The sequence below is a fragment of the Streptomyces meridianus genome, from assembly GCF_023703325.1.
GTDB lineage: Bacteria > Actinomycetota > Actinomycetes > Streptomycetales > Streptomycetaceae > Streptomyces > Streptomyces meridianus.
In genome coordinates this window covers 1-56,957 of record NZ_JAMQGM010000041.1, presented here as the reverse complement: position 1 = coordinate 56,957, position 56,957 = coordinate 1, and the positions used below count along the sequence as shown (strand labels likewise).

Annotated in this window: 52 protein-coding genes, 1 tRNA gene and 1 pseudogene (1 of these 54 running past the window's edge); 9 read left to right on the top strand and 45 right to left on the bottom strand. The window is 71.4% G+C overall.

Annotation, left to right across the window (positions count from 1 at the left end; all coding sequences use genetic code 11):
• The 3 genes from M1E25_RS19360 to pyrR all read right to left on the bottom strand — a co-directional run.
• Positions 1 to 742 carry the 5' portion of a dihydroorotase gene (locus tag M1E25_RS19360; protein WP_251417334.1) on the bottom strand. The gene continues 554 nt to the left of window position 1, outside the view, so the window shows 742 of its 1,296 coding nt (coding positions 1-742); the start codon lies at positions 740 to 742; the stop codon falls past the left edge of the window.
• 2 nt (positions 743 to 744) lie between these two features.
• Positions 745 to 1,764 (bottom strand): aspartate carbamoyltransferase catalytic subunit, encoded by a 1,020-nt coding sequence (locus tag M1E25_RS19355; RefSeq protein WP_251417331.1) that lies wholly within the window; start codon positions 1,762 to 1,764, stop codon positions 745 to 747.
• A 157-nt stretch (positions 1,765 to 1,921) separates the two neighbouring features.
• Entirely contained in the window at positions 1,922 to 2,503 is a 582-nt protein-coding gene (pyrR, locus tag M1E25_RS19350; RefSeq protein WP_251417329.1) for a bifunctional pyr operon transcriptional regulator/uracil phosphoribosyltransferase PyrR, read from the bottom strand.
• Between the two features lie 218 nt (positions 2,504 to 2,721).
• Here pyrR and bldD point away from each other — a divergent pair, with 218 nt between their 5' ends.
• The gene (gene bldD / locus M1E25_RS19345; protein ID WP_251417327.1) at positions 2,722 to 3,219 is read left to right on the top strand and encodes a transcriptional regulator BldD; all 498 of its coding nucleotides are present in this window, start codon (positions 2,722 to 2,724) and stop codon (positions 3,217 to 3,219) included.
• 128 nt (positions 3,220 to 3,347) lie between these two features.
• Here bldD and M1E25_RS19340 read toward each other — a convergent pair whose 3' ends face one another.
• From M1E25_RS19340 to rpsD, 17 genes are all read right to left on the bottom strand, one after another.
• Complete coding sequence (locus tag M1E25_RS19340; protein WP_251417325.1) at positions 3,348 to 4,880, bottom strand: pyridoxal phosphate-dependent decarboxylase family protein; 1,533 nt, start codon at positions 4,878 to 4,880, stop codon at positions 3,348 to 3,350.
• On the bottom strand, positions 4,877 to 6,175 hold the full coding sequence (locus M1E25_RS19335; RefSeq protein ID WP_251417323.1) for an MFS transporter: 1,299 nt from the start codon (positions 6,173 to 6,175) through the stop codon (positions 4,877 to 4,879). Before M1E25_RS19335 ends, M1E25_RS19340 begins: the two co-directional genes overlap by 4 nt.
• Positions 6,176 to 6,294: 119 nt before the next feature.
• Positions 6,295 to 6,723, bottom strand: coding sequence for a transcription antitermination factor NusB (nusB, locus tag M1E25_RS19330; protein WP_251417321.1), 429 nt, complete (start codon positions 6,721 to 6,723; stop codon positions 6,295 to 6,297).
• Positions 6,724 to 6,725: 2 nt separating this feature from the next.
• The gene (gene efp / locus M1E25_RS19325; RefSeq protein ID WP_251417319.1) at positions 6,726 to 7,292 is read right to left on the bottom strand and encodes an elongation factor P; all 567 of its coding nucleotides are present in this window, start codon (positions 7,290 to 7,292) and stop codon (positions 6,726 to 6,728) included.
• Between the two features lie 59 nt (positions 7,293 to 7,351).
• On the bottom strand, positions 7,352 to 8,458 hold the full coding sequence (locus M1E25_RS19320) for an aminopeptidase P family protein (protein ID WP_251417317.1): 1,107 nt from the start codon (positions 8,456 to 8,458) through the stop codon (positions 7,352 to 7,354).
• A gap of 109 nt (positions 8,459 to 8,567) precedes the next feature.
• Positions 8,568 to 9,464: an AAA family ATPase gene (locus tag M1E25_RS19315; protein ID WP_251417315.1), complete on the bottom strand. Its 897-nt coding sequence runs from the start codon at positions 9,462 to 9,464 to the stop codon at positions 8,568 to 8,570.
• A gap of 159 nt (positions 9,465 to 9,623) precedes the next feature.
• Positions 9,624 to 10,064, bottom strand: a complete 441-nt coding sequence (gene aroQ, locus M1E25_RS19310) for a type II 3-dehydroquinate dehydratase (protein WP_251417313.1) — start codon at positions 10,062 to 10,064, stop codon at positions 9,624 to 9,626.
• The gene (gene aroB, locus M1E25_RS19305) at positions 10,061 to 11,179 is read right to left on the bottom strand and encodes a 3-dehydroquinate synthase (protein WP_251417310.1); all 1,119 of its coding nucleotides are present in this window, start codon (positions 11,177 to 11,179) and stop codon (positions 10,061 to 10,063) included. Before aroB ends, aroQ begins: the two co-directional genes overlap by 4 nt.
• The gene (locus M1E25_RS19300) at positions 11,176 to 11,718 is read right to left on the bottom strand and encodes a shikimate kinase (protein WP_251417308.1); all 543 of its coding nucleotides are present in this window, start codon (positions 11,716 to 11,718) and stop codon (positions 11,176 to 11,178) included. The genes aroB and M1E25_RS19300 overlap by 4 nt, the downstream gene beginning before the upstream one ends.
• Positions 11,715 to 12,899, bottom strand: a complete 1,185-nt coding sequence (gene aroC, locus M1E25_RS19295) for a chorismate synthase (RefSeq protein WP_251417305.1) — start codon at positions 12,897 to 12,899, stop codon at positions 11,715 to 11,717. The genes M1E25_RS19300 and aroC overlap by 4 nt, the downstream gene beginning before the upstream one ends.
• Before the next feature lie 129 nt (positions 12,900 to 13,028).
• On the bottom strand, positions 13,029 to 13,868 hold the full coding sequence (locus M1E25_RS19290; protein ID WP_251417303.1) for a shikimate dehydrogenase: 840 nt from the start codon (positions 13,866 to 13,868) through the stop codon (positions 13,029 to 13,031).
• A 42-nt stretch (positions 13,869 to 13,910) separates the two neighbouring features.
• Positions 13,911 to 15,716 (bottom strand): endolytic transglycosylase MltG, encoded by a 1,806-nt coding sequence (mltG, locus tag M1E25_RS19285; protein WP_251417301.1) that lies wholly within the window; start codon positions 15,714 to 15,716, stop codon positions 13,911 to 13,913.
• Positions 15,717 to 15,843: 127 nt separating this feature from the next.
• Positions 15,844 to 16,308, bottom strand: a complete 465-nt coding sequence (gene ruvX / locus M1E25_RS19280) for a Holliday junction resolvase RuvX (RefSeq protein ID WP_251417411.1) — start codon at positions 16,306 to 16,308, stop codon at positions 15,844 to 15,846.
• Between the two features lie 23 nt (positions 16,309 to 16,331).
• Complete coding sequence (alaS, locus tag M1E25_RS19275; RefSeq protein WP_251417299.1) at positions 16,332 to 19,001, bottom strand: alanine--tRNA ligase; 2,670 nt, start codon at positions 18,999 to 19,001, stop codon at positions 16,332 to 16,334.
• Positions 19,001 to 19,321, bottom strand: coding sequence for a DUF6167 family protein (locus M1E25_RS19270; RefSeq protein WP_251417298.1), 321 nt, complete (start codon positions 19,319 to 19,321; stop codon positions 19,001 to 19,003). The genes alaS and M1E25_RS19270 overlap by 1 nt, the downstream gene beginning before the upstream one ends.
• A 7-nt stretch (positions 19,322 to 19,328) precedes the next feature.
• Positions 19,329 to 19,769 carry a DUF948 domain-containing protein gene (locus M1E25_RS19265; RefSeq protein WP_251417409.1) on the bottom strand — a complete coding sequence of 147 codons (441 nt, stop codon included), beginning with the start codon at positions 19,767 to 19,769 and terminating at the stop codon, positions 19,329 to 19,331.
• 218 nt (positions 19,770 to 19,987) lie between these two features.
• Entirely contained in the window at positions 19,988 to 20,599 is a 612-nt protein-coding gene (rpsD, locus tag M1E25_RS19260) for a 30S ribosomal protein S4 (protein ID WP_251417295.1), read from the bottom strand.
• 55 nt (positions 20,600 to 20,654) lie between these two features.
• On the opposite strand from rpsD, the gene M1E25_RS19255 reads away from it, so the two are divergent.
• On the top strand, positions 20,655 to 21,569 hold the full coding sequence (locus tag M1E25_RS19255) for a DUF2470 domain-containing protein (protein ID WP_251417294.1): 915 nt from the start codon (positions 20,655 to 20,657) through the stop codon (positions 21,567 to 21,569).
• A 51-nt stretch (positions 21,570 to 21,620) separates the two neighbouring features.
• Here M1E25_RS19255 and M1E25_RS19250 read toward each other — a convergent pair whose 3' ends face one another.
• The 4 genes from M1E25_RS19250 to M1E25_RS19235 all read right to left on the bottom strand — a co-directional run bounded on the left by M1E25_RS19250 (position 21,621) and on the right by M1E25_RS19235 (position 25,969).
• A complete protein-coding gene (locus M1E25_RS19250; protein ID WP_251417292.1) occupies positions 21,621 to 23,045 on the bottom strand; it encodes a replication-associated recombination protein A in 1,425 nt (474 codons plus the stop codon).
• 76 nt (positions 23,046 to 23,121) lie between these two features.
• Positions 23,122 to 23,772 carry a vitamin K epoxide reductase family protein gene (locus M1E25_RS19245; protein WP_251417290.1) on the bottom strand — a complete coding sequence of 217 codons (651 nt, stop codon included), beginning with the start codon at positions 23,770 to 23,772 and terminating at the stop codon, positions 23,122 to 23,124.
• Positions 23,773 to 23,981: 209 nt separating this feature from the next.
• Positions 23,982 to 25,244, bottom strand: coding sequence for a histidine--tRNA ligase (gene hisS, locus M1E25_RS19240; protein ID WP_251417288.1), 1,263 nt, complete (start codon positions 25,242 to 25,244; stop codon positions 23,982 to 23,984).
• Positions 25,245 to 25,255: 11 nt separating this feature from the next.
• Positions 25,256 to 25,969, bottom strand: coding sequence for an MBL fold metallo-hydrolase (locus M1E25_RS19235; RefSeq protein ID WP_251417286.1), 714 nt, complete (start codon positions 25,967 to 25,969; stop codon positions 25,256 to 25,258).
• A gap of 146 nt (positions 25,970 to 26,115) precedes the next feature.
• Here M1E25_RS19235 and M1E25_RS19230 point away from each other — a divergent pair, with 146 nt between their 5' ends.
• A complete protein-coding gene (locus M1E25_RS19230; RefSeq protein WP_251417284.1) occupies positions 26,116 to 26,949 on the top strand; it encodes a peptidylprolyl isomerase in 834 nt (277 codons plus the stop codon).
• 273 nt (positions 26,950 to 27,222) lie between these two features.
• A complete protein-coding gene (locus M1E25_RS19225) occupies positions 27,223 to 28,452 on the top strand; it encodes a DUF349 domain-containing protein (RefSeq protein WP_251417282.1) in 1,230 nt (409 codons plus the stop codon).
• Between the two features lie 84 nt (positions 28,453 to 28,536).
• Here the strand turns inward: M1E25_RS19225 and M1E25_RS19220 are convergent, their stop codons facing one another.
• From M1E25_RS19220 to pgsA, 15 genes are all read right to left on the bottom strand, one after another.
• Positions 28,537 to 31,113 (bottom strand): RelA/SpoT family protein, encoded by a 2,577-nt coding sequence (locus M1E25_RS19220; protein WP_251417279.1) that lies wholly within the window; start codon positions 31,111 to 31,113, stop codon positions 28,537 to 28,539.
• Between the two features lie 211 nt (positions 31,114 to 31,324).
• The gene (locus tag M1E25_RS19215) at positions 31,325 to 31,870 is read right to left on the bottom strand and encodes an adenine phosphoribosyltransferase (RefSeq protein WP_251417277.1); all 546 of its coding nucleotides are present in this window, start codon (positions 31,868 to 31,870) and stop codon (positions 31,325 to 31,327) included.
• Entirely contained in the window at positions 31,867 to 32,979 is a 1,113-nt protein-coding gene (secF, locus tag M1E25_RS19210; RefSeq protein ID WP_251417276.1) for a protein translocase subunit SecF, read from the bottom strand. Before secF ends, M1E25_RS19215 begins: the two co-directional genes overlap by 4 nt.
• 1 nt (position 32,980) lies before the next feature.
• Positions 32,981 to 34,801 carry a protein translocase subunit SecD gene (secD, locus tag M1E25_RS19205; protein ID WP_251417273.1) on the bottom strand — a complete coding sequence of 607 codons (1,821 nt, stop codon included), beginning with the start codon at positions 34,799 to 34,801 and terminating at the stop codon, positions 32,981 to 32,983.
• A gap of 166 nt (positions 34,802 to 34,967) precedes the next feature.
• The gene (gene yajC, locus M1E25_RS19200; protein ID WP_251417271.1) at positions 34,968 to 35,465 is read right to left on the bottom strand and encodes a preprotein translocase subunit YajC; all 498 of its coding nucleotides are present in this window, start codon (positions 35,463 to 35,465) and stop codon (positions 34,968 to 34,970) included.
• A 162-nt stretch (positions 35,466 to 35,627) separates the two neighbouring features.
• Entirely contained in the window at positions 35,628 to 36,689 is a 1,062-nt protein-coding gene (gene ruvB / locus M1E25_RS19195) for a Holliday junction branch migration DNA helicase RuvB (protein WP_251417268.1), read from the bottom strand.
• Between the two features lie 62 nt (positions 36,690 to 36,751).
• Positions 36,752 to 37,375: a Holliday junction branch migration protein RuvA gene (gene ruvA, locus M1E25_RS19190; protein ID WP_251417266.1), complete on the bottom strand. Its 624-nt coding sequence runs from the start codon at positions 37,373 to 37,375 to the stop codon at positions 36,752 to 36,754.
• 2 nt (positions 37,376 to 37,377) lie between these two features.
• Positions 37,378 to 37,971: a crossover junction endodeoxyribonuclease RuvC gene (ruvC, locus tag M1E25_RS19185; protein ID WP_251417264.1), complete on the bottom strand. Its 594-nt coding sequence runs from the start codon at positions 37,969 to 37,971 to the stop codon at positions 37,378 to 37,380.
• Positions 37,972 to 38,096: 125 nt separating this feature from the next.
• Entirely contained in the window at positions 38,097 to 38,849 is a 753-nt protein-coding gene (locus M1E25_RS19180) for a YebC/PmpR family DNA-binding transcriptional regulator (RefSeq protein ID WP_251417261.1), read from the bottom strand.
• Positions 38,850 to 38,947: 98 nt separating this feature from the next.
• On the bottom strand, positions 38,948 to 39,601 hold the full coding sequence (gene pdxT, locus M1E25_RS19175; protein WP_251417259.1) for a pyridoxal 5'-phosphate synthase glutaminase subunit PdxT: 654 nt from the start codon (positions 39,599 to 39,601) through the stop codon (positions 38,948 to 38,950).
• 151 nt (positions 39,602 to 39,752) lie between these two features.
• Positions 39,753 to 40,682, bottom strand: a complete 930-nt coding sequence (gene pdxS, locus M1E25_RS19170) for a pyridoxal 5'-phosphate synthase lyase subunit PdxS (protein WP_308290450.1) — start codon at positions 40,680 to 40,682, stop codon at positions 39,753 to 39,755.
• A 188-nt stretch (positions 40,683 to 40,870) separates the two neighbouring features.
• Entirely contained in the window at positions 40,871 to 41,413 is a 543-nt protein-coding gene (locus tag M1E25_RS19165; RefSeq protein WP_251417257.1) for a LemA family protein, read from the bottom strand.
• A gap of 96 nt (positions 41,414 to 41,509) precedes the next feature.
• A complete protein-coding gene (locus M1E25_RS19160; protein ID WP_251417255.1) occupies positions 41,510 to 42,670 on the bottom strand; it encodes a glycosyltransferase family 4 protein in 1,161 nt (386 codons plus the stop codon).
• Entirely contained in the window at positions 42,667 to 43,569 is a 903-nt protein-coding gene (locus M1E25_RS19155; RefSeq protein ID WP_251417252.1) for a phosphatidylinositol mannoside acyltransferase, read from the bottom strand. The genes M1E25_RS19160 and M1E25_RS19155 overlap by 4 nt, the downstream gene beginning before the upstream one ends.
• Complete coding sequence (pgsA, locus tag M1E25_RS19150) at positions 43,566 to 44,294, bottom strand: phosphatidylinositol phosphate synthase (RefSeq protein WP_251417250.1); 729 nt, start codon at positions 44,292 to 44,294, stop codon at positions 43,566 to 43,568. Before pgsA ends, M1E25_RS19155 begins: the two co-directional genes overlap by 4 nt.
• Positions 44,295 to 44,419: 125 nt before the next feature.
• On the opposite strand from pgsA, the gene M1E25_RS19145 reads away from it, so the two are divergent.
• Together M1E25_RS19145 and M1E25_RS19140 are read left to right on the top strand one after the other, a co-directional pair.
• Entirely contained in the window at positions 44,420 to 46,618 is a 2,199-nt protein-coding gene (locus tag M1E25_RS19145; protein ID WP_251417247.1) for an elongation factor G-like protein EF-G2, read from the top strand.
• A 280-nt stretch (positions 46,619 to 46,898) separates the two neighbouring features.
• On the top strand, positions 46,899 to 48,587 hold the full coding sequence (locus M1E25_RS19140; RefSeq protein WP_251417245.1) for an AbeC-like domain-containing protein: 1,689 nt from the start codon (positions 46,899 to 46,901) through the stop codon (positions 48,585 to 48,587).
• 54 nt (positions 48,588 to 48,641) lie between these two features.
• On the opposite strand, the gene M1E25_RS19135 is transcribed toward M1E25_RS19140, so the two are convergent.
• The gene (locus tag M1E25_RS19135; protein WP_251417243.1) at positions 48,642 to 49,199 is read right to left on the bottom strand and encodes an HIT family protein; all 558 of its coding nucleotides are present in this window, start codon (positions 49,197 to 49,199) and stop codon (positions 48,642 to 48,644) included.
• Between the two features lie 66 nt (positions 49,200 to 49,265).
• On the opposite strand from M1E25_RS19135, the gene M1E25_RS19130 reads away from it, so the two are divergent.
• Positions 49,266 to 49,928, top strand: coding sequence for a potassium channel family protein (locus M1E25_RS19130; RefSeq protein ID WP_251417241.1), 663 nt, complete (start codon positions 49,266 to 49,268; stop codon positions 49,926 to 49,928).
• 111 nt (positions 49,929 to 50,039) lie between these two features.
• Here M1E25_RS19130 and thrS read toward each other — a convergent pair whose 3' ends face one another.
• From thrS to M1E25_RS19115, 3 genes are all read right to left on the bottom strand, one after another.
• A complete protein-coding gene (gene thrS / locus M1E25_RS19125) occupies positions 50,040 to 52,019 on the bottom strand; it encodes a threonine--tRNA ligase (protein ID WP_251417240.1) in 1,980 nt (659 codons plus the stop codon).
• A 188-nt stretch (positions 52,020 to 52,207) separates the two neighbouring features.
• Complete coding sequence (locus tag M1E25_RS19120; protein ID WP_251417238.1) at positions 52,208 to 53,434, bottom strand: hypothetical protein; 1,227 nt, start codon at positions 53,432 to 53,434, stop codon at positions 52,208 to 52,210.
• The gene (locus tag M1E25_RS19115) at positions 53,434 to 54,021 is read right to left on the bottom strand and encodes a DUF4365 domain-containing protein (protein ID WP_251417237.1); all 588 of its coding nucleotides are present in this window, start codon (positions 54,019 to 54,021) and stop codon (positions 53,434 to 53,436) included. Before M1E25_RS19115 ends, M1E25_RS19120 begins: the two co-directional genes overlap by 1 nt.
• A 164-nt stretch (positions 54,022 to 54,185) precedes the next feature.
• On the opposite strand from M1E25_RS19115, the gene M1E25_RS19110 reads away from it, so the two are divergent.
• Entirely contained in the window at positions 54,186 to 54,908 is a 723-nt protein-coding gene (locus tag M1E25_RS19110; protein WP_251417235.1) for a 3'-5' exonuclease, read from the top strand.
• Positions 54,909 to 54,967: 59 nt separating this feature from the next.
• Here the strand turns inward: M1E25_RS19110 and M1E25_RS19105 are convergent.
• Positions 54,968 to 55,039: transfer RNA gene (locus M1E25_RS19105), tRNA-Val, on the bottom strand.
• Positions 55,040 to 55,164: 125 nt separating this feature from the next.
• Positions 55,165 to 55,611, bottom strand: a complete 447-nt coding sequence (locus M1E25_RS19100; protein WP_251417234.1) for an SRPBCC family protein — start codon at positions 55,609 to 55,611, stop codon at positions 55,165 to 55,167.
• Positions 55,612 to 55,717: 106 nt separating this feature from the next.
• Here M1E25_RS19100 and M1E25_RS19095 point away from each other — a divergent pair.
• Positions 55,718 to 56,957: pseudogene (locus M1E25_RS19095) on the top strand (SCO7613 C-terminal domain-containing membrane protein); the annotation flags it as partial.

Genomic DNA, 56,957 nt, shown 5'->3' with positions numbered 1-56,957 from the left:
ACTTGGCCCAGCGGACGATCTCGACCGACCCCGCCGTGGAGACGTGGCAGATGTGGACGCGGGAGCCGACGTGGGCCGCCAGCAGCACGTCCCGGGCGATGACCGACTCCTCGGCGACGGCGGGCCAGCCGCCCAGGCCGAGTTCCGCGGAGACGACGCCCTCGTTCATCTGGGCGCCCTCGGTCAGCCGGGGTTCCTGGGCGTGCTGGGCGATGACGCCGTCGAACGCCTTCACGTACTCCAGCGCACGACGCATGATCACCGCGTCGTCGACGCACTTGCCGTCGTCGGAGAAGATCCGGACGCCGGCCGCGGAGTCGTGCATGGCACCGAGCTCCGCGAGCTTGCGTCCCTCGAGGCCGACGGTGACGGCGCCGACGGGCTGCACATCGCAGTAGCCGGACTCGCGGCCGAGGCGCCAGACCTGCTCGACGACGCCGGCGGTGTCGGCGACCGGGAAGGTGTTGGCCATGGCGTGGACGGCGGTGAAGCCGCCGGCGGCTGCCGCCCGGGTGCCGGTGAGGACGGTCTCGGAGTCCTCCCGGCCGGGTTCGCGGAGGTGGGTGTGCAGGTCCACCAGGCCCGGGAGCAGGATCTGCCCGTCCGCCTCGACGACGACGGCGTCCGGGGCGGAGAGCCCCGGGCCGACCGCGGCGATCGTCCCGCCCTCGATCAGGACGTCCTGCGCTTCGGCGCCGAGTACCCGGGCTCCGCGAATCAGCGTGTTCCTGTCGTCACTCACGGTCACTTGCTCTCCTCGGTACGGGCGATGGGGGCGCCGACGGCGGGCTCGTTGCCGCCGAGCAGCAGGTAAAGGACCGCCATCCGGATGCTGACGCCGTTGGCGACCTGCTCGACCGCCGTGCAGCGCTCGGAGTCGGCGACCTCGGCGGTGATCTCCATGCCACGGTTCATCGGCCCGGGGTGCATGACGATCGCGTGGCCCGGCATGCGCGCCATCCGGTCGGCGTCCAGGCCGTAGCGGCGCGCGTACTCGCGCTCGGTGGGGAAGAAGGCCGCGTTCATGCGTTCGCGCTGGACACGCAGCATCATCACGGCGTCGGACTTGGGCAGCACGGCGTCGAGGTCGTAGGAGATCTCACAGGGCCAGTTCCCGGCGCCGACGGGCACCAGGGTGGGCGGCGCGACCAGGGTGACCTCGGCTCCGAGCGTGGTGAGCAGGTGCACGTTGGAACGGGCGACGCGGCTGTGCAGGATGTCGCCGACCACCGTGATGCGCCGTCCGGCGAGATCACGGCCGCTGCTGTCTCCCGGCTCCCCGTGGCGGGTGGGCCCGCCGTCCGGCGCCCCGGCGAGATGACGGCGCATGGTGAAGGCGTCGAGCAGCGCCTGGGTGGGGTGCTCGTGCGTGCCGTCACCCGCGTTGACCACCGAGCCGCCGATCCAGCCGGAGGTGGCGAGGCGGTGCGGTGCGCCCGAGTCGTGGTGGCGGATCACGACGGCGTCGGCGCCCATGGCCTCGAGGGTGAGCGCGGTGTCCTTCAGGGACTCGCCCTTGGAGACCGAGGAGCCCTTGGCGGAGAAGTTGATGACGTCGGCCGACAGGCGTTTGGCCGCGGCCTCGAAGGAGATGCGGGTCCGGGTGGAGTCCTCGAAGAAGAGGTTCACGACGGTGCGGCCGCGCAGCGTGGGCAGTTTCTTGATCGGCCGGTCGGCTACGCGCGCCATCTCCTCGGCGGTGTCGAGGATCAGGACGGCGTCGTCGCGGGTGAGGTCGGCGGCCGAGATGAGGTGGCGCTTCATCCGGTTCTCTCCGTGGGTGAGGAGGACGTGCGGGGCGATCGGGCACCGCCGGGCCGTTCCGGCCCGGTCGGGGGTGCACCGGCGTCACCGGGGCGTGCGCGCGCAGGGGCCTGGGCAGGCGTCGGCGGCCCGCGCACCGGTCGGTGCGGTAAGGGGGCTACTCGCCCGGCGCGGGGGTCTCACGGACGCCGAGGAGCACGCTGTCGCGGCCGTCCTCCTCGTCGAGCTGGACCCTGACCGTCTCCCGCAGGGATGTGGGGAGGTTCTTGCCGACGTAGTCGGCACGGATGGGCAGCTCGCGGTGGCCGCGGTCGACCAGGACGGCGAGCTGCACGGCGCGCGGCCGGCCGATGTCGCCCAGGGCGTCCAGCGCGGCGCGGATCGTGCGGCCCGAGAACAGCACGTCGTCGACGAGGACGACGAGGCGGCCGTCGACGCCGTCGGCGGGAATCTCGGTCCGGCCCAGCGTGCGGGCCGGGCGGAGCCGCAGGTCGTCGCGGTACATGGTGATGTCGAGGGAGCCGACCTGGGTGCTGCGGCCGGTGATCGCGTCGAGTTTGGCGGCCAGCCGGCGGGCGAGGAAGACGCCACGGGTGGGGATGCCGAGGAGCACCACGTCGTCGGCGCCCTTGGCGCGTTCGACGATCTCGTGGGCGATGCGGGTCAGGACCCGCGCGATGTCCGGGCCTTCGAGCACGGATCGGGCCGGGGCCGCATGTGGGGAACTGATCGAGTCCATACGAAACGGACCTCCTTCTCCGCCTCACGGGACGGACATTAAAGGACGTCGGATGTGCACCACAGACGCTACCAGGGCCGTCGCCGGGTGCGGCACCCGTCCCCCTCGGACGGGGGTGGACCGTTCGGCTTGACGAGCGCAATTACGCTGCGTAACCTCACAGTGAGTCACCAGCCGCGCGGCTCAGCCGCACGTCGATATTGCGTCCGGGGAGCTTTATGTCCAGCGAATACGCCAAACAGCTCGGGGCCAAACTCCGCGCCATCCGCACCCAGCAGGGCCTCTCCCTCCACGGCGTCGAGGAGAAGTCGCAGGGCCGCTGGAAGGCCGTCGTGGTCGGCTCGTACGAGCGCGGCGACCGCGCCGTGACCGTACAGCGCCTCGCCGAACTGGCGGACTTCTACGGGGTGCCGGTGCAGGAACTGCTGCCGGGCACCACGCCCGGTGGAGCCGCCGAGCCGCCTCCGAAGCTCGTTCTGGACCTGGAGCGGCTGCAGCACGTGCCCGCGGAGAAGGCGGGCCCGCTCCAGCGCTACGCCGCGACCATCCAGAGCCAGCGAGGCGACTACAACGGCAAGGTCCTCTCGATCCGCCAGGACGACCTGCGGACCCTCGCCGTCATCTACGACCAGTCCCCCTCGGTGCTGACCGAGCAGCTGATCAGCTGGGGTGTGCTGGACGCGGATGCCCGACGCGCGGTGCACGAGGACGCCTGACACCGCGGGGCCGCGTGATTCCCTCACGCGGCCCCGGGACCGGGCCCCGGTCCGGCGTCCCGAAAACGTCCGGCACCGCCCCGGCCCATCGCCGACCGCATGGGCCGGCACCTCGGCACCGGTGTGCGTCAACGTCCCTGACGAACCGGTGCCTTGCCGGACATGCTCCCCCCGGCGCCGGTGGGCCCGTCAGCCGGCGGGCAGGCGTAGAGCCTGCCGATCACTTCGGGCAGCAGCCGCTCCACCAAGCGCGGTGGCATCACCTGCATCACCGCGAGGACCGGGGCCATCCGCCCCGGCAGCGCACCGTCCTCTCCGATTCCCGCGATTGCAAGTGCGGCCGCGACCTCGTCCGCCCCCAGCGCGTCGGGGTCCAGCGCCGCCGCCAGTTCGGCCAGGGCCGGGTCGACCGCAGTGGGACCGGCCTCGCGCGCCCGCGCCACCGCCACTTCCAGTTCGGCCAGCAGATCCGTGACGGTTTCCGATCCGGCCACTGCCGCCGTCACCGTCAGATGCAGGTTGGCGGGAGAAACCCCGAACGCGAGCTGCGGCTGGAGGTACCAGCCCCGGGCTCTCATCTCGTCGGCCACCACGAACGGGTCGGTCAGCGGTCCGTCGGCGGCGACGGCGATCAGTGAGGCGTCCGGGCGCCCCAGGACGCGGATGCCCTCGATCCGGCCGATTCCCTCGATGAGTTCGCTGACGGCCCGGTGCACCCGCCGGGACAGCTCGACATAGCCGCCGGTTCCCAGCCGTTCGGTCACAGCCCAGGCGGCGGCCAGCGGAGCCGCCGACTTGGTGCCCTGCAGTGTGGAACCCACCACCGGATAGCCGGGCCATCCCGCATGGGCGAACCAGCCGTGGCGCCTGAGTTCGGCGTCCCGCATCAGCAGCACGGAAGCCCCCTTGGGGGTGTAGCCGTACTTGTGCAGATCCACGGACAGGGAGGTCACCCCCGGCACCGACAGGTCGAAGGCGGGCAGATGCCCGCCCTCGGCCACGAGCCGGAGATGCCCGAGGTACCAGCCGCCGATGCAGGCGTCGACGTGGCAGAGCACCCCGCGCCGGGCGGTCTCGGCGGCCACCTCCGCGATCGGGTCGACCACCCCGTGCGCGTAGGACGGGGCCGAGACGACCACCAGTGCGGTGTCGTCGGTGATCGCCGTGGCGACATCGGCCGCCCGCACGCGGAAGCTTTCCGGCTCGACCGGTACCGTCACCACCCGCAGCCCGAAGTAGGCGGCTGCCTTGTGGAACGCGGGGTGCGCGGTGACGGGCAGGACGAGTTCGGGCGCGCCGACGCCGCGGGTTCGCCGCGCGTACTCCCGGGCCGTCAGCACCGCGAGCAGACAGCTCTCGGTACCGCCGCTGGTGAACGTGCCCGTGGTCTCCGGCCCTCCGCCCAGCAGGGCGGCCGCGCGGCCCACCACCTCGTTCTCCAGGGTGACGACGCTGGGAAACACCGTCATGTCCAGGCCGTTGACCCCGTCGAACGCGGCCTGCGCCGCGGAGGCGAGTTCCTGGAGCCCGTCGAGGCCGGAGTCGTAGACGTACGCCATCGTCCGGCCGCCGCGCACGGGCAGGTCGGCCTCGCGGAGTGTGGCGAGCCGCTGGAGGATGTGCTGCTCCTCGGCGCCTTTCGTCGGGCTGTCGGTGGTCATGGGCTCTCCGTGTCGATGGCGGGGGCGGGTGGCGTGTCCCGTGCCCGGGCGGCTCCCCGCAGGCGGCCCAGCTCCGCCTCCGTCAGGTCGTACCGCCCGAGCAGGGGAAGACTGACCAGCAGCAGCAGGGCCGGCAGCACCCCGAAGCCGGCGAGGATCGCGGTCAGTGCCGATTCGGGCTGGTCGACCCGATGGGCGGCGTCGGAGGAGACGAAACCCCCGGCCGACAGCACGAGCCCGAAAAGTCCCGGGCCCAGGGCGAGCCCCAGCGTCTCCCCCGCGGTCCACAGTCCGGTGAACACGCCGGCCCGGCGGCGGCCGCTGGTCAGCCCGTCCGCCGCGATGGCGTCCCCGAGCATGGCCGGCGGCAGCATCTGCATGCCGGCGTAGCCGACACCCGCGAGGGCCACCGCGGCGTACACGGCCGCGAGCGGAAGGATCGGGGCGAAGGCGGTGCTCAGGGCCCCGGTCAGGAAGCAGAGGGACGCCGCGATTGCGGCAGCGCGCTTGCCGGTGCGGAGCCCGAGAGCGAGCCACAACGGCATGGCGAGCAGACAGGGCACGATCAGGCAGGCGAACGGACGGTTGCCGCGGGTGGCACGCAGCTGGGCGAGCAGGGTCGGCTCGGCGACCGGTTCGGCGACGCCGTGCACGCCCGCTGTGGCGGCGAAGGCAGCGAGCATCCCCAGCATCAGGACGCAGCCTATGACCAGGCCCATGAACCGGTAGCCGTCCGGTGAGCCCGGGCCGTCGGCCGAGGCCCCCGCCAGGAGCGGCGCGGTGGCCCCCGACAGCAGGATCGCTGCTCCGAGGAAGGCGATGCGCCAGGACATCACTCGGGCTCGTTCGCCGGGGTCGGCCGTCAACTCGGCGGGCAGGGCCACATACGGGACCTGGAAGCAGGCGTACGCGGTCGCGGTGAGCAGGAAGAGGACGGTGACCCAGGCGGCGGCCCAGCCGCGCTGCAGCGCGGACGGGACCGCGAACATGGCGGCGAAGCAGAGCGGCATGGTCAGGGCGCCGAGCAGCATCCAGGGCCGGCGCGGCCCCCACCGGTGGATGGTGCGGTCGGAGAGGCTGCCGATCCAGGGGTTGAGCAGGACGTCCCATGCCTTGGGAAGGAAGACCAGCAGGCCGGCGACTCCTGCGGCCACCCCGAGGATGTCGGTCAGGTAGTAGAGCAGCAGCAGGCCGGGAACGGTGCCGAAGGTCCCGGTGGCGAACGAGCCGAGGCCGTAGCCGATACGGACACGTGCGTGCAGCCGGCTGCTCTCCGCCGGTCCGTGATCGGGCATGCGGCAGAACCTAGGACACGGCTCCGGGAACGCACCAGACCCGGAGCAGAACATTGTTCAGGTTCTGCTCCGGGCCGGTGGGTGGACCAGGGTCCGGGCACTCGCCCGGACGTGCGTTCCTAGGCTCTGCGCAGGCCCGGCTTGAGTTCCTTGAGCCGCCCCAGCATGCCGTTCACGAACGAGGGCGACTCGTCCGTGGAGAACTCCTTGGCGAGCTGCACGGCCTCGTCGATCACGACGGCGTCGGGGACGTCGTCCTCCCAGATCAGCTCGTGGGCGCCGAGCCGGAGGATGTTCCGGTCCACGACGGGCATGCGGTCCAGGGTCCAGCCCACCGAGTAGGTGGAAAGCAGCTCGTCGATCCGGTCCGCGTGCTCGGCGTACCCCTCGACCAGCTGCATGGTGTACTCGCCGACCGGCGGCTGCCGCTCGTCGGTCCGTGCGTGCCGGAGCCAGTCCGCGAGCACCGTCTGCACGGAACTCCCGCGCTGGTCGGCCTCGAAGAGGATCTGGAAAGCGCGTTTACGGGCCTTGTTGCGTGCGGCCACGGCTACTTGTTCACCCGGCCGAGGTACTCGCCGGAGCGGGTGTCGACCTTGATCTTCTCACCGGTCGTGATGAACAGCGGGACCTGGATCTCGTAGCCGGTCTCGAGCTTCGCGGGCTTGGAGCCGCCGGTGGAACGGTCTCCCTGGACACCGGGCTCGGTGTGCTCGATCACCAGCTCGACGGCGGCCGGCAGCTCGACGTACAGGCAGCTGCCCTCGTACATCGCGACGACGGCCTCGAAGCCCTCCAGCAGGAAGTTGGCCGCGTCGCCGACCGTCTTGCGGTCGACGTGCAGCTGGTCGTAGGTGTCCATGTCCATGAAGACGAAGTATTCGCCGTCCATGTACGAGAACTGCATTCCGCGCTTGTCGACGTTGGCCGTCTCGACCTTCACGCCGGCGTTGAAGGTCTTGTCGACGACCTTGCCGGAGAGCACGTTCTTGAGCTTGGTGCGGACGAAGGCGGGGCCCTTGCCGGGCTTGACGTGCTGGAACTCGACCACGGACCAGAGCTGGCCGCCGTCGAGCTTGAGCACCATGCCGTTCTTGAGGTCGTTCGTGGATGCCACGGTTGCGGAATCTCCTGGACTGGCTGGAGCGGAGACCGAGGGGTTGCGCGCCTCAGCTGTCAGAGCGCGAGCAGTTCCTTGGTCGTGATGGTGAGTAGCTCGGGTCCGCCGTCCGCCTCGGAGCGGACGACGAGAGTGTCGTCGATGCGGACACCGCCCCGGCCCGGGAGGTGGACCCCCGGATCGACGGTGACCGGCACACAAGCGTCCAGTTTACCCATGGCCGACGGGGACAGCTGAGGGTCCTCACCGATTTCGAGTCCGACGCCATGGCCCATCCACGGCGACAGGTCCCCACCGTACCCGGCGCTGTCGAGGACCTGCCGGGCCGCATGGTCGACCTCGCGGCACTCCGCACCGGGCAGCAGCGCCTCACGTCCGGCCCGCTGCGCGTCGAAGACCAGGTCGTACAGGTCGATCTGCCAGTTGTCGGGGGACGGTCCGATCACGAACGTCCGGCCGATCTCGCAGCGGTAGCCGCGGTAGTCCGCACCGAGCCGCACGCTCAGGAAGTCCCCCTCCTCGACCCGGCGGTCGGTCGGCAGATGCCCGGCGGCGCCGGCGTTCGGTCCGGTCGCCACCGATGTGGGGAAGGCAGGTCCGGCCGCACCGTGGTCGACCAGACGGCGTTCCAGCTCCAGAGCGAGATGACGCTCGGTCCGGCCGACCAGAATGGATTCGAGCAGTTCCCCGAGTGCCTGGTCCGTGATCTCCGCGGCGATGCGCAGGCAGGCGAGCTCGTCCTCGTCCTTGACCAGCCGCTGCTGCTCGACGGCCGCGGCCACGTCGGTCAGCCGCATCCGCGGTGCGACGGAGACCAGGGCGCGGTGGCGGGCGACGGTCAGGTGGTGCTCCTCGACGGCGAGCGTCTCGGCGCCGGCCGAGGCGGCGAGGCCGGCCGCGGCCACCGCGGCATCCCCTCCCGCCGTCGGAAGCCGGTGCAGCCGCACCCCGTCGGCGACGCGTGCCCCGGATGCGTCCGGGGGGAGATCGCCGGGGCAGACCAGGACGTCCTCGGCCGGGCCGACCAGCAGCGCGGAGCCGGCCGGTGCGGAGCCCGCGAGATAGCGGACGTTCGCCGGACGGGAGATGAGCGCCGCCGCCCAGCCGCCCGCCGCGCACCGGTCGCGCAGCGCCGAGCGTCGGACCGCGTGCACCTCTGACATGCTCCCGAGCGTACGAGCGAAGTCCCGGCCCGTCCTTCCCAGCGCGTCCGACCGAGCGGCGGGGCGGCGGTGCACCGCGGTGCGACAGCGCCGCAACGGTCTGCCCGGGTCACCAGCTGGGCGGGCTGGCGATGCTCCGGGCGAGGGCGTCGTCAAGGGCGCGGGCCGTCGTCTCCACGTCGTACTGGGAGTTGTCGATGATCGGCAGCCCGGACCCGTACCAGCCGGCCATGCGGCCGTGGATCCGGGCGACCTCCTCGTCGCTGAGCCGCCGGTTCCCGCTGCGGGCGGCGTTGCGCTCCAGCACCACCTCCAGCCCGGGCAGCAGGACGACGGGCAGCAGGCCGGGGCCGACGTGCCGCTTCCAGCCTCCGAGCCCGACGACCGGGCGGTCGGGGAAGACGGCGTCGTCGAGGATGCAGGAGATGCCGTTGGCGAGGAAGTTGCGCGCGGCGAAGCCACAGGTGCGCCGGGCCAGCCGGTACTGCGCCTCGGAGTGGTCGTTCCAGCCGCTCTGCGGGTCGGCGAAGCCGGAGCGGACCCACTCACGGACGTCGTCCAGGCTGATGTGGGCGGTCGGAAGTCGGCGGCTGCCCGCCCAGTGCCGCGCCACGGTCGTCTTGCCGGCTCCCGCGGGTCCGATGAGCAGCACGGCGAGCGTGATCTGTGTCGTGTCGTTCACCGCGTGGGACTCCGGGAGCGGCACCGGGGCGCCGGACGGCAGCGGTATGTGCCCCGTCGGGCCACCGGCCTCCGCGGGCGGAAAAGAGCCGTGGCGGGGGGACGGCGGGGCCCAGCCGGTTCCGGGGGGCGTGCCCGGGACGGGCGGCGCGCCGTCGTGCCCGGGCGGGGGCTGGTGGGCGGGCGGCGCGGGTGGCCTCCCGGGGGCGCCGGGGTGAACGGGGTGTCCCGGATCCGGCCCGCCCGGGGGCGCCGGGGGGCCGGCAGCGGCGCCCCGGTGCGGGCCGTGCGACGGTGGCAGCGCTCCCCCCACTGCGTGCTGCATCCGCTGGTTCTCCGTCTCGTGCAGGCGGCAACTGGCACTCGGTCGACCGGTCTTGGCGCCGGTCGGGTCGAACGTTACCCCGGCCGGTGCCGTGGGATGCCCACCGCCCTCCGGCCGGCGGATGCCGTGGTGCCCGGAGGGCGGTGGGAAGTGCCCGGTTCAGGCGGGGAGTTCGTCCGCGAGCGCGCGCAGCGCGAGCCGGTACGAGCCGATGCCGAACCCGGCGATCGTGCCCGACGCGACGGCCGCGACGACGCTGGTGTGCCGGAACTCCTCGCGGGCGTGCGGGTTGGAGATGTGCACCTCGATCAGCGGCGCGGTGCGCTGCGCCGCGGCGTCCCGCATCCCGTACGAGTAGTGGGTGAAGGCACCCGGGTTGAGGACGACGGGGACGGATCCGTCGGCCGCCTCGTGCAGCCAGCGGATGAGCTCGCCCTCGTCGTTGGTCTCGCGCACGTCGACGTCGAACCCGAGTTCGGCGCCGAGCGCCGTGCACTCCTCGACGAGCCCCTTGTAGGAGGTCGCGCCGTACACGTCCGGCTCCCTGCTGCCCAGCCGCCCGAGGTTCGGGCCGTTGAGCACGAACACCGGCCGGCTCACCGGGCCACCTCGGCGTAGGCGGCGACCAGCACGGCCGGGTCCGGGCCCTCGAGGACGACGGGCTTGGCCAGGCCGTCGAGGACGATGAAGCGCAGGACGTCGCCGCGGGACTTCTTGTCGACCTTCATCGTCTCCAGCAGCTTGGGCCACTGGTCACCGCGGTAGGTGAGCGGCAGACCGACCGCGTCCAGGACCGTGCGGTGACGGTCGGCGGTCGCGTCGTCCAACCGGCCCGCGAGACGGCCGAGTTCCGCGGCAAAGACCATGCCGATGGACACCGCGGCCCCGTGGCGCCAGTTGTAGCGCTCGTTCTTCTCGATGGCGTGGGCCAGCGTGTGGCCGTAGTTCAGTACCTCCCGCGGGCCCGACTCCCGGAGGTCGGATGAGACGACGTCCGCCTTGACGCGGACCGACCGCTCGATGAGCTCCGCGGTGTGCGGCCCGGCCGGTGTGCGGGCGGCCTCCGGGTCCGACTCGATCAGGTCGAGAATCACCGGGTCGGCGATGAAGCCGGCCTTGATGATCTCGGCGAGTCCGCTGATGTAGTCGTTGACGGGCAGCGAGTCGAGGCTGGCGAGGTCGCAGAGCACTCCGGCCGGCGGGTGGAACGCACCGACGAGGTTCTTGCCCTCGGCCGTGTTGATGCCGGTCTTGCCGCCGACCGCCGCGTCGACCATGCCGAGCACGGTGGTGGGCACGGCGATCCAGCGCACACCGCGCAGCCAGGTGGCGGCCACGAAACCGGCGAGGTCCGTGGTCGCGCCGCCGCCGACGCCCACGATCACGTCGCTGCGGGTGAACCCGGTCTGGCCCAGCGCCTTCCAGCAGTAGGCGGCGACCTCGGCGGTCTTGGCCTCCTCGGCGTTCGGCAGCTGGATCGCGATGGCCTCGTAGCCCTGCTCGGCCAGGTCCTCGCGCAGCGCCTCCCCGGTGGCAGCGAGCGCCTCGGGGTGCAGCACGGCGACGCGCTTGGCGCGGGTGCCGACCAGGCCGCCGAGGTCGCCGAGCAACTGCCGCCCGATGAGGACCTCGTAGGGGTCGCTGCCCGCGCTCCCGCCCACCTGGACGCGGATCGGGGACCGGCCCGGATCGGCCGGGGGAACGGTGTCCGTCATGACTTCCTCAGTTCCAGTGCGTCGAGGACCGCTTCGGCGGCTTCCTCCGGGGTGCGGTCATCGGTGGTGACGACGGCCCGCGCCACCTCGGTGTACAGCGGACGGCGCTGTTCCATGAGTTCGCGCCAGCGCTGCCGCGGGTTGACGGCCAGCAGCGGCCGGGGAGCGTTCAGACCGACACGCTTGACGGCTTCGCCGACGCCCACGTCGAGGAAGACCACGGGCAGTCCGGCGAGCAGTGCGCGGGTGCCGTCGTCCATGACCGCCCCGCCGCCGAGGGCGAGGATCCCGCGGTGCCCGGCGACGGCGTCGGCCACGGCCTGCCGTTCCAGTTCCCGGAAGCGGGGTTCGCCCTCGTCCACGAAGATGTCGGAGACCGGCTTGCCGGCGGCCCGGACGATGTCCTCGTCCGTGTCCCGGAAGCCGACGCCCAGCCGCTCGGCGAGAACCCTGCCGACGGTCGACTTGCCGACGCCCATGGGGCCGACGAGGACCGCCACCGGTCCCGGGCGGTGGCCGGCGCCCGGTGCGCCGCTCATCGGATCGCCAGGTTGTCGAGGAACGTCCGGACGTTGCGGCGGGTCTCGGGGACCGAGTCGCCGCCGAACTTCTCGGCAACCGCATCCGCGAGAACCAGGGCGACCATGGCCTCGGCGACGATGCCCGCCGCAGGTACCGCGCAGACGTCCGAGCGCTGGTGGTGGGCCTGCGCGGCCTCGCCGGTGGCGACATCGACCGTGGCCAGAGCGCGCGGGACGGTCGCGATCGGCTTCATCGCGGCGCGGACGCGCAGCAGTTCACCGGTGGTCAGCCCGCCCTCGGTGCCGCCGGAGCGGCCGGAGGTGCGGCGGATGCCGTCGCCGGTGCTCACGATCTCGTCATGGGCCCGGGAGCCCGGGACCCGGGCGAGGTCGAAGCCGTCGCCGACCTCGACGCCCTTGATCGCCTGGATGCCCATGAGCGCTGCGGCGAGGCGCGCGTCGAGCCGCCGGTCCCAGTGGACGTGCGAGCCGAGCCCGACGGGCACGCCGTAGGCCAAGACCTCGACGATCCCGCCGAGCGTGTCGCCGTCCTTGTGGGCCTGGTCGATCTCGGCGACCATCGCCTCGCTTGCCGCAGGGTCGAGACAGCGGACCGGGTCCGCGTCGAGCCGGTCCACGTCCTCGGGCCGGGGCACGACGCCGTAGGGGGCTTTGGCCGCGGCCAGTTCGACGACGTGCGAGACGATCTCGATGCCGACCGTCTCCTCGAGGTAGGAGCGGGCGACGGTGCCCAGGGCGACGCGGGCCGCGGTCTCCCGGGCGCTGGCGCGCTCCAGGATCGGCCGGGCCTCGTCGAAGCCGTACTTCTGCATACCGGCCAGGTCGGCGTGTCCGGGGCGGGGACGGGTCAGCGGCGCGTTCCGGGCGAGGTCGGCCAGCTCATCGGGGTCGACGGGGTCGGCCGCCATGACCTTCTCCCACTTCGGCCACTCGGTGTTGCCCACCATGATCGCGACCGGGCTGCCGAGGGTGCGGCCGTGCCGCACGCCGCCGAGGAAGGTGACCTCGTCGCGCTCGAACTTCATGCGGGCGCCGCGGCCGTAGCCGAGCCGCCGCCGGGCCAGCGCGTCGGCCACCATGTCCGTGGTGACGGGGACCCCGGCCGGAAGTCCCTCCAGCGTCGCCACCAGTGCGGGACCGTGCGACTCCCCCGCCGTCAGCCAGCGCAACCTGCTCAACGGTGCTCCTCTTGCTCGCGCCTCGGTTCTGCAGCGTGGCCCGGTGCGCGGCCCGGCCCGCTTTTCCCCGATCCTCCCATGTCCGGGGCCTGATTCCGACGCGGGTCCAGCAGACGGACGGCGTCCCGGTCAGCCCGCGGAGCGTGCCGCCAGGGCCCGCATTCCCGCCGCGCGCATGGCCGCCAGCGGCGCGGGCGTGCGGCCCGTCATCAGCTCGACCTGAAGGACCGCCTGGTGCACCAGGAGGTCCAGGCCGCCGACCACGGCTCCGCCGCGCGCCCGCCAGGCAGCGGCCAGCGGGGTCGGCCAGGGCTCGTACAGCACGTCGAAGAGCGTTCCCGGCCGTTCCGGGACGGCGGCCGCGAGCGGGTCGGTCGTCCCGGCGGGAGTGGTCGCGATCACCAGCGGCGCGTCGAACGCCGCGGCGGCATCCGTCCAGTCGGCGATGCGCACGGGCACGCCCAGACGCTCCCCCCACCGCCGCATCTCATCGGCCCGGGCGCTGGTGCGCACGTGGACCGTCACCTCGCCGGTGCAGATCCGGGCCAGCGCCGCGAGTGCGGAGGAGGCGGTGGCGCCGGCGCCGAGCACGGCGGCCCGGTCGACCTTCTCGATGCCGCGTTCGCGGAGAGCCGCGGCCATCCCGGGGATGTCGGTGTTGTCACCGACCAGGCGTCCGGAAGGGCCGAAGACGACGGTGTTGACCGCCTCCACCGCGGCCGCCGTGTCGCTGATGCCGTCGAGCAGCGGGATGACCGCCCGCTTGAGCGGCATGGTCAGCGAGAGTCCGGCCCAGTCGCCCGGAGGGAGTTCCGCGAGGAAGCCCGGCAGGGCCGCCTCGTCCACCTCGAAGCGGTCGTACGCCCAACCGGTCAGCCCCAGCGCCTCGTAGGCCGCCCGGTGCAGCTCCGGCGAGAGGGAATGCGCGATCGGCGAGCCGAGGACGGCCGCCCGTCGCTGTTCCACCATCAGTTCCTCGTTGTGCTGTCGTGCGCGCCGCCGGCCGGCGGGTCAGCCGTCCCGCCGGCTCCTGTTGAACTCGCGGACGAGCTTGTTGTGCTCCTCCAGCGTGTCGGCGAACTTGGTCTTGCCCTTGATCGAGACGAAGTAGTACCAGGAGCCCCGCTCCGGGTGGATCGCCGCGTTCACCGCTTCGTCGCCGGGGTTGCCGATGGGGCCGGGCGGCAGGCCCTTGTAGAAGTACGTGTTGTACGGGTGGTCGTAGGTCCGGAGCTCGTTCGGGTCGAGATCGATCTTGCTCTGGCCCTTGAGGTAGTTGTACGTCGAGTCGAACTCGAGACGCCCGTTGGTCTCGGTGTTGCCCGCCTTCAGCCGGTTGTAGACGACCCGCGCCATCTTGCGGAAGTCGTCGTGGGTCATGCCCTCGGCCTGGACGAGGCTCGCCACCGTGACGAGCTCGAGCGGCGAGTCGAGCCCGAGCTTCTTCGCCTCCTGCACGACGCCCTGCTGCTCGTACTGCTTCGTGGCCCGCTGGACCATCTGGCGCAGCACGTCGGCCGGCTTCGAGCCCTCGGCCGCGTCGTAGCGCGAGGGGAAGAGGAAGCCCTCGAGGGGGTCCATGGCCTTCCGGTTGCCGGCCGCCCAGCGCGGCAGACCGAGGGAGCCGGCATCCGACTTGGCGACCTTCTTCGTCGTTCCGGCCTTGACGCCGAGCTTGTCGTCGATCGCAGCGTAGACCTGGGAGGCGCGCATGCCCTCGCGGATGATGAGGGCGTTCATGGCCGCCGGGTCGGTCATCATCTCGACCGCTGCCTCGGCGGACATCCTGCGGTGCAGCGTGTAGATGCCCGACTGGATTCCACGGCCCTTGGGGGTGTCGGCGGCCTCGACGAAGGCGTCGACGCTCTTCACCACGCCCTTGCTCTTCAGAATCCGGCCCATCCCGGCCAGGCTCGTGTCGCTCGGGATCTCGATCTGCACGCTGCCCGAGCCGTCACCGGAGTAGTCGGGGGCGTCCGCGAAGCGGCTCTCCCAGAACTGGTAGCCGAACCAGCCCGCGCCCCCGACGCCGCCGACCAGCACCGCACCGACCAGCAGGCAGGCCAGACCGCTGCGTCGTCCGGGCTTCGACGGGCCGTCGCCCCGGCCGCCACGCAGCCTCGGACGGCACCGGCGGTCCGGAGCGTCCTCGTCCGCGTAGTGATCGTGTTCGTCACGGTCCTGGCGGAAGAAGGCGTGCTCGGGCTCGTCCGGTTCGTCGTCCCAGCCGTCCGCCTCGGCGCCCCCGGGCCGCTGCGGCGGATGGGGCTGCCGGGGCTCCTCGGGCCGGATGTGCGGCATCTCCTGCGTGCCGTAGCCGGTGTGAGGGTTCTGCTCGAACGGGCCGGGGCCTCCGGCCGGACCGCTGCGCATCTGCTGCGGCTGCTGGTAGCCGTACGACTGGCTGTAGGGGTCGGGGTGACCGTGGTCGGTTCCGTAGGGATCCGGCTCCTGCCGGCCGTACGGGTCCCCGGGCCCGGGCGCGTGACCCGTGGCCCCGCCCGGCGAGGGATCCCAGCCCTGGGACTGCTGCTGGTACTGCCGGCCCTGCCCGGTGTACTGGGCGGCCTGGCTGTTCCACTGCCCCGTGTCCCACTGGCCGGTCTGCGCGGCGTCCCACTGGCCGGTCTCCCACTGCCCCGTGTCCCACTGACCGCCCTGGGGGTAGTGCTCAGCCTGGGGATACTGCCCGCCCTGGGGGGCGTAGGCATCCGGGCCGTGCGCGGCCTGCTGCTGGCCGTGCCACCCCTGGTCCCCGTACAGCGGGTCCTCGGGATGCCACGGTTCGGAGCCCTGGCCCCGGCCATACTCAGTCATCGATCCCCTAGAGAGAGCCGCGAGGCGGCTCTCGTCGCACGGCACACATGCCCGGGCCACCTCGTTCCGCACGGCAGTTGATCGATTCGAACGCCGCCGCGCCGCCGGGAACGTTACCGTATCGCGATCAGATGACCACTTCGACGTCCTCGCCCGGGGGCCGACCCGAGCTGCGCTCCGTCTCGAGGGCGTTCTGAAGGATCACCACGGCGGCCGCCTGGTCGACGACCGATCGGCCCTTCCGGGAGCCGACGCCGGACGCCCGCAGGCTCTGCGCCGCCGTGACGGTGCTCATGCGCTCGTCCACCAGCCTCACCGGTACGGGCGCGATGGTCCGTGCGAGTGTGCTCGCGAACGCCCGCACCTTGGCCGCGGCCGGCCCCTCGCCACCGCTGAGCGAGCGGGGCAGGCCGACCACGACCTCGAGGGGTTCGTACTCCTCGACGATCGCGGCCAACCGGCGGTGGGCGGCCGGGACATCGCGTCCCGGCACCGTTTCCACCGGGGTGGCGAGGACCCCGTCGGGGTCGCACGAGGCGACCCCGATCCGGGCGTCCCCCACGTCCACGGCGATCCGCCGGCCGCGCCGCATCGACTGCTCCGTCACCGGCTCGTTCACGCCTTCTCGGCGACCAGGCGCTCCACTGCGGCCACGGCCTCGTCGACGGCGCCCGGGTTCTGCCCGCCGCCCTGAGCGACGTCGTCCTTGCCTCCACCGCCGCCGCCCAGGGTCTTGGCGGCGGCACGGACCAGTTCGCCGGCCTTGATGCCCCGCTCCCGGGCGCCCTCGTTGGTGGCGATCACCGTCAGCGGCCGGCCGTTGGTCACGGCGAACAGGGCCACGACGGCCGGCCGGCCGCCCTGGATCCGACCGCGCACGTCGAGGACGAGCTTGCGCAGGTCGTCGGCACCGGTGCCGTCCGGAAGCCGTCCGGTGACCAGAGCGGTCCCGTGGACGTCCCGGGCACCCTCGGCCAGGCCCGCAGCGGCCTGGAGGACCTTTTCGGCGCGGAAGCGCTCGATCTCCTTCTCGGCGTCCCGGAGTTTCGTGAGCATTCCGGAGATCTTCTCCGGCAGCTCCTCGGGCCGGCCCTTGAGCAGATCGGTGAGCTGCGAGACGACCGTGTGTTCGCGGGCCAGGAAGTTGTAGGCGTCGACGCCGACCAGCGCCTCCACCCGGCGCACGCCGGAGCCGATGGACGACTCGCCGAGCAGCTTGACGAGGCCGAGCTGCGAGGTGTTGTGCACGTGGGTGCCGCCGCACAGCTCCTTGGAGAAGTCACCGATCGTGACGACGCGGACCCGGTCGCCGTACTTCTCGCCGAACTCGGCGATGGCACCCTGCTTCTTGGCCTCGTCCATGCTCATGACCTCGGCGCGCACGTCGAGTTCACGCGCGAGGACCTCGTTGATCTTCTGCTCGACGTCGGTGAGCACCCCGCCGGGCACGGCGGACGGCGACCCGAAGTCGAAGCGGAAGCGTCCCGGAGAGTTCTCCGAACCGGCCTGCGCGGCGGTGGGACCGAGGGCGTCCCGCAGCGCCTGGTGGGTGAGGTGGGTGGCGCTGTGGGCACGGGCGATAGCCCGGCGGCGGGTCACGTCGATGTGCGCGTGGGCCGACGAGCCGACGGTGACCTCGCCGACCTGGACGACGCCCTTGTGCACGCTGACGCCCGGCACCGGCTGCTGCACGTCCCGGACCTCGACGACCGCGCCGTTCTCGAGCCTGATCCGGCCGGTGTCGGCCAACTGGCCGCCGCCCTCGGCGTAGAACGGTGTGCGGTCGAGGACGATCTCCACCTCGTCGCCCTCCAGGGCGGCCGGCGACGGCACGCCGTCGACGAGCAGACCGACGACCGTGCACTCGCCCTCGGTGTCGGTGTAGCCGGTGAAGACGGTGGATCCGGAGGTGTCGGCGACCTCCCGGTAGGCGGACAGGTCGGCGTGGCCCTGCTTCTTGGCCTTGGCATCGGCCTTGGCGCGCTCCCGCTGCTCCTTCATCAGGCGGCGGAAGCCCTCCTCGTCCACGGTCAGGCCCTGTTCGGCGGCCATCTCGAGGGTGAGGTCGATGGGGAAGCCCCACGTGTCGTGCAGCAGGAACGCCTTGTCGCCCGGCAGCACCCCCGAGCCGCCGGCCTTGGTCTCGGACACGGCCGTGTCGAGGATGTTGGTGCCGGTCTTCAAGGTCTTGAGGAAGGCGGCCTCCTCGCCGAGCGCGACGGTCTCGATCCGCTTCCGCTCGGTGAGCAGTTCGGGATACTGCTCGCCCATCATCTTGATGACGGTGTCGACGAGTTCACCGACGACGGGCCCCGTGGCGCCGAGCAGGCGCATGTTGCGGATGGCCCGGCGCATGATGCGGCGCAGGACGTAGCCGCGGCCCTCGTTGCCCGGGGTCACGCCGTCGCCGATGAGCATGACGGAAGTCCGCAGGTGGTCGGCGATGACGCGCAGGGACACGTCGGTGTCGGCGGCGCTGCCGTAACGGACCCCGGTGAGCTCCGTGGCCTTGTCCATCACGACGCGCAGGGTGTCGGTCTCGTACATGTTGTGGACGTCCTGCAGGATCATCGCGAGGCGCTCGAGACCGAGGCCGGTGTCGATGTTCTTGCTCGGCAGTTCGCCCAGGATCGGGAAGTCGTCCTTGCCGGAGCCCTGCCCGCGCTCGTACTGCATGAAGACCAGGTTCCAGATCTCCACGTAGCGCTCGTCGTTGACGGCGGGGCCGCCCTCGGCTCCGAACCCGGGGCCGCGGTCGTAGTTGATCTCGGAGCAGGGGCCGCAGGGACCGGGAACGCCCATCGACCAGTAGTTGTCGGCCATGCCCAGGCGCTGGATGCGCTCGGCGGGGACACCGACGACGTCGCGCCAGATCTGTTCGGCCTCGTCGTCGTCCTTGTAGACGGTGACCCAGAGCCGCTCCGGGTCCAGCCCGTAGCCGCCGTCCTCCTGGGAGCTGGTGAGCAGCTCCCAGGCAAGCTTGATGGCGCCTTCCTTGAAGTAGTCGCCGAAGGAGAAGTTGCCGCACATCTGGAAGAACGTGCCGTGCCGCGTGGTCTTGCCGACCTCTTCGATGTCGGGCGTACGCACGCACTTCTGCACGCTGGTGGCCCGCGGGGCCGGCGGTTTGACCTCGCCCAGGAAGTAGGGCTTGAAGGGGACCATGCCCGCATTGACGAGCAGCAGGGTCGGGTCGTCAGCGATGAGCGACGCCGACGGCACGACGGTGTGCCCCCGCTCCTCGAAGAAGCGCAGCCAGCGGCGACGGATTTCAGCCGACTCCATCAGTGGTCCTCATTCCGGTTGTACGTGTGCTTCTGGGTGAGCGGGGCGGGGCGGGGCCGTGCGACGAGTTCCCGCTCGTGCTCGGTTCCGGCCCCGGCCTCGAGGCCGAGCGCTTCGTTGAGCTCCCCCTCGCGCTGAGCCATGCCTGCGCGGACGTCGAGCGCGAACTCCTTGATCCGGTGTCCAGCTTCGACGGCCTTGTCGGCCGCCTGGGCGGCCAGACTCTCGGGGGTGAGCCGGCGCAGCCTGCTCTGGACCTTCGTGGTGGCCCACACACCGGCAGCGGCGCCCGCGGTGAACCAGAACGTACGGCGGAACATCGCTCTCTCAGTCCTTCTTGCCCCGGTCGCGCCTGCTGCCGCGCCGGGCCGATGGCAGTGTGCGTCCCACGATCACGGTACGCCGCGGGGACGGGACGGGTGCGTCCTTGCGGCCCAGGGCCCGGCGAACGCCGTAACCGAAGGCCGCGACCTTGACGAGCGGACCGCCGAAAGTCGATGCGACGGTGGTGGAGAGCGCCGAGGCGTTGGAGGTGACCTCCTGGACATCGGTGGCGATCGCGTCGACCCGCTCAAGCTGGGTCTGCGCCGTGCGCACCGTCGCGGATGCCTCACCGAGCAGCGGGACCGCCTGCTCCGTCACGTCGGCCACCAACTTGGTGGTCGCCTTGAGGACTTGGGCGAGCCGCACCAGCACCACGGCGAGGAATGACACCAGGATCGCCCAGAAGACGGCCACGAGGATCCCGGCCACCTCTCCACCGGACACCATCCACCGCTCCCTGTGATCGATTCGGCCGCCGCGTTCAAGGGCGGCCGGATCTCCGGGCCGGTCGGCGGCAGGTATCGACCTTATCGCGCCTGTGCGAGGGGCCCGTACCGGATTACCACCCGGCACCCGGGCGGCACGGACCGGGCGGCGACGCACGAGTCCGCCGCACCCCCCCGGGGGGTGCGGCGGACCGGTGGGACGCGGGCACCGGACGTTCAGCGCGCGTAGTACTCGACGACGAGCTGCTCGTCGCAGATCACCGGGACCTCCTTGCGGTTCGGGTCCCGGTCGAGCCGGAAGGCGAGCGCCTTCAGGTTGACCTCGAGGTAGCGCGGGGTCTCGCCGTCGGGCGCGTAGCCGCCCTCGCGGGCCACCTGGAAGGGGTGCTTGTCACGGCTGCGCTCGCGGACCATGACCACGTCGTCCGGGCGGACCCGGAACGACGGCTTGTCGACCTTGCGGCCGTTGACCTCGATGTGGCCGTGCACCACCATCTGGCGCGCCTGGTAGACGGTGCGGGCGATACCCGAGCGCAGGACGAGCGCATCCAGACGGCGCTCGAGCTCGATGATCAGAGCCTCGCCCGTCTTGCCCTCGACCTTCCGGGCACGGTCGTAGGCGCGAACCATCTGACGCTCGCTGATGTCGTACTGGGCACGCAGGCGCTGCTTCTCCAGCAGCCGGACCTTGTAGTCGCTGTTCTGCTTGCGGCCGCGGCCGTGCTCGCCGGGCGGGTAGGGGCGTGCCTCGAAGTACTTGACGGCCTTCGGGGTCAGCGCAATGCCGAGCGCCCTCGACTTCTTGACCTTGGGACGCGACTGGTTCACGTGGAACGATCCTCCATGTAAATTAGGTGAGGCTTACCTTAGCGGAGGAGAACGCATGTTTCGACCTGGGACCCCCGCGACCGGCGCCGCCGGAACACCGGCGTGCGGCTCGGATGCGGGTCAGCCGCGTCCCGCGGAAGACGCCGGACGGCCCTCGGCCGCCGAGCGTGTACGAACCCTCGTGGAGTCCGACGCCTCCGCGGTGCTCGTTGTTCCCGGAGCGGAACCGGTGGAACACCTGGCGGGGACGCCCGTGGCACGCACCGTCGCTCCCGACGGAAACGTGCTCCTGCTGGTGCCCGGGGACTCCCCCGCGGCTCGCGCCGCGACCCACGCACAGGACGACGACGTGGTGGCCGTGATGGAGGTCACGGACGTGGCGCCGGTCGCCGTACCCCATCGTATCCGCGGCCGCGCCCGGGTCGGCGGGTGGCTGACGCCGGTGCGCGACCGGGCCGAACGCGAGGCCGGTGCGGCGCTGCCGGCGAAGCGGACTGCGGCCGCTGCGGCGGTCGCGGCCGAGGCCCCGACCGCTCCGGGGAGCGGCTGGATGCTGCTGCGGCTCGAGGTGGGTGAGGCGAACATCGACGACCTGCGGGGAGCGGGCGATGTCGAGGCGGACGAGTTCGCCGCGGCCGGCCACGATCCTTTCGTCCACCACGAGACGGAGCTGCTCCAGCACCTGGCCTCGGCGCACGGCGACCTGATCCGGGGCCTGTGCACCCTGCTCGACCGACCCGGTGCGACCACCTGCGCCGCGGACGAAACGGCGGTTCCGGTGGCCCTGAACCGGTTCGGACTGCGGGTCCGTTTCTTCGGCCGGTCCGAGCGGCCGGAGGACAACACCGTGGACCTCCGGGACCGGCCCGTCTTCGACGCCCGCTTCGACTTCCCCGAACCGGTCCGGGACCTCCCCGCCCTGCGCCGGGCCCTGCACCGGCTCCTCGACGGCGCGGCCCGGGCGGGCTGAGTCCGCGCGGCATCCCCGGTCGCTGCCTGCCGTACCGGGCCGGCTGACCCGTCAGGTGCCGGACTGCCGTCCGCTGTCACCGGCCGGGTCCGCAGCCCCGGCGCTGTCACCGTCGCCCTCGGGAGCCCCACCACGGCCCAGCCGTTCACGGACCCGCTCCAGCACGTCGGCATAACGGGCCTCGGCGCCGTAACGGGTCGGTTCGTAGTAGCGCCTGCCCCGCACCGCGTCGGGCGCGTACTGCTGCTGGGCGATGCCGCCCGGCACGTCGTGCGGGTACACGTACCCCCGCGCATGACCGAGCTTCTGCGCGCCCTTGTAGTGGCCGTCGCGCAGGTGCGGCGGCACGGGGCCCGCATGGCCCGCCCGGACGTCGGCCAGAGCCGCGTCGATCGCCAGATAGGCGGCGTTGGACTTCGGCGCGAGAGCAAGCGCGACTGTCGCCTGACCGAGGGCTATGCGCGCCTCGGGAAAACCGATCAGCGCCACGGCCTGAGCGGCTGCGACGGCGGTCTGCAGCGCCGTGGGGTCGGCCATGCCGATGTCCTCGCTCGCCGAGATCATCAGACGCCGGGCGATGAACCGGGGGTCCTCGCCCGCCTCGATCATGCGGGCCAGGTAGTGCAGGGCGGCGTCCACGTCGGACCCGCGGATGGACTTGATGAGCGCGCTGGCGACGTCGTAGTGCTGGTCGCCGTCCCGGTCGTACGTCACCGCGGCCCGGTCGACGGACTCCTCCAGCGTGCGCAGCGAGACCTCCTGCTCGCCGCGGGCGATGGCCGAGCCCGCCCCCGCCTCCAGCGCGGTGAGCGCACGACGGGCGTCTCCGCCGGCGATCCGCAGCAGGTGCGCCTCGGCGTCCTCCGGCAGGCGGACGGCGCCGCCGAGCCCGCGCTCGTCCCCGACCGCCCGGCGCAGCAGGGAGCGCAGGTCGTCGTCGGTGAGCGGCTCCAGCGTGAGCAGCAGTGAGCGGGAGAGCAGGGGCGAGATGATCGAGAAGTAGGGGTTCTCGGTGGTCGCCGCAACAAGGGTCACCCAGCGGTTCTCGACGGCCGGGAGCAGCGAGTCCTGCTGGGCCTTGCTGAACCGGTGGATCTCGTCGAGGAACAGCACGGTCTCCTTGCCGTACCCACCCGATGCCCGCCGTGCGCCGTCGATGACCGCGCGGACCTCCTTGACCCCGGAGGTGATCGCGGACAGCTCCACGAAACGCTTGTTGGTGGCCTGACTGACCACATAGGCCAGGGTCGTCTTGCCGGTTCCCGGAGGGCCCCAGAGGATCACGGACGAGGCGCCGGCCGGTCCGCCCGCACCCTCGCCGACCAGGCGTCGCAGCGGCGCTCCGGGTCTCAGCAGATGCTGCTGGCCCACGACCTCGTCCAGGGTGCGGGGGCGCATGCGCACGGCCAGCGGGCTGCCTGCCGGGTCCTTCTCCTGGCGGTCCTCGGCGGCGGCGGTGAACAGATCGGGCTCCACGCAGAGAAGCCTATGGCACCGTTCCGACAGTCCGGTGGGGTGCCGGATCAGGCTCGGGCCGGGTGGGTCCGCCCGGTCAGCCGGTCCAGAACGACCACCAGCGGGTCAGGACGAGCATTCCGATCACGCCCACCCAAAGCACCGGGGGCACCCAGTGGAACTCGGTCAGCGTCCGCCGCAGGCCCTCGGGAGCGGGAAGGACCCGGTTGCGGACGTTGTGCACGGTCACATAGCAGAACATGACGATGGTGGCGACCCAGGCCAGGCAGCACCACAGGCACAGCGAGCCGATGACGTACAGCGACTGGTACTGGAGCCAGCTGCAGAAGCCCACGCCGAACAGCGTGCCGGCGTTGAGACCGAGCCAGTACCAGCGGCGGTAGCGTGCGCCGGCGAGGAGACCGAGGCCGATACCGATCACCACGCCGTAGGTGGCCAGGCCCAGCCAGGGGTTGGGAAAGCCGAACGCCTTGGCCTGCGCGCTCTCCATGATGTTGCCGCAGGAGACGATCGGGTTGAGGCTGCAGCCGGGGGTGAAGGTCTTCCCCTCGAGCTTCGCCTCCATGATCTTGAGCTTGTCGAGGGTGATCACCCAGGCGGCGAGCAGTCCGGCGGCGCCCGTGATCACCAGCAGCCATCCGAAGCCGCGGCTGCTGCCGATGGTGGCCGGGGTGTCGTCCCCCCGTTCACCGTCGGTGGACACGTCGTCAAGCGCTGTCATCGTCATAGTGCCGTTCCGTCGCTCCCGAGAAGATGGCCGCCCTGCCGGGCACGAGGCACATTGTGCCCCAGGGAGACCGGTCACCGGGAGTTGTCCACCGGACGAGGGACCGGCTCGGCACGGTGTTGCCGTCCGGGCTCTTCGGGGCCACCGCACAGCGCAGTGCCCGGACGGCGACGGCCGTCCGGGCACTGCGGTGCGACGGTACGGCGTGCTCAGGCCAGCCGGCGGGAGAGCTCGGCCACGACCTCGTCCAGCGCGACCGGCTGCTGCTCGCCCGTCTCGAGGTCCTTGAGCTGGACGCTGCCCTCGGCGAGGTCCCGCTCGCCGGCGACCACGGCGTACCGCGCGCCCGACCGGTTGGCCGATTTCATCGCGTTCTTGAGGCCCTTGCCGCCGAACGCGAAGTCCGCGGCGATCCCGGCCCGGCGCAACCCGGTGACGATGCCGAACAGGGCACGCCGCGCATCGTCGCCGAGCGGTACCGCGAACACCTGCGTGGCGGACGGCAGTCGGAGTTCGACTCCCTCGGCCTGCAACGCGAGAACCGTGCGGTCCACGCCGAGCGCCCAGCCGACGGAGGGCAGCGCCGGGCCGCCGATCATCTCCGACAGACCGTCGTAGCGCCCGCCACCGCCGACCGCGGACTGCGAGCCCAGGCCGTCGTGGACGAACTCGAAGGTCGTGCGCGTGTAGTAGTCGAGACCGCGGACCAGCTTCGGGTCGTCCTCGAACTCGACACCTGCCGCGAGCAGGAGTTCACGCACCGTGTCGTGGTACTCCTTGCACGCCTCGCACAGGTGGTCGCGCATCATCGGCGCACCGGCGAGCTGCTTCTGCACCGAGTCGCGCTTGTCGTCGAGCACCCGCAGCGGATTGATGTCGATCCGCTTGCGGGTGTCGTCGTCGAGGTCGAGCCCGCGCAGGAAGTCCTGGAGCGCGGCGCGGTAGACCGGGCGGCACTCCTGGTCGCCGAGCGAGTTCAGCAGCAGCCGGAAGTTCTTCAGGCCCAGCGAGCGGTATGCGTCCACCGCCAGGATGATCAACTCTGCGTCGAGCGCGGGGTCCTGAGCCCCGATGGCCTCGGCGCCGACCTGCGAGAAGTGGCGGTAGCGGCCCTTCTGCGGCCGCTCGTAGCGGTAGTAGGACCCGGAGTACCAGAGCTTGACGGGCAGGTTCCCGAGTTTGTGGAGGTTGGCCTCCAGCGCGGCACGCAGCACGGAGGCGGTGCCCTCCGGGCGCAGGGCGAGCTCGTCGCCGCCCTTGGTGGTGAGCGTGTACATCTCCTTGGTCACGATGTCGGTGGACTCGCCGACACCGCGGGCGAAGAGCTCGACGTTCTCGAAACCGGGGGTCTCGATGTAGCCGTACCCCGCGCGCCGGAGCGGGGCGGAGATCATCTCGCGCACCGCCAGATAGTTCGCGGAGTCCGGCGGAAGCAGGTCGTAGGTGCCCTTGGGGGCCTTGAAGGTGCTCACGGGAGAAGTCGTCACATTCCTCGTCGCGGAGCGGCGCTTCCGCCGCTTCCGAGGCCGGCCGCCACCTCCCGCAGAAACGGGTTGGTGGCGCGCTCGCGGCCGATGGTCGTCTGGGGGCCGTGGCCGGACAGCACCACGGTCGAGTCGTCGAGCGGCAGGCACACCCGGCCCAGCGAGGCGAGCATCTCGGTGTGGTCGCCGCCGGGCAGGTCGGTGCGTCCTATGGAGCCGGCGAAAAGCAGGTCGCCCGAGAAGAAGATCGACGGCACGTCGGCGCTCTCGGGCAGCCTGAAGGTCACCGACCCCTTGGTATGCCCCGGTGCGTGCGTGACACCGAACCGCATGCCGGCAAGGTCCAGTTGGGCACCGTCCGCAAGCTCCTGGACGTCGTCGGGTTCGCCCACCGTCAGCTCGCCCATCAGCGGCTGCCCGATCGACCGGCCGAGCGCCTTCTCCGGGTCGCTCATCATGTAGCGGTCCCGTGGGTGGATCCAGGCCGGCACGTCGTGCGCGCCGCAGACCGGCACCACGGAGGCCACGTGGTCGATGTGTCCGTGGGTGAGGACGACGGCGACGGGCTTGAGCCGATGCTTCGCGAGTGCCTCTTCGACGCCCTGGGCCGCCTGGTGCCCCGGATCGATGATCACGCACTCCTCGCCGGCGGCGGGGGCGACCAGGTAGCAGTTGGTCCCCCAGGCCCCGGCGGGGAACCCGGCAATGAGCACGTTCGCCCTCAGCTTTCGTCCGGATCAGGAATCTGAGCAGATCAGAGCCTACCGGCGGTGCCCTGCGGACGGCGAACCCGTATACGGTACGCCTCGACGCAGCAGGCGGCCCGAAGGCCCGCACACGACGCGACAGGAGGGAACCGGTGGTCACCAAGGACCAGCGGCGACGGCAGCTCGCCAGGGAGAAGTTCCTGCGGCAGCAGGAACGCCGCACAGCGCAGCGCAGGAAGGCCCACCGCCGGAACGCCGCGATCGCCGTCGGCCTCGCCATCGCCCTGGGCGCGGGGGTGTTCGCGTACGCCACCGACGTCTTCCGGGACGACGAGGGGAAGAAGGACAACGCGGCGCCCGAGGCGTCCCCCTCGGGCAAGCCCGCCGACCCCTGTGCGAGGCCGGCCGCGGGGAAACCGAGCGGCGAGCAGTGGAAGAAGGAGCCGGCCCTCAGCGTCGACCGGACCGCGTCGTACATCATGCGACTCGAGACCACCTGCGGCGACATCGGCATCACGATGAACGCGACCAAGGCCCCGCACACGGTCAACTCCTTCAACTTCCTTGCCGGACAGGGCTTCTTCGACCACACCAAATGTCACCGTCTGACGACCGGCGGCATCTACGTCCTCCAGTGCGGCGACCCCGAGGGCACCGGCCGGGGCGGTCCCGGTTACACGATCCCGGACGAGAACCTCAAGGACCCGAGGCTGAAGGGCAAGGTCTACCCGGCGGGCACGGTCGCCATGGCCAACCAGTACAACGCCCGGACCGGCCAGGGCCGGAACAGTGGCGGCAGCCAGTTCTTCCTCGTGTACAAGGACAGCCGGCTGCCGCCCGACTACACGCCGTTCGGCACCGTCACCGGTGGCAAGGACGTGCTGAAGAAGATCGCGGACGCCGGGGCCGCACCCCCCGACGCCGCGCAGAACACTGCGCCCAACGCGACCGTGGTGATCGACCGGGCGACGGTGCGCACGTCCTGAGCCCGAGGTGGGGGCTGGTTTTCGCTTGCTCAAGGATGCGGACAGCCGCACCGCCGTTCGCCTATGTTGGGCGGTGTACAGGGGTGTCGGCGCCGACGGCCGCCGCCTTCGTGCGCGGACCTTGGGGACCGGCGGTTCGCCGCCGGTCCCCCGCGGACAAGTCCGCGCGGTGCAGCCGACTGTCGGACCGGCCGGGGCGACGCCCTGCCGGAAGAACTGTGGACGATGCCCACGGGCCCAGCGCTCGTGCAGGCATCATGTGGAGGAGGCGCTGTGAGCAGCGACCCATGGGGACGCGTCGACGAGACGGGGACCGTGTACGTGCGGACGGCCGAGGGCGAGAAGGTCGTCGGATCGTGGCAGGCGGGATCTCCGGACGAGGCCCTTGCCTACTTCGAGCGCAAGTATGACGGCCTGGTCGTGGAGATCGGTCTTCTCGAGCGCCGGGTGAGGACGACCGACCTGTCGTCGAAGGATGCGACGACCGCCATCGAGCATCTGCGCGCACAGGTGGACGAGGCGCACGCGGTCGGTGACCTCGAGGCCCTCGGCAAGCGGCTGGACAAGCTCGAGGCCGGCGTCGCGGAACGCCGGGAGGAGCGCAAGGCGGCCAAGGCCAAGCAGTCGGCCGAGGCCCGCCAGGCCAAGGAGCAGCTCGTCGCCGAGGCCGAGGAGCTGGCCGCGAGCGAGCAGTGGCGGGTGGCCGGCGATCGGCTGCGGGCGCTCGTCGACACCTGGAAGGGCCTGCCGCGCCTGGACCGGAAGACCGACGACGAGCTCTGGCACCGTTTCTCGCATGCCCGATCGGCGTTCTCGAAGCGGCGCAAGGCCCACTTCGCGGCGCTGGACGCGCAGCGCGAGGAGGCCCGCAGGACCAAGGAGAGGCTGGTCACGGAGGCCGAATCGCTGTCCGATTCCACCGACTGGGGCCAGACCGCCGCCCGCTATCGCGAGCTGATGACCGAGTGGAAGGCCGCGGGCCGCGCCCAGCGCGAGGCCGAGGAGGACCTGTGGAACCGCTTCCGGGGCGCCCAGGACGTCTTCTTCCAGGCGCGCAGCGCGGTCTTCGCCGAACGTGACTCGGAGCAGCGGGAGAACCTGGCCCGCAAGGAGGAACTCGCTCTCGAGGCCGAGAAGCTGCTGCCGGTGACCGATCTGAAGGCGGTTCGCGCCGCATTCCGTTCGATCAACGAACGCTGGGAGGCCATCGGTCACGTGCCGCGCGACGCCCGGCCGAAGGTCGAGGGCCGGATGCACACGGTGGAGCGCGCGATCCTCGAAGCCGAAGAGGCCGAGTGGCGCCGTACCAACCCCGAGGCCCGGGCCCGCGCCGCGGGGCTGACCGGCCAGCTGCAGGACGCGGTCGACAAGCTGCGCACGCAGGTCGACGCGGCGCGTGCGGCCAGCAACAACACCAAGGCCGACAAGCTGGCAAAGGAACTCGAGGGCCGCCAGGCGCTCCTGGACCAGGCACTCAAGGGCCTGCAGGAGTTCGGCGGTTGAGCGCGTGCCGCGTCCTCACGGCGCGGCGCACGGCGGTGGCCCCGGTGCTCGAAGCACCGGGGCCACCGCGGTGACCGGTCCTGGTCAGGCCCTGCGGGCGGAGGTCACGCGATAGACGTCGTAGACGCCCTCCACGCCCCGGACCGCACGGAGCACGTGACCGAGGTGTTTGGGATCGCCCATCTCGAACGTGAAACGCGAGACCGCGACCCGGTCCCGGGAAGTCTGGACGGCCGCCGACAGGATGTTCACGTGCTGGTCCGACAGGACCCGTGTGACGTCCGAGAGCAGCCGGGACCGGTCGAGCGCCTCCACCTGGATGGCTACCAGGAAAACGGACGACTGGGTGGGCGCCCACTCGACTTCGAGGATGCGTTCGGGCTGGCGGGAGAGCGAGTCCACGTTGACGCAGTCCGCCCGGTGCACCGAGACGCCGCTGCCCCGGGTGACGAACCCGATGATCGGGTCGCCCGGGACGGGGGTGCAGCAGCGGGCCAGCTTGACCCACACGTCCTCGACGCCCTTGACCACGACACCCGGGTCGGAGCTCGAACGGCGCTTGGTACGACGCTGGATGGGCGGTGTGGTCTCGGCGATGTCCTCGTTGGCGGCGTCCTCGCCGCCGAGGGCCTGTACCAGCTTCTGCACCACGTTCTGCGCGGAGACGTGGCTCTCGCCGATGGCCGCGTAGAGCGAGGAGATGTCCGGGTAGCGCATCTCGTGCGCGAGGGTGACGAGGGAGTCCCCGGTGAGGATGCGCTGGATCGGCAGGTTCTGCTTGCGCATGGCCCGCACGATGGCGTCCTTGCCCTGCTCGATGGCCTCGTCGCGCCGCTCCTTGGAGAACCAGGCGCGGATCTTGTTGCGGGCGCGTGGCGACTTGACGAAACCGAGCCAGTCGCGGGACGGTCCCGCGCCGGCCGCCTTGGAGGTGAAGACCTCCACCAGGTCGCCGTTGTCCAGAGTGGACTCCAACGGTACGAGGCGGCCGTTGACGCGGGCTCCTATCGTCCGGTGCCCGACCTCGGTGTGGACCGCGTAGGCGAAGTCGACCGGGGTGGCTCCGGCCGGAAGCGCTATGACATCGCCCTTCGGCGTGAAGACGAAGACCTCGTTGCGGGAGAGGTCGAAGCGCAGCGACTCGAGGAACTCCCCGGGGTCCTCCGTCTCCTTCTGCCAGTCCAGCAGCTGGCGCAGCCAGGCCATGTCGTTGAACGCGTCGTCCTTGCCGGTCCGCTTCGGCACGTCGGTACGCACCTTCGAGGCTCCGGCGACCGCCTCCTGCTTGTACTTCCAGTGCGCGGCGATGCCGTACTCCGCGCGCCGGTGCATGTCGAAGGTGCGGATCTGCAGCTCGACCGGCTTGCCGCTGGGCCCGATGACCGTCGTGTGGAGCGACTGGTACATGTTGAACTTCGGCATCGCGATGTAGTCCTTGAACCTCCCGGGTACCGGGTTCCACCGCGCGTGGATGGTCCCGAGCGCCGCGTAGCAGTCGCGGACGGTGTCGACGAGGACGCGGATGCCGACCAGGTCGTAGATCTCTGCGAAGTCCCGGCCGCGGACGATCATCTTCTGGTAGACGGAGTAGTAGTGCTTCGGCCGGCCGGTGACGGTCGCCTTGATGCGGGCCGCCCGTAGGTCGCCCTGCACCTGGTCGGTCACCACAGCCAAGTACTCGTCGCGCTTGGGGGCGCGTTCGGCGACGAGTCGTACGATCTCGTCGTACATCTTCGGGTAGAGGATCGCGAAGGCGAGGTCCTCGAGCTCCCACTTGATGGTGTTCATGCCCAGGCGGTGCGCCAGCGGGGCGTAGATCTCGAGGGTCTCGCGGGCCTTCTTCTCCTGCTTCTCCCGCTTGAGGTAGCGCATGGTGCGCATGTTGTGCAGCCGGTCCGCGAGCTTGATGACCAGCACCCGGGGGTCCCGGGCCATCGCGACGACCATCTTGCGGACGGTCTCGGCCTGGGCGGCCTCGCCGAACTTGACCTTGTCCAGCTTGGTGACGCCGTCGACGAGCAGCGCGACCTGGTCGCCGAAGTCGCGGCGCAGGGTGTCGAGTCCGTATTCGGTGTCCTCGACCGTGTCGTGCAACAGGCCCGCCATGAGCGTCGCGGGGTCCATACCCAGTTCGGCGAGGATCGTCGTGACCGCGAGCGGATGCGTGATGTAAGGGTCGCCGCTCTTGCGCTTCTGGCCCCGGTGCCAGCGCTCGGCGACCTGATAGGCCTGCTCGATCTGGCGGAGCGTGGCGGCCTCGATCTTCGGGTCGTTACTGCGGACGATGCGCAGCAACGGCTCGAGCACGGGGTTGTACGGGCTGGAGCGCTGCACGCCCAGCCGGGCCAGCCGGGCGCGCACGCGGTTCGACGAGCCGGTGCGGCCGGGCGTGGGAGCGGCGGGCGGGGACGTACGGCCCGGCCGCGGCCTCGCCGCAGCGTCGGCCGGCGGCGTGGGAGGGGCGGTGGACCCTGCAGGAAGGGGCTTGTCCACGGAGACGGGAGTGGTCCGGGGCTCCGCCGCGTCGGCTCTGTTCTCGGCAGGCGGGCCCGTTACCGGTGCAGCCGGCGCAGTCGGTGCTGCCGGTGCCTCGGCGGTCTGCGGATCCGGTTGCTCCCCCGGACGGGTCCTGGGGGAGAGCGGCTGGGCCTTGTCTGGCAAGAGCACTCCTCAGTGGGCCCCTCCTCACCGCGGGCGCGCGAGGAGAGTTGTTCCGGCCCCCGGTCAGGCCCGGAATCCCCATGGTATCGATCCCGGCATCACACGCCGTGCCCGGTCGCCGTACGAGCAGTCCCGATCACACCCCGAGGCGGGAACCCGGTGCTTCCGGGCACCCGCCTCGGGGCGATGTGCTGCTGCGGCCGTCGGGGGATCAGACCGTGATCAGAGCCTCCAGGGGCGCTCCGCCGAGTTCCTCCGCCAGGCGGAGGCGCCCGTTCAGGAAACCCAGTTCCATGAGGACCGCCACGCCCGCGACGTCGGCGCCGGCCCGGCGGATGAGCTGCAGCGAGGCCCCGGCGGTGCCGCCGGTGGCGAGCACGTCGTCGATGACCATGACGCGGTCGCCGGCGTTCAGGTCCTCGGCGTGCACCTCGATCTCGGCGGTGCCGTACTCGAGCTCGTACGCCTGGGCGAGGGTCGCTCCGGGGAGCTTGCCCGCTTTGCGCACGGGGACGAACCCGAGACCGGCCCGCAGGGCGGCAGGTGCGGCGAGGATGAAGCCGCGGGCCTCGAGCCCCACCACCTTGGTTGCGCCGTGCCGGGTGCAAAGCTCCGCGAGGCTCTCGGTGAGCGCCCCGAAGGCGGCGGGGTCGGCCAGCAGCGGAGTGATGTCCTTGAACATCACCCCGGGCTTGGGGTAGTCCGCGACGTCCCGGATCCGTTCCAGCAGCAGGTCCCGCACCGGTATGGCCGTCATCGGCGGCCGCCCGAGGGCCCGCCGCGGCCACGGTTGCGGGCCGGGGGCTGGTACCGGGGACGGACCACCGAGGTGCCGTTCTCCTCGTACTCGCCGTCCTCCCGGTCCTGCTGTTCCGCCCCGTCCGTCTCACCCTTGGCGGCGGCAGAGGCCCGCTTGGCGCGCACCCGCTTGGCCAGGGCCTTCATCTGCGGCTGGCGCTCCTTGAGGTCGGCGACCAGCGGGGTGGCAATGAAGATCGATGAGTAGGCGCCGGCCGCGAGACCGACGAACAGCGACAGCGAGATGTCGTTGAGCATGCCCGCGCCGAGGAAGCCGCCCCCGATGAAGAGCAGGGCGGCAACCGGCAGGAGCGCCACCACCGTGGTGTTGATGGACCGCACCAGGGTGCCGTTGAGGCTCCGGTTGGCGACCTCGCTGTAGGTACGGCGGGCCTGCTTGGTGATGCCCCGGCTGGCCTCCTTCAGTCCGTCGAAGACGACGACGGTGTCGTACAGGGAGTAACCGAGGATGGTCAGCAGGCCGATGACCGTACCGACGGTGACCTCGAACCCGACGAGCGAGTAGATGCCGACGGTGATCGTGAGGTCGTGAATGAGCGCGATCAGTGCGGCCAGCGCCATCCGCCACTCGAAGGCGATGGCCAGGTAGATCACCACCAGGAGCATGAAGATGCCGAGGCCCAGCCAGGCCTTGTTGGCGATCTGCTCGCCCCAGCTCGGGCCGACGAGGTCGGCGTTGATCTGGGACGCCGGGATGTCCAGGTCCTGGGAGAGCTTCTGCTTGATCTGGTCCGACTTGGCGGTGTCGACCTCGCTGATCTGGATCCGCAGGCCGCCGTTGCCGAGTTCCTGCACCAGTGCGGCGTGGCCGGAGGCCCGCTCCGCGAACTGCTCCGCCTGGCCCACCGAGACGCTGGCCTTGGGAGTGGTGAAGACCGCACCGCCGGAGAACTCGATGCCCATGTTGAGGCCGCGCACCGCCAGGCCCACGATGGCCGTGATGGTGATCAGGATCGAGATGCCGTACCAGATCTTGCGCTTGCCGACGAAGTCGTAGCCGACCTCACCGCGGTAGAGCCGGGCGCCCAAGGTGCCGAGTCGCGACATCTCACGCCTCCTTCGGGTCGGTCGGGGCGGCAGGACGACGGCGGCCGCGCAGCGGCGGCCTGGCACCCAGGCGCGTCGGGTCGAGGCCGGACCACGGATGCCCGCTCGAGAAGAACTTCCGCTTGGCGAGGATCGTCATCAGCGGCTTGGTGAAGAGGAAGACGACCACGACGTCGAGGAGCGTGGTCAGACCCAGGGTGAAGGCGAAGCCCTGCACCTTGCCCACCGTTGCGATGAACAGCACCGCGGCGGCGAGGAAGGACACGAAGTCCGCGACCAGGATGGTGCGCCGGGCCCTCGGCCAGCCGCGCTCGACGGCCGGGCGCAGGCTGCGGCCCTCCCGGATCTCGTCCCGGATGCGCTCGAAGTACACGATGAAGGAGTCGGCGGTGATCCCGATCGCGACGATGGCACCGCACACGGCCGGGAGGTTCAGCGCGAAGCCGATGGCCGGGCCGAGCAGCGTCATGATCGTGTACGTCATCGCCGCCGAGACCAGGAGGCTCAGGATCGCGATGAGCGACAGGCCCCTGTAGTAGATGACCAGGTAGAGCACGACGAGGGCGAGGCCCAGGGCGCCGGCGACGAGTCCGGCGTGCAGCTGCTCCCCGCCGAGGGCCGGGGAGACGGTGGTGACGTTGGACTCCGTGAAGGTCAGCGGCAGGGCGCCGTAGGACAGCACGTTGGCCAGGTCACTCGCGGACTGCTGGGTGAAGCTTCCGGAGATCTGGGCGTTGCCGCCGGTGATCGCGGAGGAAACGCTCGGTGCCGAGACCACCTCGTTGTCGAGGACGATCGCGAACTGGTTGTTCGGCGGCTGCTGGGCAGCGAGCTTGCCGGTCACGTCGGCGAACTTGTCGGCGCCCTTGGAGTTGAAGTCCAGCGTGACGATCCAGCCGGCACCGGACTGCTGGTCGAAGGCGGCCTTGGCGTCGTCGACGTCGGTTCCGCTGACGCCGGCCGGCCCGAGGGCGTACTTGGCCTTGCCCTGCTCGTCGCAGGCGACGGTGGGCTCACTGGGCTTGACGCCCAGGCCGGCCTCGGCGCGTGCCTTCGGGTCGGCGCAGTTGAGCGCGTCGAGCTTCTTCTTCAGCTCGGGCGGGATGTTGGCGCCCGGCGTGGGCTGCGGGGCGGGGGTCGCGGCCCCGGACGGCGCGGGCGAGCCCGTGGGCCGGGCGGAACCGCTGGGGGCGGCCTTCGACGGCGCGGCCTGCGGGGACTTCGAGGCGTCGGCCTTCAGCGCGTCGGTGACGGCGCGGCCCTGCGTGGTGCTGCTCGGTGCCGGCGCCGAGGCGCTCGGTCCGTCCGAGGGCTTGTCCGTGCCGGTGGCCTTCTCACCGCTGCCGGCCTTCCCCTTGTCCCCGGCCTTGCCCGCGGGGGATTCGGAGGGCTTCGGCTTGGGCGCCGGAGTGCCGGGCGCGATGGTGAGCACCGGCCGGAAGTACAGCTGCGCCGTGGTGCCGACCTGTTCCCGGGCCTGCTTCTCGTTCGTCCCCCGGGGGATGTTGACGATGATGTTCCGGTCGCCCTGGGTCTGTACCTCGGCCTCGGAGACGCCCAGCCCGTTGACACGCCGCTCGATGATGCCGACGGCCGTGTTCATGTTGGTCGGGTTGATCGCGTTCTTCTGGCCCGGCTGTTCCTTGGCACTGAGCGTGATGCTGGTGCCGCCGGCGAGATCGATGCCCAGTCGGGGCGTGGTGTGACCGGAGAGGAACATCCCCCCGGTGAGGGCGACCAGGGCGATCGCGATGAGCGCCAGAGCACGCCCTGGCCTGCTCTGACCCCCCGAGGACCGCCGGCCCTTCTTCGGTGCTGCCACCTTCTTGTTTCTCCCTGTCCAACCGCCGCGCGTCGGCTGTCGCGGGCGGCCACGAAGTGATGTGGGGACGTGCCCCGCCGGAGCCTAGACCGTCAGGCAACCGCGGTGCGTCCGGGGGCGGTCGCAGCAGGATGGCACACCCGGACGCTCGCGGTTCTCGGGAGGTCTACTTCGCGTCGGTGCCGCCGTCGTCCTTCTTGCCGTCCTCGGCCCGGTCGGCGGCCTTCGGCGCGTCGGTCTGCTCGGCGCCGGCGGCCGGAGCGGCCTGGTCCCCGGCCTCGGACTTGCCGAGGTCGATCCGGGCGGCATCGTCCGCGTCATCGGTCAGCGAGGAGGCGTCGTCCGGGACGACCGGCTCGTCGGTCTTCTGCACGGCCGGGTCGATGCCGTGCACGATGCGGTTGTACTCCTCGTCCTCCAGGACGGCGCCGACGGCGTTCTTCGCGTAGACAGCGTGCACGCCCGGGGCGACCTCGAGGAGGATCGTGTCGTCGTGGATCTCCTTGACGGTGGCGTACATGCCCCCGATCGTCCGGATACCGGCGCCCGGCTGCATCGAGTCACGCATCTGCACGGCCTGCCGCTGCTTGTTCTTTGCCGAGCGGGTCATGAGGAACATGACGCCGATGATCAGAACGAGCGGGAGGAGGGTCACAATATCCACGGCCGGAAATCCTTCGCACGACCGCGCATGGCGGCCTGGTGAGCGGGTATGGGCAAGGCCGTCCGGGAGGGGACGGCATCGGCGGAGTCTAAGGGAGTCCGCGTATCAGGAACAACGCCCAGCATGTCACCGGGGTTCCTGCCCGGGCGAGTACCCGCGCCGTCACCCGCCGAAGAGCCCCTGCTGGGCCGGTCCGGCGCCGTTCGGGGGCGTCAGCCCGAGGTGGTCCCACGCCGCGGGCGTGGCGACCCGGCCCCGGGGGGTCCGGGCGAGCAGGCCTTCGCGGACCAGGAACGGTTCGGCGACCTCTTCCACCGTCTCCCGCTCCTCCCCCACCGCGACCGCCAGGGTGGACAGACCGACGGGACCGCCACCGAACAGCTTGAGCAGGGCCGTGAGCACCGCGCGGTCCAGCCGGTCGAGGCCCCGGGCGTCGACCTCGTAGACCTGGAGGGCGGCCGCGGCCACCTCCCGGGTGATCAGCCCGTCAGTCTTGACCTGGGCGTAGTCCCGCACGCGGCGCAGGAGACGGTTGGCGATCCGGGGGGTGCCACGGGAGCGGCCCGCGATCTCCGCTGCCCCCTCCGTCTCGATCCTGACGTCCAGCAGTCCGGCCGAACGGTGGATGACGCGCTCCAGCTCGGCCGGCCCGTAGAACTCCATGTGGCCGGTGAATCCGAAGCGGTCGCGCAGCGGAGGCGGCAGCAGTCCGGCTCGGGTGGTCGCGCCGACGAGGGTGAACGGCGGCAGCTCCAGCGGGATGGCGGTGGCGCCGGGGCCCTTGCCGACGATGACGTCGACCCGGAAGTCCTCCATCGCCATGTAGAGCATCTCCTCGGCCGGCCGGGACATCCGGTGGATCTCGTCGAGGAAGAGCACCTCGCCCTCCGTGAGGGACGAGAGGATCGCGGCGAGGTCGCCGGCGTGCTGGATGGCGGGGCCGGAGGTGATGCGGATCGGGGCGCCCATCTCCGCGGCGATGATCATGGAGAGGGTGGTCTTGCCGAGCCCGGGCCCGCCGGAGAGCAGGACGTGGTCGGCGGTCGCGCCGCGCGCGCGGGCGGCGCGCAGGACGAGATCGAGCTGTTCACGGACCCGCTCCTGCCCGATGAACTCCTCGAGGTCCTTGGGCCGCAGCGCGGCCTCGACGGCCTGGTCCTCACCGTCGGCGGCTGCTTCGACCAGCCGGTTGTCGGTTCCGGGTCCGGATACGTCGAAGTCCATGTGTGCCTGAGTCCTTCCGGGTCCCCCGGCCGGAGCGGCGGGGGACCGAACGGGGGTGCGGTTCAGCGTGCGCGGTTGAGGGTCTGCAGGGCGGCCCGCAGCAACTGCGGGACCGGTGGAGCCGCACCGTCCACGGCCGCGGCCTCCGCCTGCGGGGTGACAGCCTCGACGGCGTCGTCGGCCTCCCGGGCTGCGTAGCCGAGACCCACGAGTGCGGCATGCAGTTGCTCACGCCACGGCGGTGTCCCCCCGGCCCGGGCGGTCTGCACGGCGGGGGTGCCGATGGGTTCGCCGAGCCGGTCCTTCAGCTCCAGCAGCAGCCGCTGAGCGCCCTTCTTGCCGATGCCGGAGACGGCTGTCAGTGCTTTCTCGTCGCCGAGTGCGACCGCGCGACGCAGGGCGTCCGGGCTGTGCACGGCGAGCATCGCCTGGGCCAGCCGGGGGCCGACACCGCTTGCGGTCTGCAGGAGTTCGAAGACCTGGCGCTCGTCGTCGTCCGCGAACCCGTAGAGCGTCAGCGAGTCCTCCCGGACGACCAGGGAGGTCGCGAGCCGGGCCCGCTCCCCCACCCGCAGCGCGGAGAGGGTGTTCGGGGCGCACTGGACGGACATGCCGATGCCGCCGACCTCGACGACCGCGGAGTCCGGCGCGAGGGCGGCGACGGGGCCGCTGACGAAGGCGATCACAGTCAGGTGTCCTTCCGGGAGGTTCGTTGACGTACGGCCGTCCGGCTCGCCCGGGCAACCGTGGCGGGCGGAGCCGGTGTCCGCCCGCGCGCCGCCGCGTGCGCCTGCTGGAGCCGGTTGACCGCGGGCGCGCGCCAGATGTGACAGATCGCCAGGGCGAGGGCGTCGGCGGCATCCGCCGGTTTCGGCGGGGCGTCGAGCCGCAGCAGCCGGGTCACCATGGCACCGACCTGGGCCTTGTCCGCGCGGCCGCTGCCGGTCACGGCGGCCTTGACCTCGCTGGGCGTGTGCAGGGCGACGGGCAGACCGCGGCGCGAGGCGCAAAGCATCGCCACGGCGCTGGCCTGTGCGGTGCCCATGACCGTGCGCACGTTGTGCTGGCTGAACACCCGCTCCACGGCGACGTATTCGGGCCGGTACTCGTCGAGCCACTGCTCCAGGCCCTGCTCGATGAGGACGAGGCGCGCGCCGATGTCGGCATCCGCCGGCGTACGGACGACTCCGACCCCGGCCATGGTGAGCGCACGGCCCGCGACCCCTTCGACGACCCCGATCCCGCAACGGGTCAGCCCCGGGTCCACCCCCAGCACGCGCACCGGCGCCGCTCCCTTCCACCTGACTCGGACGTGTTCCGGCAGGCTATCGGCAGGTACCGACAACAGCGGCGGGCCGGCGGGGTGTTTCCCCCCGCCGGCCCGCGCCGCCGCTCGCTGTCGGAACGTCAGGCGTCGACCTTCTCCATGACGTCGTCGGAGACGTCGAAGTTCGCGAACACGTTCTGCACGTCGTCGCTGTCCTCGAGGGCGTCGATCAGCTTGAAGATCTTCCGGGCGCCCTCCTCGTCGAGCTCGACCTGCATGGTCGGGACGAAGTTGGCGTCGGCCGAGTCGTAGTCGATGCCCGACTCCTGGAGCGCGGAGCGCACCGCGACGAGGTCGGTGGCCTCGCTGAGGACCTCGAAGCTCTCGCCGAGGTCGTTGACCTCCTCGGCACCGGCGTCCAGGACGGCGCCGAGCACGTCGTCCTCGGTCAGCTCGCCCTTGGGCACGATCACGACGCCCTTGCGGTTGAACAGGTAGGAGACCGAGCCCGGGTCGGCCATCGAGCCGCCGTTGCGGGTCATGGCGACGCGCACGTCGGACGCCGCACGGTTGCGGTTGTCCGTCAGGCACTCGACGAGCACCGCGACACCGTTGGGGCCGTAACCCTCGTACATGATCGTCTCGTAGTCGACACCGCCGCCCTCGAGACCGCCGCCGCGCTTGACCGCGGAGTCGATGTTCTTGTTCGGGACGGACTGCTTCTTCGCCTTCTGGATGGCGTCGAACAGGGTCGGGTTGCCGTCCGGGTCCGGACCGCCGGTCCGGGCAGCGACCTCGATGTTCTTGATCAGCTTCGCGAAGAGCTTGCCGCGCTTGGCGTCGATCACGGCCTTCTTGTGCTTCGTCGTAGCCCATTTAGAGTGGCCGGACATCCGCCTGTCTCCTTCACGTCACCGATTACTGCACGAACGGAAACGATCCTACCGGGACGGTCGGACCCGCCCCGGTCCCGCGTCCTCCCACGCCCGGGTCAGGCACCGGCCGCAGCACAGCGGGCCGCGGCTCGCACCATTGCGACGAAGAGTTCGTGCACCCGGTGATCACCGGTGAGCTCGGGATGGAACGAGGTCGCGAGGAGGTTGCCCTGGCGGACCGCGACGGGGTGGGTACCGCTCTCGCCGGACCGCACGGTGGCCAGGACCTCGACCCCGGCGCCCACGGACTCGACCCATGGGGCACGGATGAAGAGCCCTTCCACCGGACCGCCGTCGATGCCTGCCATCTCGACCGCCGCCTCGAACGACTCGTTCTGCCGTCCGAACGCGTTGCGGCGCACGATCATGTCGATGCCGCCGATGGTCTCCTGGTCGTCCCGGCCGTCGAGAATCTTGTCCGCGAGCATGATCATGCCGGCGCACGAACCGTAGGCGGGCATTCCGGCGCGGATCCGCTCCCGCAGCGGTTCGAGCAGTCCGAAGGCGACGGCGAGCTTGGCCATGGTGGTCGACTCGCCGCCGGGGACCACGAGGCCGTCGGCCTCGGCGAGCTCGTCCGGCCGGCGGACCGGGCGGGCCAGCGCACCGGCACCGGCGAGCGCTGCGAGGTGTTCACGGACGTCACCCTGGAGGGCGAGGACGCCGATCACGGGGTGGTCGGCCGCCGACGGCTTGGAGTGGGTGGACACGGGCTACCTCTTCCGGGTGCGGGACGCCGTGCGCGCCCGCACCGCTCTGTCGTGCACGGGTCGTTCGGTTCCTCCGTCTCCGGAGGAAAGCCGATGGACGACCCCGGCCGACTCCGGCGGGGCCGTCCATCGAGTGCTTCTGGCGCCGGGACTACCAGCCGCGGTTGGCGTAGCGCTCCGCCTCGGGCAGGGTGTCGCAGTTGATGCCGACCATGGCCTCGCCCAGATCACGGGACGCGTCGGCGATGATCTTCGGGTCGTCGTAGAAGGTCGTCGCCTTGACGATGGCCGCGGCGCGCTTGGCCGGGTCGCCGGACTTGAAGATGCCCGAGCCCACGAACACACCCTCGGCACCCAGCTGCCGCATCAGCGCGGCATCGGCGGGGGTGGCCACACCACCGGCGGAGAACAGCACGACCGGCAGCTTGCCGAGCTCGGCGACCTCCTTGACCAGCTCGTACGGGGCACGCAGCTCCTTCGCCGCCGCGTACAGCTCGTGGTTGTCCAGCGCGCGCAGCCTGCCGATCTCGTTCTTGATCTGGCGCAGGTGGCGGACGGCCTCGACGACGTTGCCCGTGCCCGCCTCGCCCTTGGAACGGATCATGGCCGCGCCCTCGGCGATCCGGCGCAGAGCTTCACCCAGGTTCGTGGCACCGCAGACGAAGGGCGTGGTGAAGGCCCACTTGTCGCTGTGGTTGACCTCGTCGGCGGGGGTGAGGACCTCGGACTCGTCGATGTAGTCGACGCCGAGGGACTGCAGGACCTGCGCTTCGACGAAGTGGCCGATCCGGGACTTTGCCATCACCGGGATGGAGACCGCGCTGATGATTCCGTCGATCATGTCGGGGTCGGACATCCGCGCGACGCCGCCGTCCTTGCGGATGTCGGCCGGGACCCGCTCCAGGGCCATGACCGCGACCGCGCCGGCGTCCTCGGCGATCTTCGCTTCCTCCGGCGTGACGACGTCCATGATCACGCCGCCCTTGAGCTGCTCGGCCATGCCGCGCTTGACGCGCGCGGTGCCGGTCTCGGGATTGCCGCCGGGAACCTGGGCAGACGTGCTGGAGAGCTCGCTGGACACGGTTTGACCTCACTTGAATGAATCGTGCGATGAGCCCATCGTAGGCTGCTGCGCCACCGGCTCCGCCCGGCCGTCCGGTGCGGGCAGGTGCGCCCGCACTGCTGCACGCAAGAGGAAACCCCACCCGGATCCAGGGCGACAAGGGCCAATTCGCACCCAGTGGCCCGTCATGGGCCGTTCCGGTCCGGTCAGCGAACCGCGCGGCCGTCGAGGGTGACCGGGGGCTCGTCGTCCATCTCGAAGGCCAGCGGAAACGGGGCGTGGCCCGCGAGGCGGAACCAGCGGACCTTGCGGTGCCGGCGCAGCGCCCGGGCGGCACGCACCGCGTCGTTGTGGAACCTGCGGGCCATCGGAACCCGGCGGACGGCGGCCGACAGCTCCCCGGCGGCCTCCGCACCTCCGGGGGCCTCCCGTACCGCGTCCACCTGTGCGCTCTCGGCGAACACCGCCCGCAGCGCCTGGCTGAGTTCGCTCTCAGCGACCTCCCGGCCGTCCTCGTCGGCCTGCCGCGCGGCATGCGCGGACTGATACAGCACCATCGAAGCGGCCGGGTCGAGCAGACCCGAGGTGGCCACCTCCTGGCTGATCGAGGCCCGCCGGACGAGCGCGGCGTCGAGGGCGGCGCGAGTGGCGTCGATGCGGGCGTGCAACCGGTCCAGGCGTCCGGCCGTCCAGCTGAGGTAGACGCCGACGAGGGCCAGGGCGACGACAATCCAGATCAGTGTGCTCACGGCGGGTCACAGTACCGGCACCCGGTCCGGCGGAAACCGGCGCTCCCCCACGGCAGCCCGCACCACGCCTGCGGATGCGCCCGAGCCCGGGCCGGGTCAGCCGCGGGCGAGCCCGAGGCGGCTCCGCAGGCCGGTGCGCTCGTCCTCGGCGACCGAGGCCGCGCCGTCCGTCACCGTCTCGTAGACGGCGAGGATGTCCGCACCCACCGTCGACCAGTCGAAGCGCCGGACGTGGTTCATGCCCCGTTCCCGCAGTTCGGCGCGCCGCCCGGCATCCCCCAGCAGCCGGACGGCCGCCGAGGCCAGGGCTCCGGCTTCCTCGTTGGCGAACAGTTCCCCGGCTTCCCCCCCGTCGAGGACCTGCACGAAGGCGTCGAGGTCGCTGGCCAGTACCGGGGCGCCCGCCGACATCGCCTCGACCAGGATGATGCCGAAGCTCTCGCCGCCGGTGTTCGGGGCGACGTAGAGATCGACACTGCGCAGCAGACGGGCCTTCTCCTCGTCGCTGACCATGCCGAGGAACTCCACACGCTCCCGCATCTTCTCCGGAAGTCCGGCGACCGCCTCCTGCTCGTCCCCGCGGCCGGCGACGAGCAGCCTGGCGTCCGGGCGTTCGGCGAGGATTTCCGGCAGGGCCCGCATCAGCACCGGCAGCCCCTTTCGGGGTTCGTCGATCCGGCCGATGAACCCGATGGTCTGCCCCTGCCAGCGCGGTTCGGGCTCGGCGCGGGCGAAGAAGTCGACGTCGACGCCGTTGGGGATCACCACGGCGTCCCCGCCGAGGTGCTCGACGAGGGTGCGCCGGGCATACTCGCTCACCGCGATCCGGGCACTGATCTTCTCCAGTGCGGCCTGCAGGATCGCATAGGCGGCCACCATGGCGCGCGACCGGGGGTTCGAGGTGTGGAAGGTGGCCACGATCGGCCCCTGGGCCGCCCAGCAGGCGAGCAGGCCCAGGGACGGCGAGGCGGGTTCGTGGATGTGCAGCACGTCGAAGCGGCCGTGCTGCAGCCATCGCCGGACCCGCGCGGCCGACAGGAAACCGAAGTTGAGCCGGGCCACCGAGCCGTTGTACGGGACGGGGACAGCGCGCCCGGCCGGGACGACGTACTCCGGCAGCGGTGTGTCGTCGTCCGCGGGGGCGAGCACGGACACCTCGTGCCCCAGAGCGATGAGGTGCTCGGCGAGATCCCGGATGTGGAACTGCACGCCGCCGGGCACGTCCCAGGAATAGGGGCAGACGATGCCGATCCTCAAGGCTTCTCCTCACGAGGCTCGAGATCGGCGAGCCAGAGCCGCTGCAGCATGTGCCAGTCCTGCGGATGTTCACGGATTCCGCCGGCGAAGACGTCGGCGAGGGCCTGGGTCATTGCAGCCGTCTTCTCCGCCCGGGTTCCCTGCTCGGGGACCGTCACCGGCGGGTGGACCCGACCGCCCATCACCGGCGGCTCGTCGTACCAGAGGGTGACGGGCAGCAACTGGGCGCCGGTCTGCTGGGCGAGCATCGCCGGCCCGGCGGGCATGCGCGTGCGGTCGCCGAAGAAGTCGACCTCGACGCCGGAGGCGGACAGGTCCCGGTCGGCGACGAGGCAGACCAGGCCGCCCGCGCGCAGCCGGCGGGCCAGGGTGCCGAAGGCGGTGCCGCCACTGTGCGGAAGCACCTCCATACCGAGGCTCTCGCGATAGGCGACGAACCGGTCGTACAGCGTCTCGGGCCTGAGCCGCTCGGCGACCGTGGCGAAGGGCACGCCGAGCTGCGTGGTGACCCAGGCCCCGGCGAGGTCCCAGTTGCCCAGGTGGGGGAGCGCGAGTATCACCCCTCGGCCCGAGGCGAGTCCCTCCTCGAGCAGGTGGACGTCCTCGGGCGTGAAGGCGTCACGGATCCGGTCCCTGCTGTACGCGGGGAGCCGGAACGACTCCATCCAGTACCGCAGGTAGGAGCGCATGCCGGCGCGCGAGAGCTCGGCGAGCCGGTCCGCGTCCGCTTCGGGGACGACCCGCGCGAGGTTGGCCTCGAGGCGGAGTATCTGCTTGCCGCGGCGACGCCAGACCGTATCGGCGACGGTCCGCCCCAGGGCCTCGGCCGCCGGCTCGGGGAGCCGCTTGACCGTGGCCCAGCCCAGGCCGTACAGGGCGTCCGTGACCTGCTCCTTCATGCCGCCTCGTCTCCGGTCCCGGTGCCGGGGGCCGCCGCAGCGTCCATCTCCGCCGCCTCACTTCGCACGGTCACCATTCGCTGCCCGAGGGTGATCAGGCTGCCCACCGCCACCACCCACAGCGCGATGGGCAGCAGGATCTCGATGTAGGGCACGCCGAAGGCGTGCAGTCCCGCAAGCCCGGCGGCCACCAGGGAGATGACGAGGCGCTCGGCCCGTTCCACCAGCCCGTTGACGTTCACCGGCAGCCCGATGCTCTCCCCGCGCGCTTTGGTGTAGGAGACGACCTGGCCGCCGGCCAGGCAGAAGATGGCGATGCCGCACAGCAGCAGGTCGTCGCCCCCGCCCGCGTACCAGAGCGCCAGCCCGCCGAAGACTGCCGCGTCGGCCACCCGGTCGAGCGTCGAGTCCAGGAAGGCGCCCCAGCGGCTGGACCGACCCGAGAGGCGGGCCATGGTGCCGTCCACCAGGTCGGAGAAGACGAACAGGGTGATCACGACCGTGCCCCAGAACAGCTCCCCCATGGGGAAGAAGACCAGTGCGCCGGCCACGACACCGCCGGTCCCCACCAGGGTGACGGTGTCGGGACTGACCCCGAGCCTGAGCAGCAGTGCGGCGAAGGGGGTGAGGACACGCGTGAAGAACGCACGCGCGTACTTGTTCAGCATGGCCTTCCCGGGGATCGGTCGGTGCCGCGCGCCCCGGACAGGCGTCGGCTGGCCCATCGTAGCCAGGCCACCGGGCCGCTCGTGCCGTGCACCCGTCGACGGACGCGCGCCGGACGTATGGACGCAGGGTGACGGTGGTGGAAAGCTCGAAGTACGCAGGTGCAGACCGGAAGGTGAGGCACATGGGCGACAAAACACGCACACAGCCCGGAGCCGCCGGCAGGGCGGCAACGGCCGACCGGCCCTCCGCGATACGGAACGTCGTGCTGGTCGGCCACAGCGGATCGGGCAAGACCACGCTGGTGGAGGCGCTCGCCCTGGCGGCCGGGGCGATCAACCGGCCGGGGCGGGTCGAGGACGGGACCACGCTCTCCGACTACGACGAGATCGAGCAGAGCCGGCAGCGCTCCGTCCAGCTGTCGCTGGTCCCCGTGGAATGGGACGGCATCAAGATCAATATCCTGGACACCCCCGGATACGCCGATTTCGTCGGAGAGTTGAGGGCCGGTCTGCGAGCGGCGGACGCGGCCCTCTTCGTCGTCTCGGCTTCCGACGGCGTGGACGGCTCGACCCGGATGGTCTGGGACGAGTGCGCGGCCGTGGGCATGCCGCGAGCCATCGTCGTCACCCATCTCGAGGCGGCGCGGGCCGACTTCGACGAGATGACGGCGATCTGCGCGCGCACCTTCGGCGGCGAGGACCCGGACGCGGTCCTGCCCCTCTACCTGCCGCTGCACGGCGAGGCGGGGGGGGACGGACACGCGCCGGTCGTCGGGCTCATCGGGCTGCTCTCCCAGCGCATCTTCGACTACTCGAACGGGGAGCGCGCGGAGCAGCCGCCCGATCCGGAGCATCTGCCGCTGATCGAGGAGGCCCGCAACCGGCTCATCGAGGGGATCATCGCCGAGAGCGAGGACGAAACCCTGATGGACCGGTATCTCGCCGGCGAGGACATCGACGTCAAGACCCTGGTCGGGGACCTGGAAAGGGCGGTGGCGCGCGGGTCCTTCCACCCGGTTCTCGCGGCCGCACCGGCCGCCGACGGCGCGCGGTACGGCCTGGGCACGGTGGAGTTGCTGGAGCTGATCGCCGGCGGTTTCCCCACACCTCCCGAGCGCGAACTCCCGGCGGTGACGACACCGGACGGCAAACCGCGGCCCGCCCTCGAGTGCGACCCGGCCGGACCGTTGGCGGCCGAGGTGGTCAAGACGTTCTCCGACCCCTACGTGGGGCGCATCAGTCTGGTCCGGATCTTCTCGGGCACCCTGCGGCCGGACGAGACCGTCCACGTCTCGGGCCACGGCCTGGAGGACCGCGGTCACGAGGACCACGACGTCGACGAGCGTGTGGGCGCGCTGTCGATGCCGTTCGGCAAGCAGCAGCGCATCCTGCCGAGCGGGATCGCGGGCGATCTGGTCTGCGCGGCGAAGCTCGGCCGGGCGGAGACGGGCGACACGTTGTCGTCGAAGGACGATCCGCTGTTGATGGAACCCTGGCTGATGCCGGACCCGCTGCTGCCGGTGGCCGTGCAGGCGCACAGCAAGCAGGACGAGGACCGGCTCTCGCAGGGCCTGTCACGGCTCGTCGCCGAGGACCCGACGACCCGGCTGGAGCAGAATCCGGACACCCGTCAGGTGGTGCTGTGGTGTCTGGGCGAGGCGCACATGAGCGTGGTGCTGGAGCGGCTGCGCGGCCGGTACGGCGTGCAGGTCGATGCGGTGCCGCACAGGGTTGCGCTGCGCGAGACCTTCGGCGTCGCGTCGAACGGGCACGGCCGGCACGTCAAGCAGTCCGGCGGGCACGGCCAGTACGCGATCTGCGACATCGAGGTGGAGCCGCTGCCGCCGGGGTCGGGCATCGAGTTCGTCGACCGTGTGGTCGGCGGCGCCGTGCCCCGGCAGTTCATCCCGTCGGTGGAGAAGGGCGTACGGGCCCAGGCCGCCCGCGGTATCGCCGCCGGATATCCGCTGGTGGACATCCGGGTGACCCTGGTGGACGGCAAGGCGCACTCGGTGGACTCCTCCGATGCCGCGTTCCAGGCCGCGGGGGCCTTGGCGCTCCGGGAGGCTGCCGCGTCCGTGCGGATCGACCTGCTGGAGCCGGTCTCGGAGGTTCAGGTCATGGTGGCCGACGAGTACGTGGGCCAGGTGATGAGCGATCTGTCGGGCCGGCGGGGCCGGGTGGTGGGCACCGATCAGTCCGGGCCGGGCCGCACGCTGGTCAAGGCCGAGATCCCGGAGATGGAGATCGGCCGGTACGCCGTCGATCTGCGCTCGCTGTCGCACGGCACCGGACGGTTCAGCCGCGCCTACGCCCGGCACGAGCCGATGCCGGCCCAGGTGGCGTCGAAGATCCGCGAAACAGCCGGGGCCGGCGCGTAGCCCACGGCCCACAGGCACGGGAACGGCTCTGCAGGGACCGGGAGTTCGCCCGGTCGCCGCGGAGGGGTTCCCGTGCCGACGGCTGTCCCTGGGCTTCACCGAGAGGCGACGCCCGGGCAGCGGGGCCGCGAGGGCCCCGGGGCCGCGGACATTCCGCGCCAACAGGCTGCTGACGGCCCGTCCGATCAACCCCCTGCGGGATGGGCACCCGCACGGATACGCTGAGATGCACTTCAGAAGGTGTGCACGGGGCGGTAGTCGGGCAGAGCCGCACCATCGGATGCGCGCAGCGTTGGGGGCGGTAGTGGCACAGGACGGATTCGACTTCAGCCCCGGGGCCCAGGTTCCGCTGACCGGGGCGGCCGGTCAGACCGCGGCGACCCATGCCCTCGCTTCCGCGGCCTATCGCGACACCCCGCTGGAGGAGTTCCTCAAGACGGACAACGAGTGGCACAAGACCACCGTCAAGAAGCCGAAGTCCGCGTTCCTCTCCCTGTTCCAGCCGAATCTGGGAGAGGCGTTCGCCCGGGCGGTGCAGGTGCGGCTGCTCGGCGGGGCTCGCAAGCCCCTGATCCAGTCCTTCGGGACGGAGCCCCAGACCGTGGTCGAGCACTGTCTGGCCGCGACCCGGATACGCCGGGCCCGGGACGCCAAGCTGACGGTCGTCATGGCGCTCAGTGCCCTGCTGTTCCTGCCCGGCACCCTGCTGTGGCTGACCGCCTTCCAGCTGCGCCGGACGATCACGGGTCCCGAGAACCGGCGTGCGACGGCACTCGGTTCGATCGTGCTGGTCGTCGCGGGCGGCGTGTCCCTGCTGTTCCTGCTCCGGCCGCCGCTGCCCGGGCTGTGGGGCGTGTACCTGCGGGTGATGGTGGTGGCACCGGTCATCGGCTGGTGGGTGGCGAAGCAGATCTGCGAGCGCAGCGCGCAGGACATGCGCGCCCGGTGGGAGAGCCTGCTCACCGGAAGCGGTCTGGGCCCGAAGATCCCCGAGGCCGTTCCGCAGGACCCGAACCACACGAGCGCCGAGCGGCTGCGCAAGGCCCTCGCGCAGCTGACGGCCGAGCAGAACAGCAACCTCGTCTTCTACGCCGGGCCCAAGGGCATACTGGGCATGGGCACGCGGTGGGGCAGCTGGCACCTCGCCGAGGAGCTCGTCTCGGCCGAACCGGGCAAGGACTTCAACCCGTTCCGCAGCTGGGACGTCATACGCGCGATCCACGACCAGCTGCGGATGCTGGAACGCGGTCCGCTGCACACCGGCGGGTTCCCCAAGCCGTCCGTGGCGCACTGGGTGGTGTCACCGATCGGCGAGGGTGCCAAGGAGGTCACCCGGCCCAACAACACGGACACCGACGCCTACCGGATCAAGGGCCACGAGATCCAGCGCATCTGCAACGAGCAGCAGTTCGGCAGCGGCAACCGGCACTACCTCGGGGTCCAGTTCGTCCTGTGGGACGGCCAGCTGGTCCTCACCTTCCTGGTCACCGTCACGGTGCTGCACAAGACCCTGCGCATCGAGGTGACCGGGCACGCCCTCGGACCGGTGCACTCGCTCTTCACCACCAAACCGGAGCCGGAGAAGAAGGAGGTCACGAACGGCTGGCGGTTCTGGGAGACGAAGGAGGTCGTCCAGCCCCTGGTGAAGCCGGACGAGGTGGTGCGGCTGGCAGTGCGCGCCCCCTTCACCTGGTTCCCGCCGTTCGTCGACTTCCTCGGCGGCAAGGTCACGCTGCCCGAACCGTTCGGCCTGCGGCACGCCTGGGCGTCCCCGCCCTGGCGGCACCGCTTCATGGCGGACGACGCGCTGCGAGCCGCGACCCCGGTGCTGCGCTCCGTGCATGCCGCGACCATGCGGATGCTGGAGGAGAACGGCGTGGACACCGAGGTCTTCGGCACCCGGTCGACCTTCATGAGCAACCTGGTGCAGGACGTCGAGCCGAAGAAGGCGGACCTCTACAACGCCTGATCCCGTTCCGCCGGACCGGAGGTCGGTCCGGGGTCGGACGCCGGGCGGGAGGGGTCAGACGGGCCAGGCGTCGGCGAGCATCCGCCGGGTTTCGGCGAGCAGCTGCGGGAGCACCCGCGTGTGCCCGACGACCGGCATGAAGTTCGAGTCCCCGCCCCACCGGGGCACCACGTGCTGGTGCAGATGAGCCGCGATACCGGCCCCCGCGGCTCCGCCCTGGTTCATGCCAATGTTGAACCCGTGGGCCCCGGATGCCTTGCGCAGAGCCGTCATCGCCCGCTTGGTCAGATCGGCGAGCTCCGCGGTCTCCGGGCCGTCGAGCTCCGTGTAGTCCGCGACGTGCCTGAACGGCACCACCATGAGGTGGCCGCCGTTGTAGGGGTAAAGGTTGAGGACCGCGTACACGTGCTCACCGCGGGCGATGACGAGGCCGTCCTCATCGGACTTCTCAGGGATGGTGCAGAACGGGCAGCCGTCATCGGCGCCGGGACCGGTGGGCTTGCCCTGGCCCTGGATGTACGCCATCCGGTGGGGGGTCCACAGACGCTGGAAGGCGTCCTGGGCTCCCACTCCGATCTGCTGCTCCGGCTCACTCGTCATGCTGAGCAGCATAGAACTTCGCAGCAGCGAAGCGTGTCGCCGGGGCGGGGCAGCGCCACGGACGGCGATGCTTGGCCGGTGCGCGGTGACAGTGCGATTGCGGAGTGGGAGCGGTACTGCCAGGTGCCGCTGCTGGTGGCCTCGCTGCTGTATCTCGCCGCCTACACCGTGCACGTGCTCGTACCGGAGGTGTCACCGGGCTGGCACGAGTTCTGGCTGACGATCACGTTCGGCACCTGGGCCGCCTTCATCATCGACTACGCGGTGCGGCTGGGACTCAGCCCCAGCCGCTGGGTCTACGCCCGCAAGCACTGGCTCGACCTGCTCGTCGTGCTGCTGCCGTTGCTGCGCCCCCTGCGGATGGTGCAGGTGTACGCCGCGGCCCAGCTCCGGCGTCCGCACCCGAGGCTGTCCCTGGAGGGGCAGGTGATGGCCCTGACCCTGCTGACCGCACTGCTACTCGGCTACTCCGGGAGTCTCGCGGTCTACCGGGTGGAGCAGGGCGCACCCGGTGCGTCGATCCTCACGTTCGGGGACGCGGTGTGGTGGGCCTGCGTGACGCTCTCGACGACCGGCTACGGCGACGTGGTGCCGGTGACTTGGCGGGGCCGCGTCCTGGCGGTACTGATGATGGCGGTCGGCGTCGCCCTGATCGGCGCGGTGGTCGGTGTCTTCTCGTCCTGGCTGGTGCAGAGCTTCCGGGAGAAGACGCAGGAGGCCCGCAGGCGTTCGGAGGACTGACGCCGGGCCGGTCCCGCACGCGGCGCACCGGCTCCGGCCTCCGGACGGCACGTGCCCCCGCCCGGTGCGGGGCGGGGGCACGAAGGCCGGTGGGCGTGGTGCGGCCTCTTGTCAGACCTGCACGCGGTCCTCCACGGCCTTGACGATCTCGGCGACCGCCTCGTCGACCGGCACACCGTTCTTCTGCTCGCCGTTGCGGTAGCGGAAGGAGACGGCACCGGCCGCCACATCGTCGTCACCCGCGATCAGCATGTAAGGGATCTTGGACTTCTGGGCGTTGCGGATCTTCTTCTGCATCCGGTCGGAGGAGGCGTCCACCTCGACGCGGATGCCGCGCGCCTTCAGCTTCGCCGCGACCTCCCGCAGGTAGGGCACGTGACTGTCGCCGATCGGGATGCCGACGACCTGGACGGGGGCGAGCCAGGCCGGGAAGGCGCCGGCGTAGTGCTCCAGGAGCACCGCGAAGAACCGCTCGATCGAGCCGAAGAGGGCACGGTGGATCATCACCGGCTGCTGACGGGAACCGTCCGCCGCCGTGTACTCGAGCTCGAAGCGCTTGGGCTGCTGGAAGTCGACCTGGATGGTGGACATCTGCCAGGAACGGCCGATGGCGTCCTTCGCCTGGACCGAGATCTTCGGCCCGTAGTAGGCGGCGCCGCCCGGGTCCGGGACCAGCGGCAGGCCCTGCTTCTCGGCCGCCTGGCGCAGCGCCTCGGTTGCCTCCTCCCACTCCGCGTCCTCACCGATGAACTTCGGGGAGTCGTCGCGGGTGGAGAGCTCGAGCTCGAACTCGTTGAGCCCGTAGTCGCGCAGGAGATCCAGGACGAAGGTGAGCAGCGAGTCCAGTTCGTCCGCCATCTGCTCCTTCGTGCAGTAGATGTGCGAGTCGTCCTGGGTGAAGCCGCGGGCCCGGGTCAGGCCGTGCACGACGCCGGACTTCTCGTAGCGATACACCGTGCCGAACTCGAAGAGACGCAGCGGCAGTTCACGGTAGGAGCGTCCGCGTGCCTTGAAGATCAGGTTGTGCATGGGGCAGTTCATCGCCTTGAGGCGGTAGTTCTGCCCGTCGAACTCCAGGGGCGGGAACATTCCCTCGGCATAGTTCGGCAGGTGCCCCGAGGTCTCGAAGAGGTGCTCCTTCGAGATGTGCGGGGTGTTGACGAACTCGTAGTCCGCGGCCTGGTGGCGCTCGCGCGAGTATGTCTCCATCTCCCGGCGGATGATGCCGCCCTTGGGGTGGAAAACGGCGAGGCCGGATCCCAGCTCCTCCGGGATGGAGAACAGGTCGAGCTCGGCGCCGAGCTTGCGGTGGTCGCGCTTCTCGGCCTCGGCGAGGAACTCCAGGTACGCCTTGAGCTCGTCCTTGGCCGGCCAGGCGGTGCCGTAGATGCGCTGAAGCTGCGGGTTCTTCTCGCTGCCGCGCCAGTAGGCGGCGGCAGAACGCATCAGCTTGAACGCCGGGATGTTCCGGGTGGTCGGCAGGTGCGGACCCCGGCACAGGTCCTTCCAGCACAGGTCGCCCGTCTTCGGGTCCAGGTTGTCGTAGATGGTCAGCTCACCGGCGCCGACCTCTGCGGAGGCACCCTCGGCTGCCTCGGCGGCCGAACCCTTGAGGCCGATCAGCTCCAGCTTGTAGGGCTCGTCCGCGAGCTCCTCGCGGGCGTCCTCGTCGGTGGTCACCCGGCGCGAGAAGCGCTGCCCGCGCTTGACGATCTCCTGCATCTTCTTCTCGATGCGCTTGAGGTCGTCGGGGTGGAAGGGCTTCTCGACATCGAAGTCGTAGTAGAAGCCGTCCTTGATCGGCGGGCCGATGCCGAGCTTCGCCTCGGGGAACAGCTCCTGCACGGCCTGCGCCATGACGTGCGCGGTCGAGTGCCGCAGGATGTTCAGGCCGTCGTCGGATCCGATCAGGACCGGCTCGACCACGTCGCCCTCGGCGATCTCGTGGGTCAGGTCCCTGAGCTCACCGGTCACCCGCGCGGCGACGATGCTGCGATCGCCGGGGAAGAGGTCCGCCGCCGTCGTGCCCGTGGTCACCACGCGCTCTTCCCGCTCGGAATCGCGATGGATGATCACACGGACGTCCGACACCGGTTTCTCCTGACTCGTGGCTCTGCGGCAGCGGACGCTGCGCAGGTGGCGCTGGCCCCGGGGAGGCATTCACCCGGGTCCCCCAGATGGTACCGATCCGCCGGGGCGGACCGCTAAACGTTTCCCGGGCACCGGCGCACGTCCGGTGGTGCGCCGTGGCCCGCCTCCGGGAGCGGTTCCGCACCGGACTACCCGTCGTCCTCGCCGCCCCATGCCTCCTCGAAGCAGCCCAGGTTCTCGTGCAGCGACTTCATCATGCGGTCCCGCTCGGTCTCGTCGACGCGCACCGGCTCCACGTCCCGGGCGCCGGTGAGGCGGCGGAAGCCTCCACTGCTCTCCAGGCGTCCGCTCACCCTGATCGGCAGTCCGACGAGGTGGGCGTGGACGGCCGTCCGGTACGAGTTCTCGTCGAGTTCCGCCCGGACCCGGCCGACGTCCGCCCCGGTCAGGACCCGCAGCGCCACCGTTCCCGGTCCGGCCGCCGAGCGGCGCCGCATCCGCACCACGACCCCGGTCAGCCGGACCGGAACGGACGGTTCGCAGCGGACGAACCGGGCACCGGCGTCCCGCAGCGCGGGCAGATCGCCCGGGGAGAACTCCACCGGTTCGGGCGCGGCGGAGAATCCGGCGGGGGCGCCCGTGGCCGGTGACCATTCCAGCGCGAAGCGGATGCCCTCGGAGCCGTGGACGAGATCGACGACTGCCTCGGTCAGCTCACGGCTCACACCGAGCCGGACGGCCGCGTCGAACGCCTCCGGCCGGCCGGTCGCACGGTGATAGTCGGTTGCGTCGCGGGCCGCGTGAAGCGCCCGCAGCAGTGTGGTCGCGGCGGCTCGCCCGCTCGCGACGGGCAGATGGGCGGTCAGTGTTCCGGCCGCGGACTCCGGCCCGACGAGTACCTGTCCGAGGGCCTCCTCGGCGCGCCTGCGGTGCCGTGCCCCGTGGTGTGCGGCCCGGCCGAGTGCCCCCAGCGCCCCGGCCAGCAGCATCGCCCGGGCTCCCCGGCGCAGCCGGTCCCCGGCCGGCCACGGCGAGCTGCCGCACGGACCCGTGTCGCGATCCGGCACCCGACGCGACCAGCGCAGCTCGTCGCTGGGCACGGCGAGGGCGACCAGGACCTGGCGCGCGGTGGCGGTGGGGCTGCGGACCAGTCCGGTGAGGGCGTCCGCGAGCAGATCCCGGCTGTCGGGGAAGGCGAGGCTCTCAGGGACGAGAAGGCTGGCGGCACCGGGGTCGGAGGGCGGGGGCGTCCATCGCGCGTACCGGCCCGGTTCTCCGCCGCGGCGCTGCCAGCCGCGCCGGGCGAGCAGGGTGGTGAGGACGTGCGGGTCGACCCGGCCGGGGTCCAGACCCTCCCGCGGGAAGCTTCCGCCGGGCCGTCGGCCCGGGGACGGTTCGCCGAACGGCAGGTTCATCACGGTCTCCCTCCCCGCCCGACCCGGGTCATGATCTCGCAGAGCGCCCGGTCGTCGAAGATGCGCGCGGTCGGAATCCGCACGGTGGTACGGGTGCGCCCCGTCACGCGGTGGCCTGCCAGGTTGGTCCAGTAGCAGCAGTGCCGCAGGGCCAGCCGGTCGTGCGAGGCGTTCAGCCACTCCCCGGGGGTCCTCGGCACCAGCATCACCACGAGGATCTTGTGGACGGCCACCGGTGTGCGCGCGAGCTTCACCAGGTGGTCGTTGTCGAGCGTGAACGAGAAGGAGCTCCCGGCGGGGTGCGGCGGCATCTGGTAGGTGCACTTCAGCTGGACCTTGATGGTCACCTCGTCGTCCACGGCATGGCCGGGTGCGCTGTGGCTGACGTGCCAGTCGATGCCGTTGTCGGGGAACGGCTGGGCCAGCGAGCAGCCGGCCGCCGCCGCGACGGCGTGGAGGTATCCCACCTGGAGTGTCTCCATGCAGGCGGTGACGGCGAGTTGGCCCCGTGCGGGCCCCGCAGCCGACGGGTTTCCACGTTCCCCGTCGCGGTGCAGGCCCCCGGGTTCCGGATGAGCGAGCGTCATGTTCCCTGCGCCTTCCGCGCGATGTCCCCCTGCGGGCACGCCGGCCACCGACGGCCCGTCATCTGTGTTGTCTCCGGGCGGCGTACGCAGCAAACGGTCGGGGTATCACCAGCTCGTAACGGGACCAATTCCCATGTTCCGCGCCAAGGCGAGGAGTTGGTGACATGTACTGGTTCGAGGGACCACTCGCCGCATTCGACACCGAGACGACCGGGGTCGACGTCGAGCGTGATCGCATGGTTTCGGCTGCCCTGGTCGTCCAGAGCTCACCGGGCGCGGTGGCGCGTGTCACCAGGTGGCTGGTGAGCCCCGGCGTTCCGATACCCGCGGAGGCGACGGCCGTGCACGGGCTGACAGAAGAGCACCTGCAGCGCCACGGCCGGTGGCCGTCACCGGTCGTCGAGGAGGCCGCACGGGCCCTGGCCGCGCTCTGCGCGGCGCGCACGCCCCTGGTGGTGATGAACGCGCCCTTCGATCTCACGCTTCTCGACCGTGAGTTGCGTCGGCACCGGGCCTCGTCGCTGGCGGGATACCTCGGCGGCGCCTCGCTGTGCGTGATCGATCCCCGCGTTCTGGACAAGCATCTCGACCCGTATCGCAAGGGGCGGCGCACGCTCACCGATTTGTGTGCTCACTACGGCGTGGAGTTGACCGGTGCGCACGACGCGGCGGCGGACGCCGTCGCGTCGCTCGACCTGGTCCGGGCCCTGGGGCGACGCTTCGCGCCGCGGCTGGAACAGCTGAGTGCGGCGGAGCTGCACAGCCTCCAGGCCGTCTGGCATGCCGGGCAGGCCCGGGGCCTCCAGGCGTGGTTCGCCCGCAACGGCTCCCCGGAACAGGTCGACCCCGCCTGGCCGCTCCGGCCCCAACTGCCCACCGCTGCCTGAGAGTCGACGTCATCGAATGCAGAGAACCGGGCCGCCTGTCCGGCGGCCCGGTTCGGAGGTGGGCGATACTGGGTTCGAACCAGTGACCTCTTCGGTGTGAACGAAGCGCTCTCCCACTGAGCTAATCGCCCCTTCGCGTCGCGGATTGCGGACCGCGGCACGGCGAGAACCATACAGCGCACGGCGGACTCCGTACAAACCGCGACCTCCGGTGCCAGAGGAGGAGAGCCACGGCCGCCGCGCCCGGTCCGCGGGGTCAGCCGGCGGCGAGCCTGACCCGCAGGCCGTGCAGCCCCGCGCGCATCATCAGAGCGTGGTTGGCGCGGAACAGCGGACGCCCCGGGACGGCGAGGACGCGCATCAACGGATGCCTCACCTCGACCTGCTGGTCGTACACGGCGCGGGTACCGCCGCCGCACGGCGCGACGGTCCACCGCGCCCACCCGTCGAGATCTCCCGCGAGCGCCACCTCCAGCACGCGGGCGGCAGGGTCGTGGCGGACCTTGCGGACGGTGACGACCAGGTCGTACGGCAGAACCGAACGGAACCGGGCCCGGCCGCTGGTGTCGTCGATCCGGGCCACCTCACGGACCTGCGGCCACCAGAGCGGATACTCCTCGGGCGTCCCGAGCACCACGAAGACGGCGTCGGGCGGGGCATCGACGTCCCACAGGCTCCGGAAGCGGTAGCTGCACCAGTCCACTTCCCCAGTGTGCCGCCGTGCGCGTCCGGCGCACAGCGGTACTCACGATCGGCCTGAGTACACGTACCCATGTTCCCTGGCGGGCGGCGCGGCCACACTGCACCGTATGAACAGCGTCCCTCCCGCCGTGGAACTGCAGCAGATTGACCTGATGCTCGCCCGGCTCGACGCCGACCGCGCGCGGCTTCTGGCCCGGCGGGGACAAATCCTCACCCAGCTGAACCGCAGCGGATGGCCGGTCACCGGCCCGCCGGCCCCGCCCGGAGCGTGGCCCGCTCGGCCCGGGTGGCAAGGGCCTCCGGCCGCCCGGCGAGAGACGAACCCGCCGACCGTGCAGAACGTCCTGCTGGGGCTCGGCGGGGTCCTGCTGGCCGTGGCGGTGACCGCCTTCACGGTGGTCAGCTGGGGCCGCATGGGAACGGGCGGACGGGCCGCGGTCCTGGCGCTGCTGACGCTCACGGCGCTGACGGCGCCGGTCCCGCTGCTGCGCAGGTCCCTGACCGCGACGGCCGAAGTGGTCGGCTGCCTGGGGCTGGTGCTGCTGATGCTGGACGCGTACGCCCTGCACGTTCTGGCCTTCCCGGACTCCGGCTGGGCCGGCTACGGCGCGGTGGCGGGCACCGTGCTCGCCCTGGTCTGGGCGGGCTACGGGCTGTGGCCGGGCCGGCCGGCCCCTGCTGCCCGGGCGCACTCGCCGGGGGCGGACGCTGCCGGGGCGGGCCGGCGTCCGGCGTCCCCCAACGGGCTGCGGCTGCCTCTGCCGTTGGCTCTCTGCCTGGCTCAACTCCCCTTTTCTCTCTGGGCGGTCGCACTTTCCGCCGACGCCCTCGGCCACGCCTGGGCGCTGACCGCCACGGCAACGCTGGACGTCCTGGTCACCCGTTGGCGCGGCACCCCCGGGGTGCGCGGAACCGCCGCGGTGTGCGCAGCCGTCACCGGCTGCCCGGGCCTGGGCCTCGCACTGGGGCTGTCGCTGTCCGCCACCGGTGCGGTCGATGCTGCGCAGGCCGCTGCCGTACTGCTCGGGGTATCGGCCGGTGGGCTGGCGGGCGTGCTCCTCCCCACCGGCCGGGCAGCCGCCGACGACTCCGCCGCCCGGTCCGGGTCCGCCCTGCGCCGGCCGGACGTGTGGTGGTCCGTCCTGAGCGGAGCCGCGGCCGTGGCCGCGTCCGGTGGGATGCTGCGTGTCGTCCTGCCGGAGGACTGGGCCGTCGTCGGCTACGCAGTGTGTGCCACGGGTCTGCTGCTCGGTGCCCGCTTCGCCGCCGGGCGCCGGGGTCTGTCCACCGGGCTGTGCCTCGCCGGGGCGGCCGTGCACGCGGCGGCCCTGCTGTGGGCGCTGCCGT

What these genes read in the sequence shown, in the direction of transcription:
- M1E25_RS19270 (WP_251417298.1), bottom strand. Translation starts at nt 19,321, where the DNA reads ATGTTCCGCCGTACGTTCTGGTTCACCGCGGGCGCCGCTGCCGGTGTG.
- M1E25_RS19245 (WP_251417290.1), bottom strand. Translation starts at nt 23,772, where the DNA reads ATGACGATGACAGCGCTTGACGACGTGTCCACCGACGGTGAACGGGGG.
- M1E25_RS19135 (WP_251417243.1), bottom strand. Translation starts at nt 49,199, where the DNA reads ATGCTGCTCAGCATGACGAGTGAGCCGGAGCAGCAGATCGGAGTGGGA.
- M1E25_RS19145 (WP_251417247.1), top strand. Translation starts at nt 44,420, where the DNA reads ATGGGCGACAAAACACGCACACAGCCCGGAGCCGCCGGCAGGGCGGCA.
- M1E25_RS19315 (WP_251417315.1), bottom strand. Translation starts at nt 9,464, where the DNA reads ATGCAGCACGCAGTGGGGGGAGCGCTGCCACCGTCGCACGGCCCGCAC.
- M1E25_RS19340 (WP_251417325.1), bottom strand. Translation starts at nt 4,880, where the DNA reads ATGACCACCGACAGCCCGACGAAAGGCGCCGAGGAGCAGCACATCCTC.
- pyrR (WP_251417329.1), bottom strand. Translation starts at nt 2,503, where the DNA reads ATGGACTCGATCAGTTCCCCACATGCGGCCCCGGCCCGATCCGTGCTC.
- M1E25_RS19335 (WP_251417323.1), bottom strand. Translation starts at nt 6,175, where the DNA reads ATGCCCGATCACGGACCGGCGGAGAGCAGCCGGCTGCACGCACGTGTC.
- M1E25_RS19255 (WP_251417294.1), top strand. Translation starts at nt 20,655, where the DNA reads ATGTTTCGACCTGGGACCCCCGCGACCGGCGCCGCCGGAACACCGGCG.
- ruvX (WP_251417411.1), bottom strand. Translation starts at nt 16,308, where the DNA reads ATGCGGCGCGGCCGGCGGATCGCCGTGGACGTGGGGGACGCCCGGATC.
- M1E25_RS19215 (WP_251417277.1), bottom strand. Translation starts at nt 31,870, where the DNA reads ATGACGGCCATACCGGTGCGGGACCTGCTGCTGGAACGGATCCGGGAC.
- M1E25_RS19355 (WP_251417331.1), bottom strand. Translation starts at nt 1,764, where the DNA reads ATGAAGCGCCACCTCATCTCGGCCGCCGACCTCACCCGCGACGACGCC.
- M1E25_RS19155 (WP_251417252.1), bottom strand. Translation starts at nt 43,569, where the DNA reads ATGAAGGAGCAGGTCACGGACGCCCTGTACGGCCTGGGCTGGGCCACG.
- M1E25_RS19180 (WP_251417261.1), bottom strand. Translation starts at nt 38,849, where the DNA reads ATGTCCGGCCACTCTAAATGGGCTACGACGAAGCACAAGAAGGCCGTG.
- M1E25_RS19115 (WP_251417237.1), bottom strand. Translation starts at nt 54,021, where the DNA reads ATGACGCTCGCTCATCCGGAACCCGGGGGCCTGCACCGCGACGGGGAA.
- ruvB (WP_251417268.1), bottom strand. Translation starts at nt 36,689, where the DNA reads ATGGACTTCGACGTATCCGGACCCGGAACCGACAACCGGCTGGTCGAA.
- bldD (WP_251417327.1), top strand. Translation starts at nt 2,722, where the DNA reads ATGTCCAGCGAATACGCCAAACAGCTCGGGGCCAAACTCCGCGCCATC.
- secF (WP_251417276.1), bottom strand. Translation starts at nt 32,979, where the DNA reads ATGTCGCGACTCGGCACCTTGGGCGCCCGGCTCTACCGCGGTGAGGTC.
- M1E25_RS19320 (WP_251417317.1), bottom strand. Translation starts at nt 8,458, where the DNA reads ATGTCAGAGGTGCACGCGGTCCGACGCTCGGCGCTGCGCGACCGGTGC.
- aroB (WP_251417310.1), bottom strand. Translation starts at nt 11,179, where the DNA reads ATGACGGACACCGTTCCCCCGGCCGATCCGGGCCGGTCCCCGATCCGC.
- mltG (WP_251417301.1), bottom strand. Translation starts at nt 15,716, where the DNA reads ATGACTGAGTATGGCCGGGGCCAGGGCTCCGAACCGTGGCATCCCGAG.
- M1E25_RS19110 (WP_251417235.1), top strand. Translation starts at nt 54,186, where the DNA reads ATGTACTGGTTCGAGGGACCACTCGCCGCATTCGACACCGAGACGACC.
- M1E25_RS19140 (WP_251417245.1), top strand. Translation starts at nt 46,899, where the DNA reads ATGCGCGCAGCGTTGGGGGCGGTAGTGGCACAGGACGGATTCGACTTC.
- alaS (WP_251417299.1), bottom strand. Translation starts at nt 19,001, where the DNA reads ATGGAGTCGGCTGAAATCCGTCGCCGCTGGCTGCGCTTCTTCGAGGAG.
- M1E25_RS19290 (WP_251417303.1), bottom strand. Translation starts at nt 13,868, where the DNA reads ATGGTGGAACAGCGACGGGCGGCCGTCCTCGGCTCGCCGATCGCGCAT.
- pgsA (WP_251417250.1), bottom strand. Translation starts at nt 44,294, where the DNA reads ATGGGCCAGCCGACGCCTGTCCGGGGCGCGCGGCACCGACCGATCCCC.
- M1E25_RS19300 (WP_251417308.1), bottom strand. Translation starts at nt 11,718, where the DNA reads ATGAGCGGCGCACCGGGCGCCGGCCACCGCCCGGGACCGGTGGCGGTC.
- M1E25_RS19120 (WP_251417238.1), bottom strand. Translation starts at nt 53,434, where the DNA reads ATGAACCTGCCGTTCGGCGAACCGTCCCCGGGCCGACGGCCCGGCGGA.